The following is a 57,671-nucleotide window of genomic DNA, read 5'->3' as shown; positions in this document are numbered from 1 at the left end:
AGCACAACCTCACCATCAACACCGGCACCCTGGTGGGCGGCTCATCCCCGCCTGCGCGGGGAGCACGATGATTTCCTCCGCATAGTCCCCGGCCACGTAGGCTCATCCCCGCCTGCGCGGGGAGCACACAAGATTTCGGCAAGGTCGCCCGCTGCGCCCAGGCTCATCCCCGCCTGCGCGGGGAGCACACTTGCTGACTAGGAGGTCCGCCAGTGATACGTGCCGTTATCCATCAATATTAGCTAGTTGTCTCAGTCAACGCCCAAACCGTTTGGCACGCCGAGCAGAACCCGCAATGCTCCACCCTGAACGCCGCTGGGATGAGGCCTTGGGGTTGCGATTACTCGACGGCCGACGCATGAGCGTGACTCCGTCCAAGTCCACGGTGTCCCAGTGGTGCTCATGCACATCAAAATTCAGGCGCTGCTCGTTCTTTGCGCTCCAAATCAGAATGGCTCGCCCACTTCCAGCGGTGCCCTTGACCCGCTCCCAGAGTTCTTCCCGTATTCGAGCGCTTACGCGACCAATAAACACACCCGCAGAGACCTCAAGCAACCATTTAGTCAGATCGCCACGCAGGCTTGGAGGGCACGCAGACAAGACCAAAACCATCATGGCGCACCCATGTCATAGTTCTGTCCGGTGGCTTGCCGCCCCTCTCCTCGACCACTCCAAATAGACATAGAGTCCAAAAATATAACTTCGGACTCCTGAAGCGCCTCTTCTTCTGTGAGAAATAGGTCTCGTAATTGACGTACGCATGATTCCATGAGCTTTGACTCAAGCAATCGGTCCCTCAACATGCGTCGAACATCGTTCTCCGGATCATCCGAGCCCTGCGCCACCACATCGAAAGCAGCAGGGATCGTAGTTGTCGCCTTGAAGAGATCAGCAACATCGTAGAGAAAACTCTGATCATGCCCAACGTGGACAAACCCGAGACCCGGAGACATCCCCAACCCATGAACAACTGCGGAGACAATTCCGTACAGGCAACTATTAGCACTGGAGAGAGCCCTGTTGACCGCATCCGAGTGCTGGATCTCACCGGGCTTGTAACTACGACGGCGCCATTCCACACCAGTACGCTCGGCATGTTCAGCATAAACCGCCTTGACTCTGGCACCTTCCCGCCCTCTTAATTGCTGCATCGTCAGAGAGGACACATTCTCACCCGGGAACCGCATTTCATACATTCGGCGTGCAATTTCCAGTCGCTTGGACTGATTCGCAAACGCCCTGGCTTGTGCTTCCAAAAGTCGGCTGGATCGAGCCAAGGGGCGTCCCGCCGCATAGAAGCGCACACTCCCCTCCCCCACCCAGGCCACGCTGGCACCAGATGACCCCAGCAAAGACATAGCTGCGTGCGTGGTTCGGGTTCCCGGCCCGAGTAACAATACACCGATGATTGCAGCAGGAATATGAACCGTTCCGCGCTCATCGGTTGCTGTCACCGCGTTGGCATCACGGTGAATGGTGCAGCGCTCCAGATAGATGAACGACAGACGATCACTCAGCGTACCCAGTTCACGTGATGTAGGTGGTTCGGCTCCAACGGCCATGGCGTCACCGGGCCAGGGTCATGAGACCCAGTCCGTAAGCTTTACCACGCCCCATTCCACGAGTGAGGGATTCGCGGAGTTTATTGGCCTCAAGAACTTCCAGGCTCCCCACGAATGTCACTTGGCGCTGTGTGACGGTGCGATTCCCGCTCTCGTCAGTTTTCCTGAAGTGCCCGTCATTGCGGTGGACCACTCGAACGTCAGGCGGCAGGTCGACGTCGCCGGCGGCTGTTTCCTGCAGAGTTTGGACAGGACGCACCGTAAACCCCCAACCCTCGGCACGGGCCATTAGCCAGGTAACCTGCTGCGCCTCGGTCACATGAGGCAGAATACGTCCTCGGCCACCCGGGACGAATTGGCGCTTCACGGGATTTGCTGCCAATCGGAACGAATACCGTTGGCCACGCTGGATTGAACCGAGAAACCGCTCGTAGTCCGTGGATTCCGCAGGTGCAGACTCCCATCCGGCTTGTTCCTGGATGTGCCGCAGGTCTGGGCGCTGTGGCGAAACGACGTACAGAATCACCTCGTGCTCCATCCGATCCAGTCGCCACAGATTCCGTGTTTCACTTCCTGCCATCGACGGTGGAAATGCCGCTTCAACCGCGGCGTGCATGGCGCGCGCGTCTGCCACTAGGTGCTTGGCCTGCCGCCGTTGCGGATTAAGCGTCAACCGACTGAAATACATCAGGCCCCCTTCACTGTCTCAAAATAGACATCAACCGGCTGCTTACCATCGGGATTCTCCACAACGACCGGCTCCGTCCATGTCACTCCCCGCCGAGAGTAGGTACGGTGTCGTGGGTCAAAACTGACAGGTACGTCCTGCACAGACTCTGCATCCTCCCCGTCACGTGCATCCCGCGCCAGCGGAAGATAGACAGTCTGACCAACTTGCTCTCGATGCCATTTAGCAGCAAGCCAAGGCGCGGATTCGAGATCGCGCAGAGCGCTTTCGACGTCGTCGTGTTCAGTAATACCGCCGAGCAAATCCACTGGAGCTGGGGCCGAACGCCTACCCAGATACAAGGGAAATTTCGGTGACTCAACGGCTTCGGCAATCGCCGCCAGGAGTTGAGGGCTACCGCTCAAGGCCGCGGTATATGCCGCATCCTGCCGGTAATGCCGGTGAGAGAGCATGGAGTTCTTGTCACCAGATCTTCGCGCGGTGTGAAAATCGTTGAGCAGTTCACCTGGTTGATCCACCCTGACGCCGAATTCCAGCCCCACCAGGTCCGTCAGTTCAGCGTCACGAGCACGTCCTTGGGCTGAGGCAACCAACCCGATCACCCCGGATTTGCTGGGTGCCGTTCCAGCTTCGCGTGTCTGGAAGCGCGATGTCACGCCCCAGGATTGTTGAGGGCCTTTGAGTTTCAGGAGCAAGACCGTCATGCTTCCACCTGCGCAGCAGCAGCGGATTCTTCGACGACGCGCTGCAGTTCAGCCACGAACTCATCACGAGTGACCGAGCGCCCCAACGGGCCCACAGCTTCTTGCAAACTTGGTACAGACATGACGAGAGCTGCACTAGGTGCCAACCCGTAGGTATCCGACACGGATACCGCTTCCCCAGCCAGGGCCTGTGCTGCAAGGAGCCGACGGTCCTCTCCCTCAGAGGCTTCGATGGGACGTTCAAAGGCGTTCACGTAAGACACCGGCCGCCTGTCCCGCACGGCAACGGAAACCAGCTCCGGCAAGGTGTGAGAGGCAAAAGTATTCTGTTTGCCCGTCGGTAACGTCTCCACGAACGTGGTGGCAAACGCTTGAACCGCACGGACAGCAGCCTCGACGGAACCGAGATTGTGGATGAGTTGATCGACGTTGACCGTGGCGTAGCGGTAGAGGGTCGACGACATCATTTCCACGGTACCGATCATGCCGGCACCGGTCTCTTCATCCTGGCGCTGCAAATCGTCCACGGCCGTGTAGAAATCGAAATCGGGCGTGGCCGCGTGGACCCCCAATGCGTGTGCAACTTGCACCGCTGCATCCACATTGAGCGCAGCGTCGTCGGCAACCATGCGCCCGAACAAGGCGACGTCGACGGCGTGCTCGGTATCCAACAACGCTTGAGCCTCTGCTTTAGAGCCCAGCCCCTTGTCACCAGCATCCACAAGCGTCTGGGCCAGGCGATCGACCTGATGACGCCCGAGGAACATCAAGTAGCCAGCAGTTGCAGCCTTGGCCTCCTCATCCTTCTTTACCTTGGGTGCGGCAACCTTGATCTTTGCCAGATTGAAGGCTGCAGCAGCGCGCGCCTGTGCTTCCGCCTCGTTCAGAGAATCATCCAGTTCGAGCATCCGGCGGGCCACCAGTTCGACCACGCGTTTGGTCCGGACACCAAGTTCAGACGAGTCGAGATGATCTGCGAACCCGCGGCGTTGTGCAGCTTTCAGCGCTTGTGATGAAACCCTCTGCCTGCGAACTCCACCGAAGGTCGCCGTTTTGGGCGCGCCATCCTCACCCCGATTGACATTGCTCGGCGCCAGGGTGTGCAGTGCGTGAAAGTCGATAAACGTGGTCATGTGAGGTTCTGCCTTTCAGTACGGGTTTTTCAATGCGGGGTGGTGGGTGAGTAGCTGAAGTCGGTTCAGTCGGCGTCGTCGTCCGATATTGATGGCGCGAACGCTCGGTAAAAGTCGCGTCCCCACCGCCGCTGGACGGAGTCCCGGTAAGCCGCCTTCTTGAGCCGTGACAGGTCCAGCGCAAACTGGCCATAGTCCAGTGGTATTGCGTCCGTGGACAGCAAACCGACCAGTGAGCGGAGGTGTTGAGCTCGGCCTTCATCTGAGGTGGCCATGAGTAAGGCGTCGTATCGGGCCTTGACCGAAGCGGTACGTCCCTTGGCCAACCGGCCGGCGGCGCCACCAAAGCTGTTCGAGCCCGGACCCGCTACATGCATGGGGCGGTTGTTGCCACGTTGATGGACTGCATACAGCGTGAGCGCCTGATGAGTGGCTGTTTCGGAGTCTGTGGCGTGATCACCAGTACCCATGAACTCATCCGGCACGGCATCCAGCACCATGCTCCATACTTCTGGACTACGGCCCGGGGGTTCGTCCACGGCACCTCGCAAGCGCGCCAACTGGCTACGGGCTGCGGGGAGATCCAAGTCCAGGGAAGTGCGCTGCAAATTACCGACGGCGCGACCGACCGCCGAGCGCAGGTCTGGAACCTCCTTGCTGGATGGCTGATTCATCGCTCTCCTTCCGATTCATGGTGGGATTCCGTGTCCGCGGTAACCGGCTGGCTGGGTTTACTCAGGCGTACACCGGTGGCTTGGGTGAGTTTTCTCTTGGCCCAGGCTTCGTACCGAGCTGATGAATGCAACTGACCTCGACCACTTTCGCCGACTTCCATCCATCCGATCGCCGCACGAGGGCCAGCTGCCTCTACGCCAGATTCGATGTGGCGAACGGTGACTACATACATGGTTGTGCGCCAGGTCCTGCCTGCCTCCGCAGCGTCACTGTCAGGTCTCAGACCCGCAAGCCAGCGCGTAAAGGCACCTTCCAGTTCTGAGAGCCAACTCTGCACACCGGCCGGAGAAGCCGTGTCCCCCGAGCCACCGGCACAAACCTCCAGCTGTTTGATAAACCAGTTCAACGAACCGCGGAAAGACATCACCATGCCAACGGCGTCGAGAGCTGCCTGCCGCAGGTCACCCCCGTGGCGGCCCAGGACCACCGGGTGCATGCTGAGCACCTCTTCGATTTCACCGGTCAGCACCGCGCTCTGAGTTCCATATTCGGCACCAACCAACCGCAGCCCCAGCGGATCAGCGCCGTAGGCATTCTGCACAAGATCACCGAGCACGGGATCCGTGCGTAGCTGGTCGATCACGGGAGCTGGCCGATCACTCTTTGCCGCTGCCTCCGCTGACGCACCGCTTTCCAGAAACAGAGCTTGGACTCCACGCCACACCGTCAGATCAGGATCATGTGACTTTGCGAAATAGACCGAAACTCCTTTCTTGGACTGCGCTTGGGAGTAGCGGAACCCGCTCAGCGGTTCAGTGAACTGATTGATCAGGCGAAGACGGTCACCGTTGGCGATCAACACTTTGGTGGCAGCACCCTGGGCATCCGCCCACAACCGAATACGCCGCTGTTGCCAGGTCAGCAGATCGACGACGCCCCGTGGATCTACTTCTTCCAGAGCACGCGGTGCAGAAGTATCCGGTTGGCGTTCCCAGGGCGGCAGGTCCTGTTCGAGCTCTCGTTCATCAGTGCTGAATGCTGACAACGGGAGGCAGAGGACCAAGGTGTCACGCAGTGTCGGACCCAGAACTTGAACGGAGCCCAGAGCTCCGGCCCAGCCCGTGCCGATCGGGTAGCCCTTGCCGCCTTTGACGCGGGGGTCGCCTTCCGCTCCAGATTTGATCCCGGAAAGGCTGTACGCCTGCTCCCGCACAAGCCACCGGGCCGCCTCGGCTGGCTGCAAGCTCTGGGCATCTTCCGCTGTTCGAGTGGAGAACAAACCCGGGCCGATGTCCGGGATCAGCACCCCGACCGAGGAGTACTCCCCCTTCTTGGTGTGCAGGTCAGCAACCTGGTAGAACGGCGCTTTGTCGCCGAAGAGACGGAACCGATCAGCCACCGTGTCCAGGTACTCCCCCACGAATTCACCAAGGTCCGGCATGGTGCGCAACTGGTCCCATATCACCGAGGATGATTGATCCACCAAGTCGGTGGTACGCACGGCCCGGATCAACACCGCAAGCAGTGTCCTCAACATCGCGTTGTCCTGGGTGGCGGATTCACCGGCCAGTCCCGCAATCTCGTGAGCTCTGTGGAAGAGATCGCGGAGGCTCACGTCCTGAACCTGGTCATCCAGCATGCGCACCCGAATCCATGGTTCGGTGAGCAGATCAAACTGTCTGTCAGCCACGCGTCTCCTCCTTATCGACATCAAGTTTGACGTCACAATTCATGCCGCTCTCCTTATTCATCACTGGCCCCGCCAAGTACCTGGATGCCCAACTCAGGGTCGTAACGGAATCGTCGGCCGGCCACCTGGCCACACAGTTCCTCATCAATAGTCAGCATCAATTGGCCCTTGAGAAGATGATGTTGCCCCCATGCCACCGGTGTCTGCCGTTCGAGCTCGTCGATGGCTCGGTCGAAAGACGCCTCGTCCCTCACCGAGGCAAGACTCTGGGGCAGTCGGACGGCGGATCGCGCAATCCTGTCGATTACCCTTAACGGCGGTAGCTGGGTTTCGTCCACGAGTACCTGCAGCTCGGGATCGCCGTCGGTCAGCCACGGCAAAACCCGCAGTGCACCGAATTTCGTTTGCTGCACCAGGAGCACTTCCAGAGTGGGGCGAATATCGCGGACGTGAGCTTCTGCCGCTGTGGCATCGCGCTCCACGTCCATGACAGTCATTGCCTGGAGCGCGCGCTCCAATGTGGATGAGTCCCGGACGGACTTGAGTTGAAAAGCATCTGCTGCCCGCCGCGCAGAGTTCTCCCTTTCCTCCGCTTTCTGAACAGCATCTTCATAGGCGATGCCCCAAGCAGCCACCGCAGCCCCCGGTGACTGATACGTCAGCTCCACTGAATGCGGCACATCGTGCCGCAAACACCACGTACCGCCGCCCAGCAAGGGCAGCATGACGGCCAGTGTGTCCAACAAGATCTTGGCCCCGTAGATCGCCTCCGCCCCGGGTTCCAGCTCCGGCGCTGTATCCGCCATGGCCTCCCGGTTCACCCCGCGCACCAGCACACTCGGGGTCTGCAACGCCGTCGGCCTGTCACCCGCAGGACGATCATGACGGTGTAGCCGCCCGGCCCGTTGCGCCAATGCGTCGGTGGGAGCAAGATCCGTCACCAACAGATCAAAGTCCACGTCCAGTGACTGTTCCAGGACTTGGGTTCCCACAATGATCCGGCGATGAGGTCGGCCGTGACCTCGCATAGTTTTGGGGCCAATCAATTCCACCAGGCGTTGCTCACGGGCAGCCCGATCCAGGGCCGTGAATTGTGAATGCAAGAGCTCGACGTCTTGTGGACCGAACTCCGCCACGGCCCACTCATAAACCTGCTGAGCTCGCCGCACCGTATTACACACGATGCCCGCTATTCCGCCGTCCTGATGCAGTACAGCCAATTCCCGCAACAGTGCATCGACGTCGTCGTCAATGGCGCGCAGTACCACATTCCGGTGCCCCGCACGGTCCGGCAGAGCAGTCGCCACCGCCTCGCCGGCAGTAACGGTGGTGAGGCGGGGAAAAGAAACCCTCTGGGTTTCCTCGCCACCGGAATCTTTGCGACGACGGTTCCACCGACCCTCAGCGGGCTTAGCCGCAGGTGTTTCCGGTGCAGTGAGACCTTTTTGATAAGCACTCACGAGTTCTTGGCGTTGCCCTGAAGCAAGAGTTGCTGACAGCAGAATCACACTGGATCCCTGGGCTGCCAGCCATTCAAGGGCTTTGCGCAAGTAGGACGACGAATAGACGTCGTACGAATGCACCTCATCCACAATCACAACTTTTCCCGCCAACCCAAGATGGCGCAGCGCCACGTGTTTGGTGGCCAACGCCATCATGAGAACTTGGTCCACGGTGCAGACCACGAACTCAGACAACAATCCACGGCGGCGCCCCCTGAGCCACTGGTGCGCGATCACGGACCCTTGAGCAGAAGCAGCTCCATCCCCATTGGCATCAATGTTCCTTGTGGCCTCGATCAGCTCCTCATATCCCTGGTGGAGCCTGGCCCGCGAGTGGCCCAAGTACAGTGAGTGCAGTTGTTCGTCTTCAGCGCTGATGGCTTGCACCCACCTCTGCGCACGGGTGAACATGGCATCTGACGTGGCCATGGTGGGCAGCGCCAGAGCAATGCCACCTGAACCGCGTACGGCGGCTAGGATTTCCGCCGCCAGGAAAGCCAATTCTGTTTTTCCGCCGCCGGTCTCCATCTCGAAGATCAGCAGACTGGGCTCTGCTGGCAACCTGCGTACAACGTCCAGCGCTGAAGCCTGTGCGGGGCGCAGCTTGGCCTCCGGCGGCCATGCAAAGCGACGCTGCAAATCCGGCTCCTCATTGAGACCGGGGCCCCAGGCACGTGTGAGATTCAGACGGTCCAGTGCATTTTCGGCCCGAGTTTCAGCACTGGAGTGCATGCCCGTTCGGGTCAACGGGAAGAAATTTTCGTTAGAGGCAATCCAGTCCGCCATGGTGACCAGCCCCGCCAGCAGAAGCTGGTCTGAAGCCGACAGTCCGGGCCCTGCCAGGACATGGTCAAGAGCGGGTCGGGCTTCTGAACGCTCAAGTGCGTCGTCAAAAATCTCATCCCATAATGCGTGCCAGTCCACCCCGTGCTGGTCCAACCACCTCTCCACCGCTCTTCGCTCTGGATTACGGTCAGCACGGCCTGCCACAGCTCGTGACGGCTTTCCGTGGTGAGCCCCTGCGGAGGCGGTCAACGTGGCTTGAACGTGATCTTGCGAGTCAGGCCAACGTGCCGACAACAATCGACGCAGGATGAGTTCCGAGTGAATGGAATGCGGCTTTTCGACCTGCGAGTCAAGTTCAATAGCGGGAGTCTCCGAGAGGTCCTGAACTTGCTCCCACTGCCAAGTATGCATGGAACCGTCAATTTGTGCCTGGAACAGCAACTGGGCTTTCCCGATGTCATGAACGGCCGCCGACCAGCCCGTCAGCTGTCTACCAAAGCCCCCGCTGACGGCATCCAAACGGTCCTGAAGCTGTACTGGCAACCACAGTTCAAAGAGTCGTGCACCTACGTCCCCGGCGTCGCGGCAGTGCTGAACCAAGGACAGCCACAAGCGCTGCTCCACCAGGTCGCGGTCATTGCCAGGAGTCTTCGCCCACAGCATCCGTGCGGATGGCGAAGGCTCCATGATTTTCCCTTTACACGTGGGTCGGGATGGTGACGTAAGTTACTGTAGCGTCAGCTCAGTCCGAGTGTTGGATTCCCACCGCAAACGACGCGAGAAAAGTGCCGCTCACCTCAGTGAACTGACAGCAGCCTCCTCAAAGACCGTCCTCGGCCAGTGCGTTATCGGTGAGTTCATCCCAATGGTCACCCGGTTCCCACCCGATCGCCTCGTACAGGGAGGCCAGGACGTCGTCGGCCTCAACCCAGGCCAGTGCTTTCCACAGCGCCAGGGCAGCCCGTGGGTCTTCGTTTTCCAATCGTGCAAAGGCTTGGTTGTCCAGGACGTGAAGCACAACATCAGAGGCGGCAACAAGCTGCATCTGGCGCTGGCCAGTGATTTCAGCCAAAACAGATGCCCCGTCTCCCCCGGGATCTCGTGGGTCACCAAACACGGTGCCCGGGCGTAGGCCTCGAATGGAGCGTCTGGTGCCATCGGGTGCAGTGGCCATGATGTGCGCGGTACCGCGAACCACCATGTAGAGAGAACCGGGACGCGCCAATTCAGCGGGGAGAGCCACACCCTCGGCAAGGTCAATCTCCCGCGAGTACTTCCAGATCCGCCGCCCGTAATCCAGGCCGGTACGGCGTAGGAGATCACTGTTGGCAAGGATCTGAGACTCGCTCGGGGTGGTCCCCAGTGGCGTCTCAGGCACGGCATCACATGCCTGTGGGGAAGCCAAGATCTGGTCTTCGACGTACACCAGAGCCTCATCCCTGGTGGTGAACACGCGGACGTCCGAGGCGTCACCCACGTAGGTGTCCGCGGCCACCGCAACCACGTCCGTGCCACGGGCTTTGATGTCCACAACGGCGTTGTCCACCATGTTCGGCACGAACGAGCCGATCTGGTTGACCGCCGAGAAGTCGATGACCACCGCGGAGGCAGTCTCCGCCACCCGGCGCAGAGTCCGCACGGTTTCCTCCGCACCGGGGAACAGCAGGTCCCCTTGAACCTCGATCACTGCCACGTTGTTACACGCCCGGGCCAGCACCGCACGGGATGCCTCATCACGGCGCATCAACGACGGCGACTGGGCCAGCGAGCTGATTGACCGGATGGCGCCCCGCGATGGCAGGGGGCCGCGGGCAAAATGCAAGTCCATGTTCTGGGAGATTCTGCGGCAGGCTTCGATTCCACGCACGCTGTTGCCGTGCTCATCCAACGGAGGAGAGAAAGTGGCAATGGCCAACTGCCCCGGAACGACGGCGATGATCCCACCGCCCACGCCCGATTTTGCGGGGAGACCTACACGCACAAACCAAGCTCCGGCGTCGTCATACATGCCACAGGAATTCATCACGGACAGCACGCGCTCCACCGTTTCCGGGGCGAAAACCCGGTCTTGGGTGCGGGGGTTGAGGCCACCGGCGGCCAGCGTTGCGGCCATCAGCGCCAGGTCGCGGGCATCCACCATAACGGAACACTGGGCAAAGTAGTCCTCCAACGCCTGGGTTGGGTCCTCCTCGATCACACCCACTGAACGCAGCATCCAGCCCAGGGCACGGTTGCGGTTGCCGTGCTCGCTCTCCTGCTCCAGCACCTCCTGGCTGATGTTCAGCTCCCGACCTGCACAACGCGAGTAGAGCTCCCGGATACGTTCGCGGCGACCAGCAGAATCATGTTCCTTGGAACGGTCATTAACCAACCAGGTGGAGGTAATGGCTCCCGCGTTGATCATGGGGTTTGCGGGGAGGTGAGTTACCGGATTGAGCGAAATTTCGTTGAAAGCATCACCGGAAGGCTCGACGTCGATCTTGGTGTCCACGTAATCGAGACCATTGTCCTCAATCGCCAAGCCGTAGGTGAACGCCTTGGAGATGGACTGGATCGAGAACTGGGTGCGCGTGTCACCGGCCTCGTAAACGTGGCCGTCGGCGGTGGCGATCACAATGCCGAACAAATGAGGGTCCATGGCAGCAAGCGCCGGAATGGATTGGAGAGGCTGACCGTCATTCAGATCTTTGAGGTCATCATGCACAGCTTGCAAGGCTTTGGTGATGGGTGAAGGGCCGAACATGTTTTCGGCGCTGGAGGAACCTGGATGAGATCTGTGGAGTTCGGGCATCGTGGTCTCCTGGTTCTGCCGTGTACTGCCTTATGGGGTTGGGAGGAAGCTGGGGTGAGTCAGTGTCCGACGTCGTCAATCAGCTGCGGATTGCGGGCCAGTGTCCGAGTGACTGTGACAGTGCAGACTGCCTGCACCAGCAGGATTCCCGCCAACACCACCAATTGGAACATGGCGGCCTCAACCGGGGAAGCGCCGCCGAACAGCGCCCCCACAAAAGCACCCGGCAGAGTGACCAGGCCCGTGGCCCTGGTCTGATCCACGCTGGGTACGACGGCGTTGCGCGCAGCCCGTTGCGCAATGTCCCGGTAAGCGACTCCGGGAACCGCGCCAAGGGAAAACCACGCTTCCACCTCTGCCCTGTGGGCAACGGCAGCCTCCCTGAAAGCTCTGCCGGACAGAGTGGCTGCGGTCATGGCGTTACCGATCAGAATGCCGGCGACGGCGATCAGGTTCTGAGCGTTCCAGCTCACCAGGTGCAAGGCAAAGACCGCTGAAGTCCCTGTGACACCTCCAGTCAGAACACCGATCAACACTGCTTTTCTGGCGTACGGCATACCTCTGAGGCGGCTGATCGAGGTCAAGGATGCCGTGGTGAGCATCAGCGCGATGAAGAACACCACGGTCCACGGCATGCTCAAAATTCCGCGCAGCAGGACGGCGATGATGCTCAGCTGCAGGGCCGCTCGCAAGATCCCGGTGCAGATCTGAACTCCCAGACGCATGCCGTGGCTGTACTGAATGGCGACGGCAAGGGCCGTGATCACCGCCAGCCCCGCAATGAACCACATGAGCTCCAACGGTGTGTGTCCAGCAATGAGAATGTTCGACGTCGGGATGGCCAGGGGTGCGCCCGTTGTTGGGGCTACGGAGGCAAGTGGGGTGAACACGAGACCGACGGTACTCGCCGGTTCGTATCAAACAGCGAAGCTGGGCTAGGATGGTCGCCGTCGTCAATGGACTGCTTCCAAGCAGCCATGGACGGCTGGGGGCCTTTAGCTCAGTTGGTAGAGCAGTGGACTTTTAATCCATGGGTCGCGGGTTCGAGCCCCGCAGGGCCCACCTCTTCTCTGAAGCCCGATGCATCCTGGGGGCAGCCTTCCCCAGTTTCCAATAGGCCTTTGTGCGGTGGGATTCAGGGCCGCCTCCCGTATTAGCTCCGCACCACCTGAAACGCAGTGAAGCCATGCGCTGGCCGGGCTGCCTATGATGGGCCTGAGACAAGGCGGAGGATTCACAATGGCACAGCGGCGTACGTACTTTGGGGATGTCAAACCCTACGCCGTCCCTGGATCGTTGGCGGCCCTGCAGGGACCCAGCTCCGGGATCATCACATTGCCACTGTGGGTCTATTGGGCCCCGGGGGAACGAAGCTTCGACGTTGGTACACATATCGGAGCCAAGCAGGTGTACACGGCAGTGCTCTCCGAGGGAGCCCTGGATGAAGTCTGCAAGATGGTGAACCTGCAGCGCCTGGTTCAGGTATGGCCAACGCTTGTCCTACCGCGACGAGCTCAGACGCTCTGGGAACAGCGTTTCCCGGAGCTGAAAGCAGGCTGAGCGTGGAATTGCGGGATCGACAGCACGCAGTTGCCCAGATTGCACTCAAAGCGGTCGGCGAGTCAGGTTTTGCTTTGGCCGGTTCGGGGGCCATGCGTGAGCACGGGGTGATTGATCGACCGACCCAAGACGTCGACCTATTCACCCCTAACCTCGACGCCCCCGCGTTCGATGAAGCTGCTGCTCAGGTGGAGTCCGCCTGGCGCTCAGCTGGGTTCGACGTTGTCATGCGATTCAGAGCCCCGATGTACGTGCGGTTCCTTGTGGGCTCCAGCGATGGCCTGTGGATTGAAGTTGATCTTGCGGTTGATTGGCGGGCCAAAGAACCTACGCATCTAGGAGGTAGGGCCCGTCCTGGATCTCGAGGACGCGGTGTCCAACAAGATCTCAGCGCTCTACGGTCGTGGGGCTGCTCGTGATTTTCTCGACGTCGATGTCATCCGTTCCTCTGGCCGGTTCTCAGATGAGCAACTGCTGTGCCTGTCCGAGGAACGTGACCCCGGGTTTGACCGCACACTGTTTGCCCAACAACTTCAGCGCGTGATGCGCATCGAGCCCGAGGAAGTAAAAATATACGGGGCCAGCGTCCAGCAGTGGACGCAGGTTCAAGGGCGCCTCTTGGAATGGTCACAAAAAATTTTACGGTAGATCTCGCCCATGCCTTGGGGCACGCCATCTGCATAGATGGACACCAAACCACCGTGCCCAGCCCTTGTCATGAGTCAGACAATCATGACCCGCAAACATTGCCGCATGTCACCTGAGCACCACTCCGACAGCTAAACACGAGAACAAGCCCCGGATTCAGATTCGCACCTCGGCCGCTAGCTCCAAGTCGGAGGCGACCGTCACCGCACTGCACAGCCGGGAAAAGGGACAGCGACGCCAACAGAGCCCCGCAAGCGCAGGGAACGCTTGACCATCAATCCTGCAATCAAAGCGCGCACGTTACGGCTGCTGTGTGAACAGCTTGGTCAGCACCCGTCATTTACCGCTGCGTACAAGGCAGTGAGTCGCCAAGAGGGCATCAGTGCAGAGACCTTGCGCCGATGGGCCGCGGAGGCCAGCATCAATGCTGAGGTTCAGCCGAGAGCAGCCTTGGCTGAACATGAGGAGATTAAGAATCTCAAAGCAGACAACGCCCGGTTGCGCAGGAATGTTTCTGCCCTCATAGCAACAACAGCTCTGTTCGCAGCGGAGCTTTACCCTCGCCACCGCTGATCACCTGCTTCATCGAGACCGCCCGCTGTAAGGCTCACGCCGTCAAGTCGATCTGCGAAAGTCTTACATGTGGTCAGCCATGCAAGGAGCCTCAGCGACAAATGTGCGACGACGGCTCACCTGGGACCCGGCGTACGCTGGAAACATGGGTGACAATCGAGAGTTCCACAAACCCGTCAAGCGTCCCGCAGAGGTCTTTGACCAGCGAGAGGGCGGGATGGATCCTGCCGTCCTGACCGAGGCTGCTCATGTGACGGCAGCGGCGGTGCTCCACAGGGGACGATCCGTGGAGGACCCTGAAATCCGCCAACGCCTGGTGGAATTCACGGACACCGAAGGCTTGGATGGATTGGCAGCCCTGTGGTCGGACGCTCCCCCGGTCAGCCTGCCCGGTGCCCTGTGGAGGCTCTACGCCTTGCGCTCATCCATTCAGGCGGACCCCGTTCGACTCAGCCGCTGGTTCACTGCCGGACGTCCGACGGCGCAGGTGGCAGACGTGGTGGCCGGCGTCGCCGATCCGCCAGGCCCGGAAGAAATCCGCACCATGGCCAACACCGTGCTCAACGGGGCTTGGACCGGTGAGTTCGATGTTGCCCTGGAACGCTTTGCTGCCTTCTGCCGAGTGACCGCCCTGGGACGCATTCGCCTGGAGGATCACGAGGGCCTTGACGCTGTTCGCGGAGCCCGCAAGCTCGAACGCACCGCGGATGACCTGGAGGCTGCAGCCAGGGCGTGGCGAGCCGGAGCATTGGACTGAGCGGAGTCGGTTGGACTGAGCGAGACGGGAGCGGCGTCGTCGTCGTTGGCGGTGAGCAGCACCACACCGAACCCGCGTTCACTCAGCGTGATCATGGGAGGGAGGCGTTTGACCGAGGAGGGGTGAGAGCTCGTAGGATGTATTCAGGTGTCGGGCCGCAGGTAGCCCCGGGCTCCATCATTTAGCCGCCTCGAGCGGCCTTACGCCGAGAGGCGCTCCCGGTCCGGCACCCCAATTCTTCGGCTCATCGACCAAACCTTCCGTGACCTGGCATGATGACCCTCTTCTCAGGAACCGGTCAGCCAGTTCACTTTCACCCGGTAAGGTGCCCTTGCCAGCGAAATCAACGCGGTTTCCCTGGCCGTTCAGTGCCACTGCGCACGCCTGACCGCGCCCGAGAAGTGAAGGTGAAAGACCCCATGCCGCTGCGGATCTTCCCGGAGGATGATCGCATCCTTGATCTTCTTGCGGAGATGGCCGGGCAAGTCAACGAATCCGCACGGTGCTGCTCAGAGCTGCTTGGCAGCGACGACGACCACGTGGCGCAGTCCCTTGAAGAAGCTCGCAGCCTGGATGCGCGCACGGCCGACCTCTATTTCTCCGCGATGACCACGTCACGGTCCTCCTACGTGCTGCCGCTCCCCCGCTCGGACGTCTACATCCTCAGCGGGTGGCTGGCCCGAGCCTGCGAATCACTCCTGTTGGCCGCGGAGGCCATGGCTGAACCGGCCATGCGCAGGCAGTCCAAACACACCACCGAACAGCTCAACACCATTGGAAGAATGGCCAACTTGAGCGTGCGGGCAATGCACAATCTCTCCGATCTGGAGGGCTTGGACGAGTACTGGTTCGACATGTACCGCCTGCGGAAACAGGCTGACCGCACCTTTGAACTGCACCGCCTGGACCTGCTGGACAAGTACAAACCTGCTGTGGCACTCAAACGCACCATTCTGGTGGAACACTTACACAACTGCACGCGAGCGCTGAGCCAGCTGGCCACTGAAGTTGGCCGCATTGTGGTGGCGGAGACCTGATCCGTGACCCTGGTCCTGGTTGTCCTGGCTTTGATCCTCACCGTGGGTTATGCCCTGGTGAACTCCTTTCATGACGTGCCCAACGCAACAGCCATCCCGGTCCGTCACCGTGCGCTGACGCCGCGAGCAGCCTTACTGTTTGCTGCCGGGCTGAACATACTGGGGGTGGTGGCCGCCGCGATCATGCTGCCCATGGCGCAGCTCGATCTTTTTGTGCTGGACCTGATCGACCCTGCTCCGGCACTGGGCGTCATCATCTGCGCTTTGCTGACCACCATCGGATGGGACCTGCTGACTTGGTGGTGGGGCCTGCCTTCCTCCTCAACCTCAGCCTTCATGGGAGCCGTGTTGGGAGCCTCCGTGGCCCTGGGGTGGGTGGGTCTCACAGCGCAACTGCCCCTGGAAATGGGCACCTTCTGGCACCTGGTGGTGCCGGTGATAGTGGGTCCAGTGCTGGCCTTTGGAATTGCCTGGCTCTTGGTGATTCCCGCCGTCCGCGGGCTGCGTCACGTGGAGGCCAATCAGGTACGACTACTGGCTCGTGTGGCCATGGTGGTCGGCTCCACGGGAACCAATGTGGGTCACGGCCTGTTCCACGGACAGCGGGTGCTGCTGCTGCTCATCACCATCCCGGCCATTGGAGGCTTCACCGTAGGCTCCGCGGATCAGGTGCTGGTGTGGGCCGTGGTGGTGACCGCCCTGGCCTTTGGCATGGGCAGCCTCTTTGGGGCATGGCGCATTGCCCACACCATTTCCTCCAAGATGGTCAGCACGGATGCCTTACGTGGCGGGATTGCTCAGGGTGTCTCCGGATTGTTGCTCTTCACCGGCGGGATCACCAGCGGAGTCAGCCTTTCGACGTCGCAGACCACCGCCGCTGCGGTCATGGGAGCCGGTACCAATCAGAAATACCGTTCCACCAATCACCGCGTGGTCGGCAAGGTCCTCATGTGCTGGATTTTGACCGCGCCGGTGGGTGCTGTGCTGGCAGGAACTCTGGCACTGGCCATTTCCCCACTCCTGAGCTCCTGATCCAGCGGCCCCCGCACTCACCCCGCGCTCACCCCTGGAACTTTCGACGTGGCGAATGCGTTTTTGAGGCCCCTCAAACGCATTTGCCACGTCCAAAGAGTGCGGCACGTGGCCGAGCCTCCCACCTGCCCCGGGCATTGTGGCTCCACAGGCTGTTTCAGCGCTCCCCAGGGGAATTCTTCCTGTGGACAACGCCGACCAGGCCCTTCCTGAAACCTAGCCTCGGAACATGACTCGTGCCCGATACCGCGCCCGTTTTCCTCCGCCGCAAGTGCGCACCCCCTCCGAATGGGGCCGAAGCACCAGGCAGTTGGAACACGACCCGCACATGTTTCACCTGATTCACTCACTCTGGGCGCGGTTTCCCGAACCTCTGGGAGCGGACGTGCGGAAGGAACTGCTGTCTTCTCCTGAGATCGCAGCCCTGGTTCAACCTCATTTTGGGTCCGAAACAGCGGTCGCAGGGGTCAGCGCGGCAAAGCTGTGGGGCATTCCGCTGATGAATGGGATGGCGTGGTCACACGCGGCCTTGGAGGAGACCGTCCTGCTGCCGTACATCCATGACCGCCCACAGCTGTCTTTTGACTCTGGCCGCCGGTACCAGGGACGGACTGACCTGCTCATGCGTCGTGGCCTGGGACTACCCAAGGACACCGCACTGTGGGGCTGCCGGATCACCGGCGCGCTGGAAACTCTTTTGGCCGTTCAGCCCCTGCTACCGGGATGGAAGGCCGTGGCTGCCGTGGACCACATTCTTGCAACCGGTCTGGCCTACCCGGATCCTCGCTGGCCGATCACACCCGCCGACTTGCAGCACCTCTTGGATGCGCTACCGCCATACACGCGTGGTGCTTCTTTGCTGCAACGCGCACTCGACCGCAGTGCGGCCAATGTGTGGTCCCCCATGGAGACCCTGTTGCGTCTGCTCTTCATTGCGGCCGGTCTTCCACCGCCCACGCCGAACCTACTGGTTGTCTTTCCAGATGGCTCCAAGGCATATCTGGACCTGGGATGGGAAGAACAAAAAGTGGGGGTGGAGTACAACGGGGCCATTCACTACCAGGACCGTCAGACTTACGGAGATGAGCTCCACCGTCTCACGCGGTTCAAGCGCATGGGATGGGACATCCACCTGGCAGTGTCAGCAGACATCCGCCAGCGGCGTCGTCGTGAAGGTTTGGTGACAGACGTCACCCGCGCACTCTTGGCACGCTGACCAACTTGAGCACGGCAAATGCGTTTTGGAGGCCCGGAAAACGCATTTGGCGCGCCCAAAGGTGCCGGCCCCACAAACTAGGACGTACCCGGGTGGATTACCTCCGCCCGGGCACGTTCAGCAGAACGCCAAGGATCAGCCGAAGCGGCCGGAGACGTAGTCCTCTGTGGCCTTCTGCTTGGGGTTCTGGAAGATCGTGGCGGTGTCGTCGTACTCCACCAACTTGCCGGGCTTGCCGGTTCCCTCAATGTTGAAGAACGCGGTCTTGTCCGCCACCCGCTGTGCCTGCTGCATGTTGTGGGTCACGATCACCACGGTGAACTGCTCTTTGAGTTCGTGGATCAAGTCCTCAATGGCAATGGTGGAGATGGGGTCCAGCGCGGAACAGGGCTCATCCATCAGCACCACATCAGGCTTGACGGCCATGGTGCGGGCAATGCACAGGCGCTGCTGCTGACCACCGGAAAGACCGGAACCGGGCTTGTCCAGACGGTCCTTGACCTCATTCCACAGGTTGGCGCCCTTCAGGGAGGACTCCACCAGCTCTTCCGCAGCCGAACGGGAGATCTTCTTGTTGTTCAGCTTCACACCGGCCAACACGTTGTCCCGGATGGACATGGTGGGGAACGGGTTGGGGCGCTGGAAGACCATGCCCACCATGGAACGCACGGTCACGGGGTCAACACCCTTGCCGTACAGATCCTCACCATCCAGCATGACTTTGCCCTTGGCGTAGGCGCCCGGAATGACCTCGTGCATCCGGTTCAAGGTCCGCAGGAAGGTGGACTTGCCGCAGCCTGAAGGGCCAATGAATGCTGTCACCGAGCGGGACTCGATGTTGATGTTGACGTCCTCAACGGCCAGGAAGTCGCCGTAGTACACGTTCAGGCCCTCTACGTCGATTCTTTTCGACATGGATCCTCAGCTTCTCTCTAGTCTTCTTGGGCCGGGTCAGCGGCCGGTCTTGGGTGCAAACGCCTTGGCGATCAAACGTGCCAGCAGGTTCAGCAGCATCACGAACACAATCAGGATCAGTGCTGCACCCCACGCGCGGTCGGTTGAGGGGTCCGGAGCGGTGGGCGCCACGGGCCGCATGAGCTGTTGGTAGATGAAAGTTGGCAGGGTGGCCATCCAGTCATTGAAGACATTGAGGTTCACCCGCTCAAAGTATCCAACAGTCACCAGCAGCGGTGCAGTTTCGCCGATCACACGGGCGATCGCCAGGGTCACACCGGAGGCGATGCCGGAGATGGACGTGGGGATCACCACCTTGAGAATGGTGCGCCACTTCCGCACCCCCAGGGCGTAGGAGGCTTCCCGCAGCTCATTGGGAACGATCTTGAGCATTTCCTCGGTGGCCTTGACCACCGTGGGAATCATCAGCACCGTCAGCGCCACGGCACCGATGATGCCCATACGGGTGTTGGGACCAAGAATCAGTCCGAACAGCGCGGAGGCAAACAGACCCGCCACGATTGAGGGCACACCGGTCATCACGTCCACCAGGAAGGTGATCACTTTGCCCAGCCAGCCGTCATTGGAGTATTCCACCAGGTAGATGGCGGTCAGCAGGCCGATCGGCACGGAAAACAGGGTGGCCCAGAACGTGATGGCCACGGTGCCCAGGATGGCCTGCAAGGCGCCTCCGGGGGGTCGGTCACCGGCAGTTGCGGCGGCCTGGTCCACGGTTCCCGTGATGCCACCCATGGTGGTGGTCAGGAAGTCAATGGAGATGGTGGGTACACCGCGCGCCAGCACAGTCCAGATCACGGAGACCAGCGGAATGATGGCCAGAATGAAGGCGGCGTAGACCACGTAGGTCAGAGCCGCATCACTGCCCTTTCGGCTTCCTTCAATGCTGGTCACCGCGATGGGCGCGGCCACCAGGAACACCACGGCAGAGAAAATGGCCCAGGTGGCAATGCCAAACCCGATCAGCGCAGACAGCGCCGCACCGACGACGACGGCGGCCACCATCACCACGGGCACCAACCATTTGGGCCGCTGCCCGGAGGTCAGGGAGTTTTTCTTCACGGGAGTGGAGGACTTGGATTGAGTGGAGATCGACATCAGTTGGCCCCCGAGAATTCCTTGTAGCGAGCAATGATGCCGCGCGCAATGAAGTTCACGATCAAGGTGATGATGAACAGCATCAGACCGGCTGCAATCAGCTCCGCAAGGCGGTTGCCGAAGGCCTCCGGGTAGTTCAGCGCAATCTCTGCGGCAATGGTGTTGTTACCGGTACGAATCAGCGACCACTGCAGTCCGCCAGTGGAGAGCACCAGCGCCACGGCCATGGTTTCACCCAGGGCACGCCCCAGAGCCAGCATGACGGAGGAAATGATGCCGGTACGTGCAAACGGAAGCACGGCCTGGCGGATCATCTCAAACCGGGTGGCGCCCAGGGCCAAGGAGGCTTCCTCGTGCAGCTGGGGGGTCTGGATGAAGATTTCGCGGCACAGGGAAGTGATGATCGGCAAGATCATGATGGAGAGCACAATGCCCGCCGTCATCATGGTTCGCCCGGTGGCAGAGGCTGGGCCTGCGAACAACGGAATGAAGCCGAAGTTCTCCGAAAGCCAGTTGTAAAAAGGAGCCAGTGCCGGCGAAAGCACAGTCATGCCCCAGGCGCCGTAAACCACGGAGGGGATGGCGGCCAGTAGGTCAATCACATAACCGACTGGCTTGGCCACCCTGGCCGGGGCGTAGTGCGAGATGTAAAGGGCCACCAGGATGCCAACCGGTGTGGCAATCAGCAGCGCGATGATCGCAGCCATCAGCGTGCCCAGGATCAACGGGTAGACGTAGTTCAGGAACCCGTTACCGCCGGATACCGAGGATGCCGGGATGTCCAGCACAGGTGATGCCTGCCAGGTCAGGAAGATGGCGACGGCGGCCAGCATCACAAAAATCACGATGCCTGCCGTCAGGCTCAGGCCGGAGAAAACCTTGTCACCGGCCCGACCACCGGCGGATGCCGCATCGGCCAGAGAGTTGCGGGGCTTCTCAGCCTCAGACTCCCGTGCTGTGCGCTTCTCCGAGTCGGAGAGGTTGGTTGACATGTGTCATGCCCCTTTGAATCGAGGGTCAAGTCTTGTTCTGTTGTGACCAGCTCGGATGTTGTGCAAAGAATCCCCAGGTTCTTTGTGCATCCCGGTCACAGCACACGGTCCGCCCGGTTCCCGATCACGGAGAACTCGGGGCCGGGCGGACCGTGTGATGGACAGCTCGCTTGTTGGGCGAACCATCCCAGCAGAATCACTCAGCGACTGAGATTCCGTTGATGGACTCTTCAGCCTGGGTACGCAGGGACTCGGAGAGCGGTGCGGAGCCTGCAGCATCGGCTGCAGCGTTCTGGCCGTCTTCGGAAACCACGTAGAGGCCAAATGCCTTGGCGTTGTCAGCGGTGTCCTGGTCCTGATACTGGTTGCAGTAGATGTGGTAGCTGACCAGAACGATCGGGTAGGCGCCAGACTCTTGGGTGTCGCGCTGGAGTTCCATGGCCATTTCGGCGCTGGAACGGCCTTCGATCACGGTGGAGGCCTCAACGGCCGTGGCAGCAGCCTCAGCGGAGAGGTCGACGTATTCGCCGCCAACACCCACGGAAACGGTGCCAAGGTCGCCGCCCTCTTCAACAGCAGAGGCATCTGCATAAGTGATGGCGCCTTCGGTGCCGCTCACGGTGGAGACCACACCGGAGGTACCCTGTGCATTTTCCTGGCCGGAGACGGGCCAGGACTCGGAAGCCTCATCGGTCCACACATCCGGGGCAACTGCATGCAGGTACTCGGTGAAGTTCTCGGTGGTGCCGGATTCATCGGAACGGTGCACCACGGTGATGTTGGTGCTGGGCAGCTCGGTGCCTTCGTTCTGCTGGGCGATCTCGGGATCGTTCCAGGTGGTGATCTCACCGTTGAACACCTTGGCGATGGTCTCGGCATCCATGTTGACGTGGTCAACGCCCGGCAGGTTGAAAGCCAGCGCAATCGGGGAGATGTAGGCGGGAATGTGGAACGCGCCATCGGGTCCGCAGATGCTCTTGGAGGACTCGTACTCGTCGTCGCTCATGATGGCGTCGGAGCCGGCAAAGTCGGCACCGCCAGCCAAGAAGGCTTCACGGCCGGCGCCGGAGCCATCCGGGGAGTAGCGGACCTCAACATCTGCGTTCTCTTGTGCGCCATTGGTCCAGGCAGTCATGGCTGCTTCCTGGGAGGAGGCACCGGCGCCGGTCAAGGTGCTGCCGCCGCCACAAGCGGTCAAGGTCAGTGCGCCCAGAGCGAGTACTGCGGTGGTGCGGCCAATGAGGGAAACCTTCACAATTGCCCCTTCAACTTCAGGTCAGGGCCCCTTGATGTGTCCGGGGCTCGATGATGATCCGCGCCGTTGAGGTTCGGCGCTCAGTGATGCTGGACAAACCGTTGGGTTCATTCCCGGCACTCACGGTCAATGACTGTAGGGGCGCCACGTGGACGGCAATTCCGCAGTAAATGAACGGAAGGTGAACAGTGCCCGGAACGGGGAGATCCCCATCACACGGTAGGCGCACCACGGCAGCATCCCGGACCTGTCACCGCCGCCTACAGACCCGCGATGGTGTCACGCGAAAAACCAGTGGGTACAGCGCGCCTAAGATGGCCACATGAGTGAAGCCACCTCTCCCCAAGCAACCAGTGGCTTCGTCGACCTGGCCAAGGAACGCGCACAGGACGGCCTGGTGCGGGTGCGAACTGGGATTCTGCAAGCCTTGCAGTTGACCATTGCCGCGGTGGGGGCGTTCGTGTTTGCCGAACGTGTCCTGGGCCACCACGGTCCGATTTTTGCGGCCACCGCAGCAACGGTGTCCTTGGGGTTCTCCAAAGGTGGCATCCGTTACCGCCGGGTGCTGGAAGTGGCCATCGGCTGCACGCTGGGCATTGTTTTTGCTGAGCTCGTCACCCACTGGATTGGCCGCGGGATCTGGCAAGCCGCCGTCGTCATGCTGCTCTCCGTCCTGCTGGCCCAATTCCTGGACAGTGGTGTTTTGTTCACCACGCAAATGGCGCTGCAGTCGCTGCTGGTGGTGATGCTGCCGCCACCTGTGGACGGGATGCTGACCCGGTCGATCGACGCCATGATCGGTGGAGCCTTTGCGCTGCTCCTGGTGTATTTGATCCCAACAGACCCGCGCCGTCAGCCCAGGGAACAGTTGCGCAAACTCACCAATGAACTCTCCGAGGTACTGCGGGAAGCTGCGGATGCCGTGCGTCGTGATGACTCCCAGGCCGCGTGGCACTGCCTGGTGCGGGCACGCAAGACTCAACCCATTGTGGACGCGGTGACCACCTCCCTAAAGTCCTCGCAAGAGATCGCCATGGCGGCCCCGCTGCACCGGCGCCACCGCTCCGAGGTGGATGAAATCGCTCGCGCCATCCGCTACCTGGATCTGGTCACCCGCAACACCCGGGTACTGGCACGGCGCGTGGCCAGCATCATCAACCACATCACCCTGGCGCCGGCCGCCGTGGACTCGATCGCGGAAAGCCTGGAAGCCATGGCGGATGTGGTGACCACCGTGGGCAACGGTCTGGCCGTGGCGCAGCCAGGAGCCCGCGAATCCTACCTACGCCAAGCCCGCAATCAGTTGGAAGTGGTGGCCGGTCAGATGCACCCGGACACCATGGGCGTGGAAACCATTGAGGGCCAGGGGTTGGTCCTCCTGCTACGTCCCATGGTGGTTGACCTCTTGGAAGCCACGGGCCTGGATCACGAGGACGCACTGGCTCTTCTGCCCCGCCTGGACGACTGGGATCGTCTCTGAACCACACCCCTACAACGACGGCGCCGCTCGGCACCCAGCCACGGGCCGCTGCGGCTGCCAGGCCGTTGTGTTGTCTGAGCCGTTCAGTAGGTTGAGGCCATGAGTAAACGCACCACCGCAGCTGACCGAGCAAAGATGGGCTACCGCTGCACGGAATGTGGGTGGGCCACCGCCAAATGGGTTGGCCGCTGCGGTGAGTGTCAGTCCTGGGGAACCGTGGAGGAAGTTGGTGCTGCCAAAGTGCGCACCACACCGGCACGGGTGGTGGAGACCCCCGCGCAACCCATTGCAGATGTTGATGCCTCCCAGGCGGCCTTTGTGCCCACCGGCGTATCAGAGCTGGATCGAGTACTGGGCGGCGGGCTGGTACCGGGGGCTGTCATCCTGCTGGCTGGTGAACCCGGTGTTGGTAAATCCACGCTCCTGGTGGATGCTGCCGCGCGTGTGGCACGTGGAGTTCAACCAAGGCCTGCGCGCAAGGTGCTGTACGTGACCGGGGAGGAATCCGCCGCGCAGGTCAAGCTGCGCGCTGACCGTGTGGGAGCTTTGGCCGACTCCCTGTATCTGACCGCGGAGACCGATCTGGCCACGGCCCTGGGCCAGGTGGAAGCCCTGGCGCCGGAGGTCTTGGTGGTGGACTCCGTGCAGACGCTCAGCAGCGCAGAGGTGGATGGCGCAGCCGGCGGGGTCACCCAGGTGCGGGAAGTAGCCGGATCACTGATTGCAGCAGCCAAGTCTCGCGGCATGACGGTGCTCTTGGTGGGGCATGTCACCAAGGAAGGCGCCATTGCCGGTCCCCGTTTGCTGGAACACCTGGTGGATGTGGTCTGCCAATTTGAAGGCGACAAGCACTCCAGTATTCGACTACTCCGTGCCGTCAAGAATCGGTACGGCCCCACGGATGAGGTGGGGTGTTTTGAACTCCAGGAATCGGGTATCCGCTCCGTGGATGACCCGTCCGGACTATTCGTTTCCCGGACTGCTCAATCAGTGTCAGGGACATGTTTGACCGTGACCATGGAGGGCCGCCGCCCCCTGCTGGCTGAGGTCCAGGCGTTGTTGGATCAGTCCCAAACGGCCCAACCCCGCAGAGCCACTGCAGGTCTGGACTCTTCACGGGTGGCCATGCTCCTGGCGGTTCTGCAGCGCCGAGCAGGCTTGAGCCTGGGCAACATGGACGCCTACGTCTCCACGGTGGGCGGTGTTCGCTTGGGAGAACCGGCAGCCGATTTGGCCGTTGCATTGGCCCTGGCCTCAGCCGCGCAGGACAAACCCTTACCCCAGAGGCTGGTGTGTTTTGGTGAGGTCGGACTGGCCGGGGAAGTCCGCCCAGTGCCAGGCATTGGGCGCCGCATTCATGAAGTCTCCCGTTTGGGCTTCACTCACGCCGTGGTTCCGGCCAGCCCGCAGGGACCGGGCACCATTCCTGATGGGTTCCGGGTCAAGGAGGTCACCACCATCGCGGAGGCACTGGCCCTGTTCTTCCCGGCCTGACAGGTACTTCAGGCCCCCCGTTTGCCAACCCGCACGGGGAACAGCAGAGGGACATCTTGGCGTGGCGCTGGGCCTACTCCAGGGTGAACTCGGCCCCTTCGCTTCGGGTCTCGCCCAAAGCGACCGTCAACCGATAGCTGCCCGGATTGACCTCGGCACCCTCAGTGGCACAATCCGTCACGGAACGCCGCTTGTCCCACTCGAACCTGGCAGTTTCGGTCTGGCCAGGCTTCAATTCAATGGGCCGATCCTGACCTTCGATCTGACAGGCCGCGGAGTCGAACACCTTGTCAGGACCGCTGGTTACCGAAAAGTTCATCCGCGCGGTGCCGGCATTGACCATGCACGGATCATCCCCCGTGTTCTCCAGGGACATGATCAGGATGGGTTTGGCATCTGAATCGTAGGTTTCGTGATCCGTGGAGGCACTGACCTTCAACTTGTCGCCACATGCCCGCGCGGCAGGGCCCGTTGCGCCGTCGCTGGCCTGTGATTCCGGGCGGGCGGTGAAACCCGCAAACGGATCAGTATTGGTGGGTTGCGCAGTGACCACCAGCTCAGGCTCGGCCTGATCGCCCCCACCCAGCAGGCTCATCAGCCCAAAACCCAGGGCCCCCACCAGCAGCACCGCAATGATGAGGGCAATCATCCGACGACGCCGATAAACTTCCGGGCCATGCACCCGACCACCGGTAGCAGCGCCTGGCTCGGACCACGCGCCGCCACGGTGCGGCGTTTCCGAGGCGGCATGGTCGTAGAAGTCGTCGCCTGAGTCGTAGTAGTCACCGTGGTGGTCGCGGTCAGCGTAATCATCACGGCTTACGGCCCCTGCATCCTCCGGGACGTCGCGCTGAGACTGACCTGCCGGCGTCGTAAATGAGTCTTGCCCCTGCCTCCCCTGAGATGCGGTGTTACTGCCCGCGCTGCGACGTCGTACAGGGGTGGAGTCGCCCAAATCGGGGAGGTCAAAGTCCCAGGAGTTGCTGTCCCCGTACGCATCCTGTCCGTGGCCGCCCTGTGAGCGCCCGCCTGAGTCGTCCCGTGCCATGGCCTCCAGGCTACAGTGGTGCCGATGACCACCGTGCACAACCCCGCCGCCGTTGACCCCGCGGTGCTGAGTCGGTTGCATCACGGCATCACCCGGTGGTTTGAGAGTGCTCAGCGGGATTTGCCGTGGCGTTCCCTGGACTGTTCGGCCTGGGGCGTTCTGGTCTCGGAGATCATGCTCCAACAAACCCCGGTGGTGCGGGTGTTGCCACGTTGGCTCGATTGGCTGCGCCGCTGGCCCACGCCAGCTGACCTTGCCCAAGCGCCCACCGCGGATGTCTTGCGTGCCTGGGACCGCCTGGGTTATCCACGCCGGGCACTGCGACTCCAGGCCGCGGCACAAGCAATCGTCGACCGGCATGCAGGGCATGTCCCACACGATCACGCCGCGCTGTTGGCTCTCCCCGGTATCGGCACCTACACGGCAGCGGCGGTGGCCGTCTTTGCTTTTGCCGACCGCCAGACCGTGGTCGACACCAACATCCGCCGAGTCCAGGCTCGCTTGATCACCGGGGTTGCCTTGCCGGGAAAGTCTCTGAGTGCGGCTGAAACCCGGCTGGCCAACCAGCTGATGCCCCAGGACAAGGAACTGTCCGTGCGCTGGAATCAAGCCGTCATGGAACTTGGCGCCTTGATCTGCACCGCCCGCTCCCCCAAGTGTTCCGAATGTCCCGTGGCTGCCGACTGCGCCTGGCTGGCGGCGGGGTCGCCTCCCCCTGCGGTGGCGCCCAAGGGCCAGTCCTGGCACGGCACGGACCGCCAGGTGCGCGGTGCCGTGATGGCGGTTCTGCGGACTGCAGATGTTGCCATTCCGGAACCGTGGCTCACGGTCGCCCAGGAAATCAGCATGGACGGCTGGGAATCCACGGTCCCGGTCAAACCGTTGGAGAAACTCCTGGCTCTGCACGCCCCAGCCGATCAACGACGTCGCGCCGTGGACAGTCTGGTGGCTGACGGCCTGGCTCTGCGCACGGCATCCGGCATCCGCCTCCCCTAACTGCCGAGCGTGTGAGTTTGGTCGTTTCAGACCCCTGAAAACAGCAAAAATCACACTTTCGGCAGTTAGAAAGTGAGGATCATGCGGGTGTTGCCCAAGGTGTTCGGTTTGACCCGAGCCAGGTCCAGGTACTCGGCAACACCTTCATCCTGTGAACGCAGGAGCTCGGCGAAAACATCTGGGTCAATCTGGTCCTGATTCGGCATGACCTCAAACCCATGACCACGGAAGAAGGAGACCTCAAAAGTCAGGCAGAACACCCTGTCCACACGCAGGGCACGGGCCCGCTCCAGCAACTGCCGGACCAGCATCCCGCCGATCCCCCGTCCACGCACCGTGGAATCCGTGGCCAGAGTGCGTATCTCCGCCAGATCCCCCCACATCACGTGGAGAGCGCCGCAGCCCACAAGGCGGGTGGTGCCGTCGTCGTCGGTCATTTCAGCCACCAGGAACTCCTGGATGCTCTCGTAATAAGCCACCGTCTCCTTGATCACCAAAACACCTGATGCGGCCAACGGCGTCACCAAGTCTTTGATGCCCGGCACGTCCCGTGTGGTGGCCTGGCGCAGGCGGATGTGGGAGGTCATTGCGTCAGTTTAGACATGGGAGAAGGGCCGCACCCTGTGGATGCGGCCCTTCTCACGTGGAAGCGGCATATCTGGTTCAGCAGATGCACCGCAGGCTCACCGGCTACACGTCACCGGCAATCACCACTGCGTTCAGGCTGTTGCCTGCCCGGTCCCAGGTCCGTCATGACCGGCACCCGGACCCGTGGAGGCGGAATCGTGCTCCCCGCTGTGGGGAACATCCGTACCCGATGGCTCTTCACCGGGGACCAGATCCGAATCCTGATCGGCGTCCTGCGCGGAGTCGGCAAAATCCGTGTCCGGAAGCTCCGCCATGGGAGTGCCCACAAAGGTGAATTTCTGGTCCTCACCTTCACCCTCAACGTCCACCAACACCTGCTCGCCGGAAGAAATCTCCCCGAAGAGAATCTTCTCCGACAAGTGATCTTCAATGTCACGCTGAATGGTGCGGCGCAGCGGGCGAGCCCCCATTGCAGGGTCATAGCCGCGGGAAGCCAAAGCCTTCTTGGCGGCATCCGTCACCACAATGGACATGTCCTGCTCACGCAGACGCTCCTGCAGGCGGGCCACGAACAGATCAACGATCTGCACGATCTCCGCCTCGGTGAGCTGCGGGAACACAATGATCTCATCCACGCGGTTCAGGAACTCGGGGCGGAAGTGCTCCTTGAGTTCATCCTGCACCTTGGCCTGCATGCGCTCGTAATTGGTACCTGCATCCAGACCGGCCTGGAAGCCGACCGGCACGGAACGTGAGATGTCCTTGGTACCCAGGTTGGTGGTCATGATGATCACGGTGTTCTTGAAGTCCACCACCCGGCCCTGAGAGTCAGTCAATCGACCATCTTCAAGGATCTGCAACAGGGAGTTGAAAAGGTCCTGGTGGGCCTTCTCCACCTCGTCAAAGAGCACCACGGAGAACGGCTTGCGGCGGACCTTTTCGGTGAGCTGTCCACCTTCCTCAAAGCCCACGTACCCGGGAGGGGCACCGAACAGGCGGGAAACCGTGTGCTTCTCCTGGTATTCGGACATGTCCAAGGTGATCAGGGCGTCTTCATCACCGAACAAGAACTCGGCCAGGGCCTTAGCAAGCTCGGTCTTACCAACGCCGGTGGGACCGGCAAAGATGAACGAACCACCCGGACGCTTGGGGTCCTTCAACCCCGCACGGGTACGGCGGATGGAGCGGGACAGTGCCTTGATGGCGTCGTTCTGACCCACCACACGCTTGTGCAGCTCATCCTCCATGCGCAGCAGACGCCCGGACTCTTCATCAGAGAGCTTGTAAACCGGCACACCCGTGGCAGCGGAGAGCACATCAGCGATCACGTCTGGGGTGACCTCAGCAACCTGGTCACCGCCCTCACGCCATGCCTTGTCCTTCTCGTCACGTTCTGCCAGCAGTTTCTGCTCGCGGTCACGCAGGGACGCTGCCTTCTCGTAATCCTGGCCTTCGATCGCCGCTTCCTTGGCCTTCTTGACCCCGGCGATCTGGTCATCCAGTTCCTTGATCTCCGGCGGTGCGGTCATGCGCTTGATGCGCAGGCGCGCGCCGGCCTCGTCAATCAAGTCAATGGCCTTGTCCGGCAGGAACCGGTCCGAGATGTAGCGGGCAGCCTGATGCACGGCAGCTTCCAACGCATCATCCGAGATCGAAACGCGGTGGTGGGCCTCGTACTTGTCCCGCAGCCCCTTCAGAATTTCAACGGCATGGGCCTCTGAGGGCTCATCCACCTGAATGGGCTGGAAGCGCCGCTCCAGGGCGGCATCCTTCTCAATGTGCTTGCGGTACTCATCCAAGGTGGTGGCACCGATGGTCTGCAGTTCACCCCGAGCCAGCATGGGCTTGAGAATGGATGCGGCGTCAATGGCGCCCTCTGCAGCACCGGCACCCACCAGCGTGTGAATCTCATCAATGAACAAGATGATGTCACCGCGGGTACGGATTTCTTTGAGCACCTTTTTCAGACGCTCTTCAAAGTCACCGCGGTACCGCGAACCAGCCACCAGGGAGCCCAGATCCAAGGTGTAGAGGTGCTTGTCCTTCAAGGTTTCGGGCACATCTCCGCGCACGATTGCCTGAGCCAAGCCCTCCACCACGGCGGTCTTGCCCACACCGGGCTCACCGATCAGAACGGGGTTGTTCTTGGTACGGCGGGACAGTACCTGCATGACCCGCTCCATCTCCCGGGCGCGGCCAATCACGGGGTCCAGCTGACCCTCGCGGGCCGCTGCTGTCAGATTCCGCCCGAACTGGTCCAGCACGGCCGAACCCGCCGGGGTGCCCTCACCGGACGAGCGGCCACCGGTACCGGCGGTTTCTTTCTCCTCCCCGGAGCCCCCACCCTGGTACCCGGAAATGAGGTCGAGGACAGTGGAGCGCACCTTCTGGGGGTCCGTACCCAGTTTGGTGAGCACCTGAGCTGCAACACCTTCACCGGCGCGAATGATGCCCAGCAGGATGTGCTCGGTGCCAATGTAGTTGTGCCCCAGCTGTAGCGCCTCCCGCAAGGAAAGTTCCAGAACCTTCTTGGCTCGCGGGGTGAATGGAATGTGACCGGATGGGGCCTGCTGGCCCGGTCCGATGATGTCTTGAACCTGCTCGCGGGCAGCATTGAGCGTGATACCCAGCGAGTCCAGGGCTTTGGCGGCTACACCTTCATTCTCGTGAATGAGCCCGAGCAGCAGGTGCTCGGTTCCGATGTAGTTGTGGTTGAGCATCCTGGCCTCTTCTTGGGCCAGCACCACGACCCGTCGGGCCCTGTCGGTGAAGCGTTCGAACATGGATACTCCTCAGTTGATCGTCACGACGATGCTACGCAGACAGCCCGTTGATTCCGGGGCTGTTCGCCACTGGCGAGAAGGATGCCGACGCAAGATCACGCGGTTTTTGAACTCTGCGCAGAGCTACTTCTCCCACCGCGAAAACCACATTGGATTGCCGCTGCGCCGAGTGCGCATTTTGTTGGCTCCTCAAGCCTGCGCCGTGAGGAGCCAACAAAATGCGCACTCGACAGATGGACCCATGCATGCAAAAGGACCGGGCGAACATCCAATGTTCGCCCGGTCCCTGAGCAATGGTTCAGCCGAAACCAGTTGGCCCCGGCCACCGATCACTTGTTGGCTGCGTAGTACGCGTCCTGGATCTCCTGGTGGATACGGCCGCGGTCCGAAACGTTGTAGCCGTTGGACTTGGCCCACTCACGAATCTTGGGAGTGTCCGGGTTGCCGCGAGTAGCAGCGGCGCGTGCTGCACCACCACGGCCCTTGGCTGCGGAAGCACGGCGGGCCTTGGAGACGAACGGACGGATTGCACCCCGCAGCTTGTCAGCATTTGCACTGGAGAGGTCGATCTCGTAGGAATTGCCATCTAGACCAAACCGGATGGTTTCGTCAGCGGGGCCGCCGTCAAGGTCGTCCTCAAGGATGATCTTTACTGTCTGTGCCATTGTGTGGATCTCTCCCGATTTCGATTGCGGTACAGGGCGGGAGTCATGGACAGACATTCCAAAGGAAAGCTCTGCCACCGATCTCCTCGATGATCCCAACCGTAAACCTAATGGTGCAGTTATGCAATTAGGTGGAGAAGAACTCCATCCTGATTATCAGAGAATTCTCATCTTTGCGGAGCAAGATCACCGGCCACGCAGCACACCTGCGTACCCGTTACCTACTACTGATCACACGGCAAACCTGAGATTATTTTTCATCTTTCCGCGAAACCTGGTCCCGCCCGGATTCAGCTCTTCCTACACCCTCGCCACTCTGACCTGCACGGGCTTTGACGTCCCGATACCACTGTTCAGCGTCCTGCCGTGCAGCCTTCTCAGCCTCCCGCTCACCGCGGTCAGCGCGCATGACGGAGCGCATCACGAACCAAAAAATCAGCCCCACTCCAATGGACGGCAAGAGAACTGCCAGATAATCCAACATGACTTCAGTCCTTTTCCGGCTTCATCAGGGGGAACAAGATGGTCTCCCGAATGCCCAGGTCCGTGAACAGCATGATGAGCCGATCAAGACCCAAGCCCAAACCACCCATGGGGGGTGCACCGTGCTCCAGCGCACGCAAGAAGTCCTCGTCCAGCTGCATGGCCTCATCATCTCCGGCTGCGGCCAAACGTGACTGCTCGGTGAGTCGTTCACGTTGAACAACGGGGTCGATCAATTCTGAAAAAGCCGTTCCCCGCTCCATACCGCCAATGATCAGATCCCATGCTTCGATCACGCCATCTTGGCTGCGGTGCTGACGAGCAAGCGGTTGGGCCGCCGGAGGGTAATCGTAAACAAAGGTGGGCTGAATCAATGCAGGCTCAACAATTTCCCCGAACAGCTCCATGACCAACTTTTGAGCGTCCCACTCAGGCTTCACGGCAATGTTGTGTTCAGCTGCAATGCCGTGCAGCTCCTGGGCCGACGTCTCAGGAGTGATCTCACGGCCCACCGCTTGGGACAGGCCGGGGTAAACCCCCATCCACGCCCATTCGCCACGCAGGTCAATGTCTCCCTTGGCTGTCTGCAGCGGGCCGTCAATGCCCAACGCGTCAGCACAGGCCACAATGATCTGTTGGATCAGAGCCGCCATGGTGAATTGATCGCCCCAGGCCTGGTAAGCCTCCAGCGTGGTGAATTCCGGGCTGTGCGTGGAGTCCACACCCTCATTGCGGAACACCCGGCCAATTTCAAAAACCTGCTCCACGCCGCCCACCACAGCCCGCTTGAGGAACAGCTCGGTGGCAATGCGCAAGGTCATGGGCTGATCAAAGGCATTGAGGTGAGTGTCGAACGGTCGCGCGGTGGCGCCGCCGTGGATCAGTTGCAGTACGGGAGTCTCAATTTCCAAGTACCCGGAGTCTTCCAAGGTACGGCGCACGGTCTTGATGATGGTGGCTCGGGTGCGGACCACATCACGTGCAGATTGGCGGACCAGCAGATCCAGGTAGCGCTGCCGGACCCGGGTTTCTTCATTGAGTTCGCTGCCCTGGTAAAGATTCGGCAGCGGGCGCAGGGCCTTTGCAGCCACTTCCCACTGCTCCACCATGATGGAGAGCTCACCGCGCCGTGAACAGATCACACGGCCCGTGGCAGACACAAAATCCCCGAGGTCAATCAGGTTTTTCCATTCACCCAGAGCTTGCTCACCCACCACCGCCAGGGAGAGCATCAACTGAAGTTGCGTGCCGTCTCCATCCTGAATGGCGGCAAAGCACAGCTTGCCGGTGTTGCGCACAAAAGCCACGCGGCCCGTCACGGAAACCACCTGATCGGTTTCATCCCCGGCTTCCAAGTGAGACCACGTCTCACGCACTTGGGCAATGGTGTGGGTACGCGGCACGGAAACCGGGTAAGCCTCCCGCCCGGAGTCCAAGAGCGCTTGCCGCTTGGCCAGACGGTATTCCATTTGCTCATCCACCATGGAAGTTTGCTTGTCCACGCCAGCGGCGCGCTCCTCACCTTTGGCGGCGCTGTGGCCCGCATTGGCGGAGTTGTTGGTGCTGGGGCGCTGGGTATTCTCAGGGGTGGTCACGATGACCCAGGATAACGGTCAGCCCCGCCTGATCCCTAGTCGAGTGGTGGCCACTCACAGCGGCCAGTTGTCGATCAGGCGCGTACTGCCCACCCGCGCTGCCACCAGTGCCAGCATCCCGGGTTCCGGTTCGGCCGACTCCAGGGTGTTCGGGTCCACCACCACCAGGTAATCCAGTTCAACCGACTGCTCTGAATCCCCAATGCGCTGAGCCTGGATCTGTTCGCGGGCTGCGCCCAGATTCAAAGAGCCTCCCGCCAATTGGGACAGGGTGCGGGAGAGCACCAGGGCGGCGGCACGTTCGTCGTCGTTCAAATAGGAATTACGGGAGGACAGCGCCAACCCATCCGGTGCGCGCACAATGGGCACGGGCCGAATTTCCACCGCCAGATTGAGATCCCGCACCATCCGCTCAACGATCAGTAGTTGTTGGGCGTCTTTCTGCCCAAAGTAGGAGCGCAGCCGGTGAGGACCCCCGGCCAGGGCAAACAGTTTGGCCACCACCGTGAGCACCCCGTCAAAGTGTCCCGGGCGGGAGCCCCCCTCCAACCGCGTCCCCAGATCCCCGGAACTGATACGAACCAGCGGCAACCCACCCGGGTACATCTGGTCCACACTCGGCGCGAACACCACATCCACCCCCAGCTCCCGGAGCCGCTGCAGGTCCCCGGGAAGATCGGCGGGGTATCGGGACAGATCTTCGGTGGGCCCGAACTGAAGGGGATTCACAAAAATTGAAACCGCGACGACGTCGTTCTCCCCCCGGGCCTGGCGCACCAGGTGGCCGTGGCCATCGTGCAGCGCTCCCATGGTGGGTACCAGCCCCACGGTGGCTTCCGGGCCGACAACCGCGGCTCGGGCGGCCAGGAACTGCCGGAATTCCTCCGGGTTGGTGACCACCACGGGTCCGCCCTGTGACCCTTGGGCGGTATCGGCTTCAGCCGTGGACCCGTCCTGCTCCCACCGGGGCAGGTGGGGGGATTCTGCACCCAGTGCGTCCAGCACCACCTGATGCGCTGTGGGGCTCAGGGCTCCCCGTTCCAAGGCTCTGTGAGCGGTTTCCCGCGCCAAGGCCACGTAGGTCCGCAGGATGTCTTGCTTGCCGCTGGCCAGAGCGGCTTCTGCAAGCGCCAGGCGATGTTCGCGTACGGTGCCGGCATCGCCGCGGACCACCGGCCCGGTCAGAGTGGACTCCCCGGAACGTAGGGCGTTGTCCACGCTGGCTCGGCTCAGCGCGCCCAGAAGACGTTGCGGTTCTTCCACGCCGATCTCAGTGAGTAGTTGAGTGGCCTGCCCCACCAGGGTTGTCAGGTAGTTGGCCCCGTGGGTCAACGCTGCGTGGTAGAGAGTGCGGTCTGCTTCCGGAATCACCACGGGTTCGCCGCCCATTTCCACCACCAGCGCTTGGGCAATGGGCAGCACGGCGGCCGGTGCAGTCACGCCGAAAGGGCAGTCAGCCAGCCGATCCAGGTCCATGGACATGCCCGTGAAGGTCATGGCGGGGTGGATGGCCAAGGGAATGGCCCCGGCTGCCCGGGCTGGCTCCAGCACCGAAGTTCCCCAGCGGCCCGCCACGTGGATCACCAGCTGCCCGGGTTGCCAATGTCCGGCTTGGGCCAGTCCTACCACCAGGTCCGGAAGCTGATCGTCCGGGACGGCAAGCAGCACCAATTCGGCACGCTCCACGACTTCCGGGACGCTGAGCACGGGCACCTGGGGCAGCAGCAGTTCCGCGCGTTCCTTGGATTCCTGGGACACGGCTGAGACGCCAAACACCGCGTGCCCGGCGGCACGCAACGCCGCACCCAGAACAGCACCCACCCGTCCTGCGCCGATCACCCCCACGCCCAGACGGCCCGGTCGGTTGGAGGGTGCGCTCATGTGGTGGCTCCTGGATGGTGCACAGAGTTCAACAATGTGTTGTCGGAAGGAGAGGTGGGTGCGAACGAGTTGCCCTGTACCGCTGTACCAGGGGCCGCTACACCAGGGGCCGTTGCCCCCGGCGCCGCTGGCCGACCGTACACGGGCGCCTTCGTCCGCGCCCAGGGCAGCGGCGCAGGAGATGAGCGGCCGGAGACGGCGTCGTGGGGATCAGAATGTGCACCGCTCCCCCACGGGTGAGCCCCACTGCTGGAGTGGGCCTGCGGGTCCGCAGCGACAGCCAGTGCGGCGCGGCCGCGGGCAAGTTGCTGCACCAGAAACTCTTCCGCCTCAGCTTGGTCCATTCGAGCCACAAATGCCCTGACCGGCCCAGCGATCGAATGCAAGTTGACGTCAGCCAAACGCAGCCTGCGCAAAATCGGCCCCCGGTCCAGACCGATGGACTGGATCTTGCTGTGCGGAACCACAAAACACATGCGATAAGCACGCCCAGCGCGTGCCACCACCATGTGGTCCGTCACCGCGTAGCCATAACGGCATCGCACCACGGGAGACACCCAACGGGCCCGACGCGGCGAGTTGTGGAAACGCGATGTGGGAACGGCCTCACCCACCAGGCCCTCCACCGCCAAGCCGCTCAGGTGACCGGCATCCGGAACCTCAAGGGCTTGGGCGAACAACAGTTCCAGGTCCGCATCCGTGGCCACGGGAAGCAATACCGCGCGGCTGCCCGCAGAGCTGCCGTCAAGTTCCCCGCCGTACCCGGCAATATTGACGTGCACCAGCGACCACCCGGCCCAGCGCCACAGGGGCGGCCGGTACAGGGCCAACGCCTGGATCCGCCCGGTGGGCACGGTCTGGGAGGTTTTGTTGAGCAGTCCGTACCGCAGCCGCACGCCTTCCGGGGTGCGGAACATCTTGAACCCCCAACTGACCTCCAGCGCCTTGAACACCACACCGCCCAACGCCAGGGCGGTTGGGACAAAGCCCACCAGCATGGCCAGGATGACCCGCGGAAAAAGAAATGCCAGCACGGTCACGGCAACCACTGCCGCACACAGCACCAGGAAGGAGACCGTCAGCAGCCGCGCTGCAATCACGCGCCTCAGCGGCAAGGACAGAATCAGCTGCTCGTCCTCACCAGCCTCGTCCAGACCAATGGCGTTTCCGGATTCCCCGGCGCCCCGCAACGACGACGCCCCTCCCCCACTCGGCGCGGAACCCGCAGTTTGCGCCTTGCCGGAGGCCGCCCCTGTTCCGATGGCCCCCAAGAGATCCTTGCGCAGCCGGCGAGCATCAGCGTGTTTGAGATACCGCAGCACCACAGAGGTTTCCCCGGAATCAGCCACCTCAAACCGGAGTTCGGCCAGGCCCATCAACCGCGGAACCAGGGGACGCTGAATATCCAGTGCCTGAACGCGGTCCAACCGGGTCTGACGTTCCTGTCGGAAAACCAAGCCCGTACGCAATCTGACGTGGGTGTCCGTGACCTGGTAGCGGGTGAACCACCACACGTACACGGCACCTACTCCCGCGATCACCGCACCCACCAGGGCCATGGCACCGTAGAACATCCAGTTGGGCATGGTGGCGATGAAATCCAGGATCGGCGGAAGGGACTCCGGGCCCGATTCGGATTCGTCCCTGCGCCCGGTGGCGTCATCCACCAGCCCATTGACCACGGTGTTCAGCCACACACCCACCACCACGGCCAGAGCAATCCACCCGCGTGCCAACGGGCTCAGCGGATGCAGGCGGTGCCACGTCTCCGTGGTGTCCTGGCCCATCGGAACATTGTGGGTGCTCACAGCTGGATCAAGCGGTCTTCGCCGCGCTCCGTGAGGTGTTCACGCAACCGGTTGGCCTCTTCCGCGCTCACCCCGGGCAATTTGGTGTTGGTCTGCGGGGAAGCTGTGTGCAAGGTGATCTCCGCCAAGCCAAACGCGCGCATCAGCGGCCCGGAGTTGACGTCCACATACTGCATGCGTCCGTAGGGAACCACCACCAACCGGCGGTAAATCAGCCCCCTACGCACCAGGAACTCATCTGCGTCTTCTCGGTAGCAATGGGCCCGGACCCGGCGCGGCGTGAGGAGCATGTTGATGACGAAGATCAGCAGAACCAGCCCTGGCAGCGGTAACAACCACCACCAAGAGGCCCCGGAAAACGGGCCCAGCAGTTTGAGCACTACCGGCCACCCCGTGATGGCCAACAGGAAAATGACCGTGATGACCTCATTGATCCAGGTCAGTGGAATGAAACGTGGGCTGATCCCCTGCCACTGACCTGTTTGTGAGCCAGACCCCGGGCGAGTGGCAGGGTCATCAGCACCCAGCGGGGTCAGTTGTCCTGCGGGAGGCTGTTCTTGGTGAGCCCCAGGTTGGTCATACCGTGGCTCTGACTGACTGTGCGTTGCACCGGCCTGCGGCTGAGGCCGGGGCTGCTGGTTGTGGTCTTGAAGTTGCTCAGTCATCCGTTGCGCTCCCCACGGTAGGTCTTGCTGTGATGCCGAGTTCGCGCCATCCCACCCTCCTGTGCGGGATAACCCCGCTGGGGCTCCTGATGGCCTTCGGGCTGCTCGGGATCGTCCGGTGGCAAGCGGCAGAAACCTTCCACCACGCGTCCCACCACACACAGCACCATACCCACTGCGGTCATCCCGATCACAAGCCACAGCGGAGCCTGATTTGAGCGCACGGTAACCAAAGTGGCCTGGTCAATGACCAAAAGCCCATGCCACCCGGCCATCAAAGCACCAACCACCGCATTGGCCTGTGCCAGGGCCGCCGTGACAGCTCCCCAGGTGCGATCCATCCGCACGGTGGAGTCGCCGTCGCGCATCTTACGGACTTGCAGGCCCAGCAGGACCAGTACGGCCGCTTGGATCAGCAACGCGATTCCAGCAGCCCATGGCAGGGTCAGCAGCGGTCCACCCAGCCGCCCGGACAGGAGATCGGCAGCCCAACTGCCGGAGAAGGCAAGTGCTGCCAGCATCACCAGAAGGCGGATGGTCAGGGGCCGCACGGTCACCGTTCCGGGCCTTGGGCGTGGGGATCGGTCAGCAGCGGATAGCTCTGCGGGGCAATGCCCTGCAGGTCCGCCGCCTGTTCGGCCAGCGCGCGCACCAGCTGGCCACCCAACCTTGCCTCCGGGTCCATCATGGCCCAGGGCACCAACACAAAGGCCCGCTCGGCCGCCCGCGCGTGGGGCAAAGTCAACACGGGTTCATCCATGCGCAGCCCGCCGAAATCAATGATGTCCAGGTCCAAGGTCCGGGGGCCCCACCGCACGTCCCGAATCCGGTCGTGGTCGTTTTCAATGCTCTGGCACAGCTCCAGCAGCTCAAACGGACCCAGCGTGGTTTCAACACGCACCACGGCATTGAGGAAATCCGGCTGTTCTTCCGGGCCCCCCACGGGATGGGTGACCACCACGGGTGAGGCCGCCAGTACCTCAACACCCTCTGCTGCATTCAAATCAGCCACGGCGGCCCGCAAGAGTTCTGCGCGGTCACCCAAGTTGGAGCCCAGTGCAATAACGGCCTGTCTCATGATCCTCGTTCCCTGATGACCGTGACGGCCACATTGGCAAATGGCACCGTGATGGGTGCTTTGGGCTTGTTGACGGTCAGTTCCACCCGCTCAATCGCCGGGTAGCGCTGCAAAATCTCCAGTGCAGTACGTTGTGCCAGGGATTCAATCAGATCCACGGGCTCAGAGACGATGTGGTGGTGAATCAACTCCGCGATTTCACCGTAATGAACCGTCTGGCTGAGGTCATCAGAGCCACCCGCAGCACGCAGGTCCAGGGACAGCACGGCATCCACCACAAAGTTCTGTCCCGTGGCCTTCTCCTCCGGTAGGACACCGTGATAGCCGTACCCCGTTATTCCGGTCAGAGTGATTCGATCCTGACTCATGCGTTGCTCCCCTTCCATGCCTGAGCCACGGCCAAGGCATCCCGGGTGGTGGCCACGTCATGGACGCGCACCGCCCAGGCACCGCGGTCAGCGGCAAGAGCCGAGATGGCAGCTGTGGCAACATCACGCTCCCGCGCAGGGCGGGGTACTCCGTCCACTGCCAAGAGGTTGCCGATGAACCGTTTGCGGGAGGCTGCCACCAAAATGGGGTGCCCGGTCTCCGTGAATCGTGGGAGGGCACGCAGCAGTTCCCAGTCCTGCTGGCCCCCCTTGGCAAAACCTAGACCAGGGTCCAGAACCAAGAGCGCTGGATCAACACCGGCAGTGACAAAGCGATCAGCAACCTCCGCCAACTCCCGCAGGACATCCTCCACAAGGTGGTCATACACCGCCAGTGAATCCATGGTTCCGGGGTTCCCGCGGGAGTGCATCACAATGTATGGCACCTGGCGCCGCGCTATCAGCTCCACCATTTCCTGCGTGGTGCTGACCCCGGAAACATCGTTGATGCAGTGCGCCCCCGCGTCCAAAGCCGCCTCCGCCGTGGAGGCATTGATGGTGTCCACCGTGACCACAACCCCGGACTCGGTGAGGGCACGAATCACGGGGAGGATGCGGCGTCGTTCCTCCGCGGGGTCCACCCGCGTGGCGCCGGGGCGAGTGGACTCACCACCCACGTCCACCATGTCCGCGCCCTGCTCCGCCAACAACAGCCCGTGCGCAATGGCCGTGCTGTGCGTGTGGTGCAAACCGCCATCGGAAAAAGAGTCGGGGGTGACATTGAGAACCCCCATGAGCAACGTGCGTTCTTGCGGCAGATTGCTCCACGCACCCCAGCCCCGCACGGTCCCCGACGCCGCATGCGGCAGCACCGCGGCCGGCGCGGTGTCCGTGCGCTGGTGCTCCGTCATGCTCGCCTTCCGTTCTCGGCTGACCCCAACCCCTTGCCCCGGACGGGTGCGGCTGGCAAGAGTCAGCGGCCCAAAATCAAACTCATGGCCTCCGACCGCGTGGCCGGATCGTGCAACTGTCCGCGGACGGCAGAGGTGACTGTTTTGGTGCCGGGCTTGCGCACACCACGCATGGACATGCACAGGTGCTCGGCCTCCACCACCACAATCACACCTTTGGCTGCCAGATGCTCCACCAACGCCTCCACAATCTGCGTGGTCAACCGCTCCTGGACCTGGGGCCGTTTGGCATAAACGTCCACCAACCGCGCCAACTTGGACAACCCGGTCACCCGGCCACCCTCCCCGGGAATGTAGCCAATGTGCGCCTGGCCGTGGAACGGCACCAGGTGGTGTTCACAGGTTGAGTAGAACGGGATGTCCTTGACCAGCACCATTTCCGAATGACCGATGTCAAAGGTGGTGGCCAAAACATCCTCCGGCCCTTCACCCAAACCGGAAAACATCTCCTGGTAAGCGCGCGCCACCCGCTGCGGTGTGTCCCGCAGACCGTCCCGGTCCGGGTCCTCGCCAATGGCTTCCAGGATCTCCCGGACGGCTGCTGCGATGCGCGGCTGGTCTACCACGGGGTGTTCCCCCCGTTCACGTCCTGCGGATCTTGCGGATTCTGTTCCGCCTCACCCTCACCGGGAAGGCGCTCGAACTGCTCGCGTTCCTCCTGGGAGGCTTGCGCCAGTTCTTCCTTCTCCCGAGTGGTGGTCACCGGAGGCAGCTCGGAAACCTCCCGGCCCTGGTTGGAAATCCACTGGTCGCGCTCGGGTTGGCGGACAATGTCCTGGAAGATTTCGGCAATCTCCGCCTCATTGAGAGTTTCCTTCTCCAGCAGTTCCAAGGCCAGACGGTCAAGGATTTCACGATTCTGAATCAGGATGCGGTGGGCTTCATCCTGCGCATTCTCCAGCAGTGCGCGGACTTCCTGATCCACGACGGCGGCGGTGGCCTCCGAATAACCGCGTTCCTCCGTGCCACCCCGGCCCATGAACGGTTCGGAGTTGGCGCCGCCCAGCTTCACCGAGCCCACCAGAGTGGACATACCGAATTGGGTGACCATGTTCCGGGCTGTGTCAGTGGCCTTCTGAATGTCATTGGAGGCACCCGAGGACGGATCTTTGAAGACAATCTCCTCCGCCGCGCGGCCGCCCATGGCGTAGGCCATCTGGTCCAGCAGTTCGTTGCGGGTGGTGGAGTACTTGTCATCTGCCGGCATCACCATGGTGTAGCCCAGTGCCCGGCCGCGCGGCAGGATGGTGATTTTGGTGACCGGGTCCGTGTTGCGCAGTGCCGCTGCCACCAGTGCGTGCCCGCCTTCGTGGTAGGCCGTGACCTTCCGTTCGTGCTCCTTCATCAAGCGCGAACGCTTCTGCGGTCCGGCAATCACGCGGTCAATGGCTTCATCCACCGCACGGTCATCAATCAGTTGGGCGTGGGAGCGCGCGGTGAGCAACGCGGCCTCATTCATCACATTGGCCAATTCAGCACCCGTGAACCCGGGGGTGCGCTTGGCCACGGAAGCAAGATCCACGGACTCGTGCAGCGGCTTGCCCTGGGAGTGCACGCGCAAAATCTGTTCGCGGCCCTTCATGTCCGGAGCCTCCACACCGATCTGACGGTCAAACCGACCGGGACGCAGCAGAGCCGGGTCCAGCACATCGGGACGGTTGGTGGCGGCAATCAGGATGATGTTGGTGTTGGCATCAAAACCGTCCATCTCCACCAACAGCTGGTTCAGAGTCTGTTCGCGTTCGTCATTGCCGCCACCCATGCCGGCACCACGCTGACGACCCACGGCGTCGATCTCATCCACAAAGATGATGGCCGGGGCGTTTTCCTTGGCGGTTTGGAACAGGTCCCGCACACGGGAGGCACCCACACCAACAAACATTTCCACAAAGTCCGAACCGGAGATCGAGAAGAACGGCACCGATGCCTCACCGGCAACTGCTTTGGCCAGCAGAGTCTTACCCGTACCTGGCGGGCCGTAGAGCAGAACGCCCTTGGGCACTGAGGCACCGAGCGCGGTGAAGCGGTCACGCTCCACCAAGAACTGCTTGATCTCATCCAGCTCTTGAACGGCCTCATCAGCACCGGCAACATCCGCAAAGGTCACCTGCGGATTGTCCTTGTCAAACTGCTTGGCCTTGGAACGGCCAAACTTCATCAGCTGGGAACCACCGCCCTGCATCCGGGCAAAGATGAACCAGAAGATGGCCAAGATGATCAAGAAGGGCAGAAGGAACTGCAGCATGGACAACAGCCAGTTGCTCTGCACAGGCTGGTCCGTGTAGCTCTGCAGGTCCGCGTTGTTGATGGCATCCACCACCTCTTGCCCACGCGGCTCCACGTAGTAGAACTCGACGTTCTTGCCGTAGTCCTGCCCGTTGGCGGAGTAGTCATCCGCCAAGGTCAGATCAACGCGCTGTTCGCCGTCGTAAATCTTTGCTTCCGTGGCCTTGTGGTCATTGAGCAACTCCAGACCCACGTTGGTGTCCACCCGGTTGCCGTCGCTGGAGGTCAACGTGGTGAACACCGGAATCAGCACCAGCAGTGCAAGAAGAATCCAGAAGAAGGGTCCTCCAAAGAAGCCCTGTTTCTTTTTAGCGGTGGCCAAAGCCGGTGGTCCTCTCTCACACGATGCCAACCTGGGCACGGCGCGGCCGACTGGCGGCACCGTGAAAGTCGAAATGTCAATCTAACGTGTCCGTGCGAATCCGTCAGATTCGCACGGCACCGTTCACCCGACGGCGGACAGTTTCCAGGACAATCTTCAGATGCTCCGGAAACCCTGGGTGTTCAGGAGTAGACGTGCGGAGACAGGATGGCAATGCAGTCCAGGTTGCGGTACTGCTCGGCCCAGTCCAGCCCGTAACCCACCACGAATTCGTTGGGGATGTCCCACCCCACGTAGCGGACGTCAATGTCCACTTTCAGGGCTTCCGGCTTGCGCAGCAAAGTGCAGATTTCCACGGAGTTGGCACCGCGGGACTTCAGGTTGGTCAGCAACCAGGACAGAGTGAGCCCGGAGTCAATGATGTCCTCCACGATCAGGACATCTTTGCCCGTCAGGTCCGTGTCCAGATCCTTGAGAATCCGCACCACACCGGAGGATTTGGTGCCGGACCCGTAGGAGGACACGGCCATCCAGTCCATGGGGTACTGGCCGGACAATGCCCGGGAGAGATCAGCCATGATCATCAGGGCGCCTTTGAGCACACCCACCAGCAGGACGTCCTTGTCCTTGTAGTCGGCATCAATCTGGGCAGCCAGTTCAATGACCTTCTGATCAATGTCTTCCTTGGTGTGCAGGATTTCTTTGAGGTCGCCTGCGACGTCCTGAGACTTCACGATGCTCCTTGTGCTGAAGGGTGACTGCTCGCGCCCAGTGCGCGCCCCGGCATGAATTCCAGAATCCCCAGGCCGCCGTGGCCTGTGGGGGGGCTGATGGGTCGACGCCGGTACACGGATACTTTACCCGCCATTTGCACCGGGCCGGCGGCCCCGCTGCCCGCAGCCAGTTGGCTCAAAGCCTCCAGACGCTCGTAAGAGACCGGCTCCCCACCAGCCAGAATGCAGGCTTGCACCAAAGCTCGGCGCATCACGGGGACAGCTGCGCAGCGCAAACTGAGCAGGGACAACTGCACGGTGGAGTGAGCGGCTTCCGCGGCCAGGGACCCGTGCCCGGCAGGAAGCTGATGTCCCTCCCGTGCGGCTGCCTCCCGCGCACTGACCAGCAGGTCGCGTGCCTGGCGGTCCAGTTCATCAGCATCCGGACCCAAAATCGCGGCGCTGCGGGCCAACGACGCCGCCACTCCCGGTCCCAGCTCCCGCTCCAGAAACGGGAGGATGGTGTGGCGCACTCGCGCGCGCATGAAAGATTCATCCGAATTGGTGGGATCAAGCCACGGCTGCAGTTGTTCGGCTGCGCACATGGCCTCAGTGTCTTGCCTGGTGAAGTCCAACAGCGGGCGCAGCAACTGCATCCCGTGGCGATGGCTCACAGGTGCCATACCCGCCAAGGACCGAGTTCCCGATCCACGAGCCAGTCCCAGCAGGACGGTCTCGGCTTGGTCATCACGAGTGTGTCCCAACAGCACCCCGTGAGCCCCGTGGAGTTCCACCGACTCTGCCAACGCCCGGTACCGCACATGGCGCGCTGCTGCCTCCAGCCCATCACCTTTGCGGTGGACCGTCACAGTGCGGATGTCCACGGGATGCAGACCGAGTTCGCGTGCCTGCTGCGCGGCCGTCTCAGCCACCCGGTCGGAACCTTCTTGGAGTTGGTGATCCACGATCACGGCACCAACGCGCCAGCGGCGTCGTCGGGAAAAATGTGCGGCGGCGGCGGCCAGGGCCAAGGAATCAGGCCCGCCGGACAGGGCTGTCAGCACCAGATCAGATGGCTCAGGTGCCCGCCCCAAAGACTGGGTAAGCGTGTGCTCAAGTGATCTGCGGGCGGCGGAAACGGTTGGGAGAAGCCTGCCGCGCCTACCAAATTGCGTCACGGGGCGCTGCGCATCTGATCAGCGATTGTCCGTTTCCTGCTGGGCCAGGGTGAGGACCTTCAACAGGGTGGGGGTGGAATCCCCCAGGGCTTCCACGGCCTGCTGCAACTCATGCGGGGGGATCACAGCGGCCAGGGAGGACACCACGTTGGATTCGCTGTGAATCCCCGCCTGGATCTGCGTGGTGGTCAGCACAGGCTGGGATTCCTCCACTTCCCGCAGAGTGCTTTCAATGTCCTGTGTCCCGGCGCGCTGTTCCAACATGACCAGGCGTTCGTACACGGCGGGATTGCCGATCTTGATGCGACGCCCGGAGTTGAGCTGCGAAAGCATGGGAGCGGAGAGCCCAAGAACCTCAGCCAGCCGACGCTGCGTGATGCCGTAAGCGCTCACCACCGCACCGAAGCGCTCGGAGAGCGGCTGGCCGTAAAGCTTGATCTGCTGCTGAATGTTCTCGGTGGACACATTTGCAATTGTGTCATGAGAACTGAGGTCAACCGCTGCTGGTACACCCCGGGAACCTGGGAGGAAACTAAGAACTCAACAGTAACTTTTGTGCGGCAACGCCCACACCATCAGGTCAGGACGCGGTCCACCCAGGCCTGTGGCTGGTGAATTTCCTGCGGAGTGGGAAGGTTCTGCGCGGACTCCCACACACGATTGAACCCGTCTCTCCCGGCCAACCGGATGACCTCTGTGACAAATTTTTGACCCTGGACGTACTGTTCGGCCTTGGCCTCCAACCCCAGGACTTTACGCAAGATCCGTTGGAGGGGGGTCTGCAAGTCCCTGCGCCGGTCAAACCGTCTGCGGATGGTTTTCACGGAGGAAACCACTGAGGCATCCACATTGTCCATGACCCAGTTGGCGTGGCCCTCCAAAAGAGACATGGTGGCCACCGCGTTGGACATCAATTCTCGTTCCCGTGCGCCCAGTACTGCGGACATGGGACCCAGAAGGTCATCAGGCCGCTGATGACTCGGGGCTGCGGGGCCGCGTTGGAGCTTCCTGGCCACCTTGCCGGGTAGCTGTTCCGCCACGGCCGTGGCCACCCTGTTCAACCGAGCGGTGACCTGGTCCAGATCACCCGTCATGGAGGTGGAGAGCTCCTGAATGGTGGCCGCCATGTGATCGCGCAGCCACGGCGCAGCTGCAAACTGCACCCGGTGAGTTTGTTCATGCAAACAGACCCACAAGCGGAAATCATCAGGATCCACATTGAGCTCCTGCTCCACTTCCAGGATGTTGGGGGCCACGATCATCAGCCGACCACCGGGATGGCGTTGAGCAGCATCTTCGGAGACCAAACCCGCGTAAGGATCGTATTGACCCAAAACCTTGGTGGAGAGAAACCCGAGAATCACCCCGGTCTCCGCCGCAGTGGCTCGGCTACCGATCCACTGCGTCAAATCATTGGAGCCCCGCGAGCGCCGCTGATACTTGGCCGCAAGCCCAGTCATCGCCGGCTCCAAGAGAGCCCGGAACGTCATGGCATTGGCTGCTGCCCAACTGGCACGGTCAACCACTACCACCGGGGCGTCGCGCAGATCCCGCGCCGCCTCCAATCCAGAGATCTGATGCACGTGGTCAACCGAGACTTCCGCGTAATGACGCATGGCAGCCACGGCCTCCTGCACGGTGCGGGCCGGAGGTGTGGGACCTGCGGGAACCGTTTTGGCGGCAACCTTGGCCGCCAGGTCCCACTTGATCAGACCGGAGTCCTTGCGGGCCGGGGTGGTCTCGGTGAATGACGGTGACATGGCACCCATGCAACCACAGCCGCACTGCTGACTGTGCGGCTGTCCGCGCAGGGCTCAGCGGCGGGACCGCACCCAAGCCGGATCGGGTCTGTACCCGAGTTGGATCAGGCCCGTGTCCAAACCGGATCAAGCCTGCACCCAAGTTGAATCAAGCCTGGGCCAATGCGGTAAAGAAACGATCCGCACTGTCCCTGGCGACTTGCTGGTCCGCCGTTTCATTGAGCATCACCACCGCAATCAGGTGTTCCCCGCTGTCAGTGTTGACGTCCCCGGAAAGTACTGTGACGCCATTGAGTGTTCCGGTCTTGGCCCTGATGTGGTCTTGTCCTTCTGCCGCACCGGGAGCCTGGAAGCGATCAGCGAGCGTGCCATCCCGGCCGGAGGTTGGGAAGGTCTCCAGCATGGACCCGTAGGGGCCTTCCGGTTCCTGGGCGCCAACAGTCAAAACCTCCCCCAAGACTTCTGGCGTCACGCGGTTGCCCGCGGACAGACCGGCGCAGTCACTGAGCACCACACCGTGACGTTCCACGGGGTTGTAGCCCAGAGCATCTTGCAGGGCCTGCTGCATGGCTGTTCGGGCGCCGTCGGGGTCACCGCTGTGGCCACCGGAAACGGCAGCCACCCGGCACAAGGTTTCGGCCAGGCGGTTGTCAGAGTTTTTCATCATCACAGCCGACTGTTCCTGGACGGTCGCCGATTCAACGCGCGCCAATTCGGTCACACCGCTCTGTACGTCCGCAGCCTTCAGGGGGTCAGCGGGCGTATCCACCATGGCTCCCACGCTGACCGTGACTGGTTGCCCGGATTTCTGGGTCAGTTCACGGCTCAGCGCGGAGGCGAACACCTCTGCCACCGTGACGGAGGCATTGACCTCGTAACCGCCACCCGCAGTATTTTCCGCATTCACCACTCGGTGGGAGTCAAAAGCCATCGGTGATACGGGACCAACTTCCCCGCGGGCTATGTCCGCTGGTGCCCACCCAGGATTCAGCCCGGAACCGGAGAACAGACTTCCATCCACCTCCAGGGTCAATTGCTCTGGAACGGGGGCCAGGTCCATGGATTCGGCCGTTTGACGGGCCAGATCAGCAATACCGGCCCGGCCTTCAACAGCATCAGGGTCCCCGTCACCGGGGCTCAGCAGTGTGTCACCACCGCCTACCAGAACCACAGTGTCTTCAGAGCCCCCTTGGACCACCGTGGTGGCCAAACGTTGTTCAGGGTCCAGAAAATGAAAGACCGCCAGCTCTGTGAGGATTTTCTGGTTGGAGGCGGGGATCAGCAGTTGCCCGGGCGCACGCTCATACAAGAGGTCACCGGTGTTGGGGTCAATGACGACGGCGCCCGCCAACTGTGCGCTGGAACCATCCAGTTCTGTGTCAAGTTGAGCGCGGGTGGCATCGGTGAGCTCCACGGCGTCGTCGTGGTCAGTGTCAGTAGGAGAAGCCAACGGCGCTGAGACGGCTGTAGTAGGCGCGGAGTCGCCGGATTGCTGCGAATCGGTGGAGCCTGTGGAGCCAATCCACCCCGGCCACAGAAACAACGCCGCCAGCACCAGTGCCGCTACAAGCGCACCGGCCAGCACCAACCGCCACCTGCCGGCGAGAGTGCTCGCAGGTGGGGACTGTGAGGGGTACTGGCGATTCACGCCGCCCATTGTGCCTGGAATCTGACGGACTCGGACCCACGCGGTGGTACAGCCACGCTGTTGGGCAGTTAGGCTTGGCGCAGACTGTGCGGCCTGTGCCGCCAACTGTTGCCTGTCCACCAGCCCCTGAAGGAGTAACCATGGAGATGGACGTCACAATCGAGATCCCCAAGGGTTCGCGCGTGAAGTACGAAATTGATCACGAGACCGGACGTATCCGCCTGGATCGTGTCCTGTTCACCTCCATGGGGTACCCCACCCACTACGGCTACTTTGAGGACACCTTGGGTGAGGACGGTGATCCCCTGGATGCCATGGTCCTGCTGGACGTTGAAGTCATGCCCGGTGTGATTGTGGAATCCCGCCCCATTGCTGTTTTCAACATGACCGATGAAGCCGGCGGGGACGCCAAGGTGCTGTGTGTTTCCGCTGACAAGCGTTACGACCACATCCAGGGCTTGGAAGACATTGACGAGTACAAGCAGAAGGAGATCCAGCACTTCTTTGAGCGCTACAAGGACTTGGAGCCCAACAAGTGGGTCAAGGGCGAAGGCTGGGCAGGCAGGGACGAAGCCGAGCGCCTGGTCCGCGAAGCCCAGGAGCGCTTCCAGACTTCCCATTACGACTCCGCAGCTGAAGCTGAGCAGGAGGGCCAGGGCTGACCTGCTCCCCCAAGCCCACACTGATGGCTGTCTGAAATCATCAGCCTCATGACGGCACTCCGTGGCCCGCACCAGATCCGGTGCGGGCCACGGCCATTGGGGGCTTGTGCTGTCTGAGTGCTGTGGTTGAGTGGATCTCAGCAAGGAGACGGTGAACCCGGATATCTGGGTTTCTGGAGTGCAGCGTGGAGGCCGCCATGACCCGCAGTGAAGAGGTCCCCGAGCGCGTCCCCTATGTCCTGGAATACCAGGGTCACACTGTGATTCTGGGGGAGCCACTTCACCTGGCCGAGTTGGATCGGATGCTCAAACGCTCCCAGGTCCCCACCACCACAACCGTGTCCGCCACCGGCGGCATGCAGCTGGAGGGTGTGCTGCTCAACAGTGTTTCCGTTGACCTTTCCATCAAGAGTTTCTGGGAGGCCATTCACGCATCTGCGTTTGACGACGCCGTCTGGCCCACAGATGACTCCCCCGTGCTGGTTCCGCAACCGCCCGCCTGGTTGACCTCCGCACGGTGCTGGGAATTTGAGCCGGCGGCGCCGATCCTCCCGGCCGTATCCGGCCCAGACGTTCCGCAGCCCGGTGGCTGGTTGTACCACTCGTCATTCCGGGGCGCGGACACCGCGCAAAGCGGCGGCTCCGTGGGGTTGTTCCAACTGATGGACCAGGAAACGTTCTGGGTCCTGGCCTCAGCCGAAGAACTGACCGAAATTCACCTGCTGGCCCGGGACCTTGCCCGTTACCGGCGCGGCTTCCGTGAGGTGGGAGCCTGTTTTGACGAGTTTGAACGCCCCGGCTCCCTGCGCCTGCCCATCATGTGCAGGGAAGTCCTGGAGGATGAGCTGATCGCTCGGAACGTGGACATCGAACCGCGGTTCTGGCCACGCTCTGACTAGGCGGTGGGGACCCTCAGCGGACCTCACGTGAAGCAGTCCAAGGCGCGCCACCGCCGTCGCCGTCCGGAAGGTCTTTACGGCTCGGAGATGAACCCTTCCTGAACCATCCAATCGAATGCAACATCCGCGGGGTCCCGGCCCTCCACGTCAACCTGGGCGTTGAGCTCTTGGAGAGTTTCGTTGTCCAATTTGTCCATGATGGGCTGGAGCGTTTCTTCCAGATCAGGATATTCATCCAGCAGAGCCTGGTTGTAGACCGGAGCTCCGTTGTAGGCCGGGAAGTAACCACGGTCATCTTCAAGTACGGTCAAGTTCAGCGCAAGGATGCGGCCATCGGTGGTAAATACTTCACCGAAGTTGCAGGAGCCCTCAGCAGTGGCGGCGTAGATGGCGCCTGTGTCATAAATTCCGATATTGGAATCAGGAACCCCGGAGCCACGGGGTAGATCGTAGAGCTCCAGCATGGGGGTCATACCGTCCGCCCGGGAGTTGAACTCCGCCTCAACACAGAATGTTCGGTCCTCCACCGGGAGGTTTTGAAGATCGGACATTTTGGTCAAATTATGTTCTTGGGCATAATCTTCCCGAACCGCAAAAGCGTAAGTGTTGTTGAATGGTGCAGGTGGACCCCAGATCAGGCCGTTTTCTTTGTCTGCATCGGCAACAACCTGCCACTGTTCCTGGGAATCCGCAATGCCTTCTTCCTGCCCCATGTAGCTCAGCCATGCGGTGCCTGTGTATTCAATGGTCAGGTCTGCATCATGCGCCACCATCATTTTGCGCATGGGTTGGGAGCCCGGAACGTTGGTCATGTCTTGGGCATCAAAGCCAGCCGCGTCAACAGCCAGTACCAGAATTTTGCCCAGGATCAGCTGCTCGGTGAAATTTTTGGAGGCCACCCGGACCGTGGTGCCATCGGCCCCGTCCACTTCCTGAATGGACCCGGGCCCAAAGTCGGGTGTGTAGCCGGTTGCGGACTGTAGCCCGCAACCGCTCAGGCCCAGCATGGCAGCGCCCAGAAGAGCGGTGCAGGTTGTCAGTTGCCGTGTCCGTGACGTCATGGTCATCAGTCCTTAAGTCCCTTACAGCCCACGCGGGCGGGCCATGTGCTCCACCAGTCGACCCAGCCAGTCCACGGCCAAGGCAAGCAGAGCCACCAAAATGGACCCGGTCACCAAAACACGCGGAAGGTCCAGTTGAATACCCGTGGTGATCAAAAGACCCAATCCACCACCGTTGATGAATGTGGCAAGTGCCGCCGTACCCACCACAAGCACCAGCGCTGTGCGGACCCCGGCCAGCATCAGCGGGACCGCCAGCGGCAACTCCACTCGGAACAAGACAGCGGTGGCGCTCATCCCCATTCCGCGCCCCGCCTCCACCAGGGAGGAGTCCACAGCATCCAAACCGACCATGGTGTTACGCAGCACCGGCAGAATCGCATACACCACAAGAGCCACAATCGCTGCGGTGGTACCGAAACCCAGCCAAAAAGCCAGCAGGACAATAAGACCCACAGCTGGTGCGGCCTGACCGATGTTGGCCAACGCCATGATCGGAGCAGAGAATCTCCGTAGGGCTGGTCTTGTCAGCAAAACACCCAAGGGGATGGCGACCACCAGAACAAGGACGGTGGCAACAACCGTTAAATACAGGTGTTGCACAGTCATGGACCACAGATCGTTCGGGTTGAGCGTCACCTGCTCCGTGGCCGTCAGATCAGCGGTGAAAACCCACGTCAAGACCCCAATCAGAATGGCAATCAGGACCAACGGGTAGATGATCAGGGAGCGTAAACCGGAATGGTCGGCTTCCAGCCCCGACTCGGTGGTGGTGGCAACAGTTTGGCTCACGGCTTCTCACCACCGACCGGTTCTCCTTGGCTCTGCTGGGAGGTGACCAAGGTGATCTCCCCCGTGCTGGGGGATCGCTCAATCCGGGCGTCGGCGTCGTTGGTGCCAACCGGTGATTTGCTGGTCTGCTCTTCACCGCGGCGCTCGCGCAGCGACTGCATGACGGTGTCAATGTCCACCACGCCCTCGAACCGTCCGCGGCCGCCCACCACCAGCGCAGCGCCCGTTCGGGAAACCAACATGGTGTCCAGCGCGTCCTCCAGGCTGGCACCGGTGCCCACAATCGGCAGATCCGGGTCGGTACGGGTGGGCAGCATGGTCGCGCGGCGCATCTGCTGCACACTGGGCCAGGCCAGAGGGCGTTCGGCCTGATCCAACACCACCACATGGCCGTGGCCCGCGCGCTCGGCTTGCTCAACTGCGGCTTCCGGGGTGACCTCCGGTGTGACCACCACGGCGTCCAGTATCGGAATCTCCCGGACTCGGGTGAGACCCAAGGATTTCAAACCGGCGCCGCTGCCCACAAAATCCGCCACAAAGTCATTGGCTGGTTCCGCCAAAATGCGTTCGGGGCTGTCGTACTGCTGAATGCGCGCGCCCTCATCAAAGACCACCACCCAGTCACCGAGCTTGATGGCTTCGTCAATGTCGTGAGTGACAATCACAATCGTCTTTTTCAGTTCGTGCTGGATGGAGATCATCTCTGCTTGCAGCCGCTGCCGAGTGATCGGGTCCACTGCACCGAATGGTTCATCCATCAGCAACACGGGCGGGTCCGCAGCCAGGGCACGGGCCACTCCCACACGCTGTTGCTGGCCGCCGGAGAGCTGCTTGGGGTAACGGTGCTTGTACTTTTCCGGGTCCAGGGAGACCAAGTTCAGCAGCTCATCCACGCGATCAGCAATCCGCTGTTTGTCCCAACCCAGCATCTTGGGAACCAAACCGATGTTGGCAGCCACCGTCATATGGGGGAACAAACCACCGGCCTGAATCACGTATCCCATACGGCGCCGTAATTCGTCACCGTTCATGGTGGTGACATCCTCACCGTCAATCACAATTGAACCCTCTGTGGGTTCAATCAGACGGTTGATCATTTTCATGGTTGTGGTCTTGCCGCATCCGGATGGCCCCACAAACATCACGGTGGAGCCCGCCGGGATCTCCAACGTCAAGTGATCGACGGCGGGTGCCGCCTTGGACCCGTACCGCTTGGTCACGCCGTCGAGCAGGATGGGAACACCCGTGATCTGGCCGGTTGCGGACTCGGAAGTGGGCGCAGTTGATTCAGACACGTAAGCCTCTAGACGTGGTCAGTCGCCCCAGCAGGGCGAGAAGGGCATCGAGGATGAGGGCCACCACAATCACGGCAACAATGCCGGTGATCACCGAAGCCATGGAATTGGCCCCGCCAATGCGGGAGAGTCCGGAGAAAATGAATCCACCCAGACCGGGGCCCAGCACGTAGGCCACAATGGCTGCGATCCCCATGACCATCTGCGCTGAAACGCGCATACCGGTCAGAATCACGGGCCACGCCATGGGAAGTTCCACCCGGAAAAACGTGGCGGTACGGCTCATTCCAATTCCGCGTGCAGATTCCACCGTGGCCGCAGGCACGGAGGCCAGACCCACCACAGCGTTACGCAAGATGGGAAGCACCGCGTAGAAAGTCACCACCACCACAGCGGGGGCCACACCAAAACCAAGGGGTGCAATCAGCAGGCCGATCAGGGCGAAGGACGGGATGGTCAAACCCACTGCCGTGAAGCTGTTGGCCAGATTGCTGAGCCGTTCGGAACGGTAGGACAACATGGCAAGTGCAACCGCAATGAGCGTGGCCAGCACCAGGCATTGCACCACCAGGGAGAAATGCTGCCAACTGGCAAAAAGGATCTGAGGCCATTGCTCGATCACAAAGTCCATGCCGGGCGCCTCTTCCGTTGAATCAGTAGAAACAAGTTGGGCCACCCGAGGGCAGGACTCCCGGAAGCCCCCCGAACCGTGCTCGGGGTCACCACAAACATACGTCAATCGAAAGTTTGCTTCTGGATTTGCTGTCGGACCCGACCCAGTCTGACCGTGGTTTCTGCACGTCAGACCCGATTAAACGGCAAGACTCGCCGATGGCCACTCCGGGGAGTCGCCGCAGATCTCACACGCGGAGCAGTTCACGCCAGCCCATCAGCGTCGAGACTCCGTGAGAACAAAAACGGTTAGAGCAAGCTGCGCAGGATGCGGGCTGCGCCGTCGTCGTACACGCTGTTGGTGACTTCCCGGGCAGCAGCAACCACTTCATCCGGAGCTTGGCCCATGGCCACACCGCGGGCGGCCCAGTCGAGCATTTCAACATCGTTGCGGCCATCTCCAATGGCCACGGTGTGCGCGGGGTCCACCCCCAGATGACGGCGGACCTGCTCCAGTGCGCTGGCTTTGGAGACTCCGGAGGCGGCCACGTCCAGCCAGGCGGTCCAGCCGACGGCGTAGGCCACCCCGTGCAGCCCGGCGTCCTCAATGGCTTGGGCAAAGTTCTCCGGGGTGTCCTCTGAGCTGTAAACCACCAAGCGGACGGCATCGAGTTCGGCCAGCTGGTGGATGTCCGTGCCAATGGCCTGGATTCCAAAGGACCGGTCCTGGAAACGCTCGGTGGCAAAAAAGTTGCCATCCGCGGTTTCCAAGGCAAATTTGGCGGTGGGCAGGGCCTCTTTGAGTGCCTTCAGCGCAGGACCCGGGTTGAAGGTCACGGCATCAATCACCCGGTAGAAGTCAGGGAAATCTGGGTCCAGTTGCAGAGTGATTCCGCCGTTGGAGCACACGGCAAAGCCCTGCTCCAAGCCGAGTTGTTCGCAGACAGGAAGGGTGGCGCCGCGGGAGCGCCCCGTGGAAATCACCAGGTGGTGCCCGGCCGCAGCCGCGGCCAACGCAGCCTCTTTGACCTGCGGGGACATGACGCCGTCGTGGTCCACCAGGGTGCCGTCCACGTCCAGGGCAACCAGGTATTGCGCGTCCGATTCACGTTCCCAGTCGCTTTCCACGGGCTGGCGGTCCGGCTCGGGAAAAGGCGACGTCCCCGACTGCAGGAACTCCGGGGTTTCCACGGCGCGGTCAGTGATGGGCTGTTGAGTGTTCGACCGGTCATCGGTGCCGGTGCTCTGATTGGTAGTCATGATTCTCATGCTGTCACACCAATATGACACTGGGTGGTTGCTGTTCTTGATCCAGGATGCCCAGGATCAAAACAACAACCACCCAGCCGGGTTCAGGGCCCTCAGATGACCTCGATCCGCTCCTGATTGCGCATGTACGGACGCAGCGCCTCCGGGATGACAACCGAACCATCGGCCTGTTGGTGAGTCTCCAAGATGGCCACCAACCAGCGAGTGGTGGCCAGCGTTCCGTTGAGGGTTGCCACAGCCCGTGTGCCGCCCTTCTTGACCTTTCCATCCACGGTGGTGTCCGCAAGACGTTCCCGGATGTTCAGGCGGCGGGCCTGGTACGTGGTGCAGTTGGAGGTTGAAGTCAGCTCACGGAAGCGCCCCTGCGTGGGGATCCACGCTTCACAGTCGAACTTGCGGGCTGCAGAGGTGCCCAGATCACCGGCCGCCGTATCAATCACGCGGTAGGCCAGCCCGCAGGCCTGCAACATCTGTTCCTCCCACTGCAGCATGCGCGCATGCTCGGCTGGGGCTTCCTCCACCGGGCAGTAAACAAACATTTCCAGTTTGTTGAACTGATGGACGCGGATGATGCCGCGGGTGTCTTTGCCCGCGGACCCGGCCTCACGGCGATAGCAAGATGACCAACCGGCGTAACGCAGAGGGCCATCTGAAAGGTCCAAGATTTCATCCGCGTGATACCCGGCAATGGCAACTTCGGAAGTGCCCACCAGGTAGAGATCGTCCTTCTCCAAACGGTAGATCTCGGCATCGTGTTCGACGTCGAACCCCGTACCCGCCATGATTTCCGGGCGCACCAGCGTGGGAGTGGTCAAGCTGATGAAATTATTGTCCACGGCAAGGTCTTGACCCATGCGCAGCAACGCGGTTTCCAGGCGAGCGATGTCGCGTTTCAGGAAGTAGAACCGAGAACCCCCCACCTTGGCGCCGCGTTCCATGTCAATCCCGTCCACCAGCTCGCCGATGGCAAGGTGATCGCGCGGCTCAAACCCTTCCGCTGCAAAATCACGCGGGGTACCCACGTGTTTGAGCACGGTGTAGTCATCCTCGCCACCGGTGGGAACGCCGTCGATGATCAGGTTCGGCATGGCTTGCAGGAGGTCATCAAGACGGTCCTGAGCCTGGCCGGCCCGGGTTTCTGCATCCTTGACGCGGGCTGCCAGCTCCTTGACCTCCGCCAGGAGAGTCTGCTTTTCCTGGCCCTGGGCCTGAGCAACCTTTTTGCCGAAAGACTTTTGTTCGGCACGGAGGTTTTCATATTCGGTGATCGCCGAACGGCGTCCGGCATCAGCTTCCAAAACTTGGTCCACTGCCTCCGGGGACAGGCCACGGGCTGTCTGGGAGGCACGGAACTGTTCGGGATGTTCACGGAGTAGATTGATGTCGATCACGTAGGCCAGGGTATCGGAGTCTGCCCAGATGTACCCGCCGTCACGCCGGGATCAGGTGCCATGCGTCTGGGCTGGCGGCTCCCAACCTGTAGCGTTGGAAGTCAACAATCAGCAGGCTCATTTTTGGTGCAACGGCACCGCCGCAAGGAGTTCTCAGTGGCTTCACCGCCTACACCACAGCGCGTGGCAGTTGTGATCAACCCTTCCAAATACGACGCCGACTCCGCACGCGACACCATTGTGGTCTCCTGCCGCAAGGCGGGCTGGCCAGACCCTGTGTTTCACGAAACCACCGTGGACGACCCTGGAACCTCGATGGCCCAGGCCGCCCTTGCCGACAACGTTGACGTGGTCTTGGCCGCCGGCGGTGACGGCACCGTTCGCACCGTGGCAGAGGTCATGGCCAATTCGGGTACGCCGCTGGGCGTGATACCCCTGGGCACCGGCAACCTGCTGGCCCGCAACTTGGGCGCACATCTGGATGACGTCCACCACTCCGTGGACATTGCTCTCTTTGGGGACCAGCGCCACATCGACATGGTTTCCTTTGCCACCGAGAACATGCGCGGCGAACGCTTCACCCACGCACTGTGCGTGATGGGCGGCGCCGGATTCGACGCCGAAATCATGTCCAACACCCGGGATGAACTCAAACGCCAGATCGGGTGGATGGCCTACACAGAAGCAGGGATGCGCCGACTGGCCGTGGACCCCGTGTGGACCCGCTTCAGCATTGATGACGGTCCGTGGCAGACCAAACGCCTGCGTTCCATCATGGCGGCCAACTGCGGTGTCCTCACAGGCGGGCTGGTCCTGGTTCCGGATGCCAAACTCAATGACGGCCAGATGGACGTGGTGGTCATTGCGCCCCGCGGCCCCCTGGGCTGGGTCACCCTGACCAGCAAGATCATCTTCAAGCACCGCCACGATCTCCCGTCCATGGACCACTACAAGTGCAAAAAACTGCACGCAGAGTTCCACAAACCGACCGAATCACAGATCGACGGCGACGGTCTGGGACGCATCACCTCTTTTGAGGCGGAGATCATGCCGGAGGCGCTGTCCTTGCGGGTCCCGCCGTCTCAGGGCGACGACGTCCACGACATCATCGCCTGACCGACGCACGCAGACCAGCGCGGGTGGTGCAGCTTCCGCAGACCGTCAGGTTGGTGGGTTCAGGATTGGTGGGTGGTGCGGCTTCCACAGACC

General features: G+C 61.7%; 53 protein-coding genes, 1 tRNA gene and 1 CRISPR repeat array (1 of these 55 running past the window's edge). Of the genes, 14 read left to right on the top strand and 40 right to left on the bottom strand.

All coding sequences use genetic code 11. The features are described from left to right. A CRISPR array of direct repeats spans positions 1 to 188; the repeat unit is 28 nt; unit sequence GGCTCATCCCCGCCTGCGCGGGGAGCAC; it reaches 3,804 nt to the left of the window's first position. A 67-nt stretch (positions 189 to 255) separates the two neighbouring features. The 10 genes from cas2e to Q4G32_RS04155 all read right to left on the bottom strand — a co-directional run bounded on the left by cas2e (position 256) and on the right by Q4G32_RS04155 (position 12,421). Next, positions 256 to 555, bottom strand: coding sequence for a type I-E CRISPR-associated endoribonuclease Cas2e (gene cas2e / locus Q4G32_RS04200; RefSeq protein ID WP_303349411.1), 300 nt, complete (start codon positions 553 to 555; stop codon positions 256 to 258). 56 nt (positions 556 to 611) lie between these two features. After that, the gene (cas1e, locus tag Q4G32_RS04195) at positions 612 to 1,562 is read right to left on the bottom strand and encodes a type I-E CRISPR-associated endonuclease Cas1e (protein ID WP_303349410.1); all 951 of its coding nucleotides are present in this window, start codon (positions 1,560 to 1,562) and stop codon (positions 612 to 614) included. 4 nt (positions 1,563 to 1,566) lie between these two features. Further along, a complete protein-coding gene (gene cas6e, locus Q4G32_RS04190; protein ID WP_303349409.1) occupies positions 1,567 to 2,250 on the bottom strand; it encodes a type I-E CRISPR-associated protein Cas6/Cse3/CasE in 684 nt (227 codons plus the stop codon). Then, positions 2,250 to 2,954: a type I-E CRISPR-associated protein Cas5/CasD gene (cas5e, locus tag Q4G32_RS04185; protein WP_303349408.1), complete on the bottom strand. Its 705-nt coding sequence runs from the start codon at positions 2,952 to 2,954 to the stop codon at positions 2,250 to 2,252. The genes cas6e and cas5e overlap by 1 nt, the downstream gene beginning before the upstream one ends. Further along, a complete protein-coding gene (gene cas7e, locus Q4G32_RS04180) occupies positions 2,951 to 4,087 on the bottom strand; it encodes a type I-E CRISPR-associated protein Cas7/Cse4/CasC (protein ID WP_303349407.1) in 1,137 nt (378 codons plus the stop codon). The genes cas5e and cas7e overlap by 4 nt, the downstream gene beginning before the upstream one ends. A gap of 65 nt (positions 4,088 to 4,152) precedes the next feature. Further along, positions 4,153 to 4,761 carry a type I-E CRISPR-associated protein Cse2/CasB gene (gene casB / locus Q4G32_RS04175; protein ID WP_303349406.1) on the bottom strand — a complete coding sequence of 203 codons (609 nt, stop codon included), beginning with the start codon at positions 4,759 to 4,761 and terminating at the stop codon, positions 4,153 to 4,155. After that, positions 4,758 to 6,452, bottom strand: coding sequence for a type I-E CRISPR-associated protein Cse1/CasA (gene casA, locus Q4G32_RS04170; RefSeq protein WP_303349405.1), 1,695 nt, complete (start codon positions 6,450 to 6,452; stop codon positions 4,758 to 4,760). The genes casB and casA overlap by 4 nt, the downstream gene beginning before the upstream one ends. A gap of 53 nt (positions 6,453 to 6,505) precedes the next feature. Further along, a complete protein-coding gene (cas3, locus tag Q4G32_RS04165) occupies positions 6,506 to 9,427 on the bottom strand; it encodes a CRISPR-associated helicase Cas3' (protein WP_303349404.1) in 2,922 nt (973 codons plus the stop codon). Positions 9,428 to 9,560: 133 nt separating this feature from the next. Next, positions 9,561 to 11,531 carry a glutaminase A gene (gene glsA, locus Q4G32_RS04160; RefSeq protein ID WP_303349403.1) on the bottom strand — a complete coding sequence of 657 codons (1,971 nt, stop codon included), beginning with the start codon at positions 11,529 to 11,531 and terminating at the stop codon, positions 9,561 to 9,563. A 59-nt stretch (positions 11,532 to 11,590) separates the two neighbouring features. Then, a complete protein-coding gene (locus Q4G32_RS04155) occupies positions 11,591 to 12,421 on the bottom strand; it encodes an ABC transporter permease (RefSeq protein ID WP_303349402.1) in 831 nt (276 codons plus the stop codon). Between the two features lie 99 nt (positions 12,422 to 12,520). Between Q4G32_RS04155 and Q4G32_RS04150 the strand changes: the two genes are divergently transcribed. The 8 genes from Q4G32_RS04150 to Q4G32_RS04115 all read left to right on the top strand — a co-directional run bounded on the left by Q4G32_RS04150 (position 12,521) and on the right by Q4G32_RS04115 (position 18,354). Next, a tRNA-Lys gene (locus tag Q4G32_RS04150) sits at positions 12,521 to 12,593 on the top strand. Between the two features lie 177 nt (positions 12,594 to 12,770). Next, positions 12,771 to 13,091, top strand: coding sequence for a transcriptional regulator (locus Q4G32_RS04145; protein ID WP_303349401.1), 321 nt, complete (start codon positions 12,771 to 12,773; stop codon positions 13,089 to 13,091). A gap of 372 nt (positions 13,092 to 13,463) precedes the next feature. After that, a complete protein-coding gene (locus tag Q4G32_RS04140; RefSeq protein WP_303349400.1) occupies positions 13,464 to 13,739 on the top strand; it encodes a hypothetical protein in 276 nt (91 codons plus the stop codon). Between the two features lie 267 nt (positions 13,740 to 14,006). Further along, the gene (locus tag Q4G32_RS04135) at positions 14,007 to 14,312 is read left to right on the top strand and encodes a transposase (protein WP_303349399.1); all 306 of its coding nucleotides are present in this window, start codon (positions 14,007 to 14,009) and stop codon (positions 14,310 to 14,312) included. Positions 14,313 to 14,457: 145 nt separating this feature from the next. Next, entirely contained in the window at positions 14,458 to 15,069 is a 612-nt protein-coding gene (locus Q4G32_RS04130) for a hypothetical protein (RefSeq protein ID WP_303349398.1), read from the top strand. 419 nt (positions 15,070 to 15,488) lie between these two features. After that, positions 15,489 to 16,106, top strand: coding sequence for a hypothetical protein (locus tag Q4G32_RS04125; RefSeq protein WP_303349397.1), 618 nt, complete (start codon positions 15,489 to 15,491; stop codon positions 16,104 to 16,106). 3 nt (positions 16,107 to 16,109) lie between these two features. Further along, positions 16,110 to 17,138, top strand: a complete 1,029-nt coding sequence (locus Q4G32_RS04120) for an inorganic phosphate transporter (RefSeq protein ID WP_303349396.1) — start codon at positions 16,110 to 16,112, stop codon at positions 17,136 to 17,138. Positions 17,139 to 17,367: 229 nt separating this feature from the next. Continuing rightward, on the top strand, positions 17,368 to 18,354 hold the full coding sequence (locus tag Q4G32_RS04115; protein WP_303349395.1) for a hypothetical protein: 987 nt from the start codon (positions 17,368 to 17,370) through the stop codon (positions 18,352 to 18,354). Between the two features lie 135 nt (positions 18,355 to 18,489). On the opposite strand, the gene pstB is transcribed toward Q4G32_RS04115, so the two are convergent. From pstB to pstS, 4 genes are all read right to left on the bottom strand, one after another. Further along, positions 18,490 to 19,269 carry a phosphate ABC transporter ATP-binding protein PstB gene (pstB, locus tag Q4G32_RS04110; protein ID WP_303349394.1) on the bottom strand — a complete coding sequence of 260 codons (780 nt, stop codon included), beginning with the start codon at positions 19,267 to 19,269 and terminating at the stop codon, positions 18,490 to 18,492. A 36-nt stretch (positions 19,270 to 19,305) separates the two neighbouring features. After that, positions 19,306 to 20,424, bottom strand: a complete 1,119-nt coding sequence (pstA, locus tag Q4G32_RS04105) for a phosphate ABC transporter permease PstA (protein ID WP_303349393.1) — start codon at positions 20,422 to 20,424, stop codon at positions 19,306 to 19,308. Then, a complete protein-coding gene (gene pstC, locus Q4G32_RS04100) occupies positions 20,424 to 21,416 on the bottom strand; it encodes a phosphate ABC transporter permease subunit PstC (RefSeq protein WP_303349392.1) in 993 nt (330 codons plus the stop codon). The genes pstA and pstC overlap by 1 nt, the downstream gene beginning before the upstream one ends. A gap of 196 nt (positions 21,417 to 21,612) precedes the next feature. Then, entirely contained in the window at positions 21,613 to 22,671 is a 1,059-nt protein-coding gene (pstS, locus tag Q4G32_RS04095; protein WP_303349391.1) for a phosphate ABC transporter substrate-binding protein PstS, read from the bottom strand. Between the two features lie 322 nt (positions 22,672 to 22,993). On the opposite strand from pstS, the gene Q4G32_RS04090 reads away from it, so the two are divergent. Beyond that, the gene (locus Q4G32_RS04090) at positions 22,994 to 24,151 is read left to right on the top strand and encodes an FUSC family protein (RefSeq protein ID WP_303349390.1); all 1,158 of its coding nucleotides are present in this window, start codon (positions 22,994 to 22,996) and stop codon (positions 24,149 to 24,151) included. Between the two features lie 99 nt (positions 24,152 to 24,250). After that, positions 24,251 to 25,645 carry a DNA repair protein RadA gene (gene radA, locus Q4G32_RS04085; protein WP_303349389.1) on the top strand — a complete coding sequence of 465 codons (1,395 nt, stop codon included), beginning with the start codon at positions 24,251 to 24,253 and terminating at the stop codon, positions 25,643 to 25,645. Between the two features lie 73 nt (positions 25,646 to 25,718). On the opposite strand, the gene Q4G32_RS04080 is transcribed toward radA, so the two are convergent. Continuing rightward, positions 25,719 to 26,693, bottom strand: a complete 975-nt coding sequence (locus Q4G32_RS04080; RefSeq protein WP_303349388.1) for a hypothetical protein — start codon at positions 26,691 to 26,693, stop codon at positions 25,719 to 25,721. A gap of 24 nt (positions 26,694 to 26,717) precedes the next feature. On the opposite strand from Q4G32_RS04080, the gene Q4G32_RS04075 reads away from it, so the two are divergent. Beyond that, the gene (locus tag Q4G32_RS04075) at positions 26,718 to 27,689 is read left to right on the top strand and encodes an A/G-specific adenine glycosylase (protein ID WP_303349387.1); all 972 of its coding nucleotides are present in this window, start codon (positions 26,718 to 26,720) and stop codon (positions 27,687 to 27,689) included. Positions 27,690 to 27,754: 65 nt separating this feature from the next. Here Q4G32_RS04075 and Q4G32_RS04070 read toward each other — a convergent pair whose 3' ends face one another. From Q4G32_RS04070 to Q4G32_RS03975, 19 genes are all read right to left on the bottom strand, one after another. Then, the gene (locus Q4G32_RS04070; RefSeq protein ID WP_303349386.1) at positions 27,755 to 28,276 is read right to left on the bottom strand and encodes an amino-acid N-acetyltransferase; all 522 of its coding nucleotides are present in this window, start codon (positions 28,274 to 28,276) and stop codon (positions 27,755 to 27,757) included. Between the two features lie 132 nt (positions 28,277 to 28,408). Beyond that, positions 28,409 to 31,060 carry an ATP-dependent Clp protease ATP-binding subunit gene (locus Q4G32_RS04065; RefSeq protein ID WP_303349385.1) on the bottom strand — a complete coding sequence of 884 codons (2,652 nt, stop codon included), beginning with the start codon at positions 31,058 to 31,060 and terminating at the stop codon, positions 28,409 to 28,411. Positions 31,061 to 31,389: 329 nt separating this feature from the next. Continuing rightward, entirely contained in the window at positions 31,390 to 31,725 is a 336-nt protein-coding gene (locus Q4G32_RS04060) for a histone-like nucleoid-structuring protein Lsr2 (protein WP_303349384.1), read from the bottom strand. 250 nt (positions 31,726 to 31,975) lie between these two features. Further along, a complete protein-coding gene (locus Q4G32_RS04055) occupies positions 31,976 to 32,209 on the bottom strand; it encodes a hypothetical protein (RefSeq protein WP_303349383.1) in 234 nt (77 codons plus the stop codon). A gap of 4 nt (positions 32,210 to 32,213) precedes the next feature. Beyond that, a complete protein-coding gene (gene lysS / locus Q4G32_RS04050; RefSeq protein WP_303349574.1) occupies positions 32,214 to 33,692 on the bottom strand; it encodes a lysine--tRNA ligase in 1,479 nt (492 codons plus the stop codon). A gap of 165 nt (positions 33,693 to 33,857) precedes the next feature. After that, positions 33,858 to 35,684 (bottom strand): pantoate--beta-alanine ligase, encoded by a 1,827-nt coding sequence (gene panC, locus Q4G32_RS14025; RefSeq protein WP_441327456.1) that lies wholly within the window; start codon positions 35,682 to 35,684, stop codon positions 33,858 to 33,860. After that, positions 35,681 to 37,471 (bottom strand): PH domain-containing protein, encoded by a 1,791-nt coding sequence (locus tag Q4G32_RS04035; RefSeq protein WP_303349382.1) that lies wholly within the window; start codon positions 37,469 to 37,471, stop codon positions 35,681 to 35,683. The genes panC and Q4G32_RS04035 overlap by 4 nt, the downstream gene beginning before the upstream one ends. 17 nt (positions 37,472 to 37,488) lie before the next feature. Beyond that, the gene (locus Q4G32_RS04030; RefSeq protein ID WP_303349381.1) at positions 37,489 to 38,157 is read right to left on the bottom strand and encodes a PH domain-containing protein; all 669 of its coding nucleotides are present in this window, start codon (positions 38,155 to 38,157) and stop codon (positions 37,489 to 37,491) included. Next, the gene (locus Q4G32_RS04025; RefSeq protein ID WP_303349380.1) at positions 38,154 to 38,714 is read right to left on the bottom strand and encodes a DUF3180 domain-containing protein; all 561 of its coding nucleotides are present in this window, start codon (positions 38,712 to 38,714) and stop codon (positions 38,154 to 38,156) included. The genes Q4G32_RS04030 and Q4G32_RS04025 overlap by 4 nt, the downstream gene beginning before the upstream one ends. Further along, the gene (gene folK, locus Q4G32_RS04020) at positions 38,711 to 39,235 is read right to left on the bottom strand and encodes a 2-amino-4-hydroxy-6-hydroxymethyldihydropteridine diphosphokinase (protein ID WP_303349379.1); all 525 of its coding nucleotides are present in this window, start codon (positions 39,233 to 39,235) and stop codon (positions 38,711 to 38,713) included. Before folK ends, Q4G32_RS04025 begins: the two co-directional genes overlap by 4 nt. After that, complete coding sequence (gene folB, locus Q4G32_RS04015; protein ID WP_303349378.1) at positions 39,232 to 39,603, bottom strand: dihydroneopterin aldolase; 372 nt, start codon at positions 39,601 to 39,603, stop codon at positions 39,232 to 39,234. The genes folK and folB overlap by 4 nt, the downstream gene beginning before the upstream one ends. Then, complete coding sequence (gene folP, locus Q4G32_RS04010) at positions 39,600 to 40,514, bottom strand: dihydropteroate synthase (RefSeq protein ID WP_303349377.1); 915 nt, start codon at positions 40,512 to 40,514, stop codon at positions 39,600 to 39,602. Before folP ends, folB begins: the two co-directional genes overlap by 4 nt. Before the next feature lie 62 nt (positions 40,515 to 40,576). Next, positions 40,577 to 41,140, bottom strand: a complete 564-nt coding sequence (gene folE / locus Q4G32_RS04005; protein ID WP_303349376.1) for a GTP cyclohydrolase I FolE — start codon at positions 41,138 to 41,140, stop codon at positions 40,577 to 40,579. Continuing rightward, on the bottom strand, positions 41,134 to 43,182 hold the full coding sequence (gene ftsH / locus Q4G32_RS04000; RefSeq protein ID WP_303349375.1) for an ATP-dependent zinc metalloprotease FtsH: 2,049 nt from the start codon (positions 43,180 to 43,182) through the stop codon (positions 41,134 to 41,136). Before ftsH ends, folE begins: the two co-directional genes overlap by 7 nt. A gap of 182 nt (positions 43,183 to 43,364) precedes the next feature. Then, positions 43,365 to 43,916, bottom strand: coding sequence for a hypoxanthine phosphoribosyltransferase (gene hpt / locus Q4G32_RS03995; RefSeq protein ID WP_303349374.1), 552 nt, complete (start codon positions 43,914 to 43,916; stop codon positions 43,365 to 43,367). Beyond that, positions 43,913 to 44,989, bottom strand: a complete 1,077-nt coding sequence (gene tilS / locus Q4G32_RS03990; RefSeq protein ID WP_303349373.1) for a tRNA lysidine(34) synthetase TilS — start codon at positions 44,987 to 44,989, stop codon at positions 43,913 to 43,915. The genes hpt and tilS overlap by 4 nt, the downstream gene beginning before the upstream one ends. A 102-nt stretch (positions 44,990 to 45,091) precedes the next feature. Next, entirely contained in the window at positions 45,092 to 45,538 is a 447-nt protein-coding gene (locus Q4G32_RS03985; protein WP_303349372.1) for a DNA-binding protein, read from the bottom strand. A gap of 110 nt (positions 45,539 to 45,648) precedes the next feature. Beyond that, on the bottom strand, positions 45,649 to 46,833 hold the full coding sequence (locus tag Q4G32_RS03980; RefSeq protein ID WP_303349371.1) for a zinc-dependent metalloprotease: 1,185 nt from the start codon (positions 46,831 to 46,833) through the stop codon (positions 45,649 to 45,651). Between the two features lie 148 nt (positions 46,834 to 46,981). Beyond that, a complete protein-coding gene (locus tag Q4G32_RS03975; RefSeq protein ID WP_303349370.1) occupies positions 46,982 to 48,481 on the bottom strand; it encodes a D-alanyl-D-alanine carboxypeptidase/D-alanyl-D-alanine-endopeptidase in 1,500 nt (499 codons plus the stop codon). Between the two features lie 140 nt (positions 48,482 to 48,621). On the opposite strand from Q4G32_RS03975, the gene Q4G32_RS03970 reads away from it, so the two are divergent. Together Q4G32_RS03970 and Q4G32_RS03965 are read left to right on the top strand one after the other, a co-directional pair. Beyond that, on the top strand, positions 48,622 to 49,143 hold the full coding sequence (locus tag Q4G32_RS03970; RefSeq protein WP_303349369.1) for an inorganic diphosphatase: 522 nt from the start codon (positions 48,622 to 48,624) through the stop codon (positions 49,141 to 49,143). A gap of 197 nt (positions 49,144 to 49,340) precedes the next feature. Continuing rightward, a complete protein-coding gene (locus Q4G32_RS03965) occupies positions 49,341 to 50,042 on the top strand; it encodes a hypothetical protein (RefSeq protein WP_303349368.1) in 702 nt (233 codons plus the stop codon). Between the two features lie 74 nt (positions 50,043 to 50,116). On the opposite strand, the gene Q4G32_RS03960 is transcribed toward Q4G32_RS03965, so the two are convergent. From Q4G32_RS03960 to serS, 6 genes are all read right to left on the bottom strand, one after another. Continuing rightward, positions 50,117 to 51,103 carry a glycine betaine ABC transporter substrate-binding protein gene (locus Q4G32_RS03960; protein ID WP_368660358.1) on the bottom strand — a complete coding sequence of 329 codons (987 nt, stop codon included), beginning with the start codon at positions 51,101 to 51,103 and terminating at the stop codon, positions 50,117 to 50,119. A 21-nt stretch (positions 51,104 to 51,124) separates the two neighbouring features. After that, positions 51,125 to 51,823, bottom strand: a complete 699-nt coding sequence (locus tag Q4G32_RS03955) for an ABC transporter permease (protein ID WP_441327461.1) — start codon at positions 51,821 to 51,823, stop codon at positions 51,125 to 51,127. Positions 51,824 to 51,891: 68 nt separating this feature from the next. After that, positions 51,892 to 53,190, bottom strand: coding sequence for an ABC transporter ATP-binding protein (locus tag Q4G32_RS03950; RefSeq protein ID WP_303349365.1), 1,299 nt, complete (start codon positions 53,188 to 53,190; stop codon positions 51,892 to 51,894). Beyond that, a complete protein-coding gene (locus Q4G32_RS03945; RefSeq protein WP_303349364.1) occupies positions 53,183 to 53,821 on the bottom strand; it encodes an ABC transporter permease in 639 nt (212 codons plus the stop codon). Before Q4G32_RS03945 ends, Q4G32_RS03950 begins: the two co-directional genes overlap by 8 nt. A 290-nt stretch (positions 53,822 to 54,111) precedes the next feature. After that, positions 54,112 to 55,062, bottom strand: coding sequence for an HAD family hydrolase (locus Q4G32_RS03940; RefSeq protein ID WP_303349363.1), 951 nt, complete (start codon positions 55,060 to 55,062; stop codon positions 54,112 to 54,114). Between the two features lie 101 nt (positions 55,063 to 55,163). Then, positions 55,164 to 56,462, bottom strand: coding sequence for a serine--tRNA ligase (gene serS, locus Q4G32_RS03935; protein WP_303349362.1), 1,299 nt, complete (start codon positions 56,460 to 56,462; stop codon positions 55,164 to 55,166). A gap of 183 nt (positions 56,463 to 56,645) precedes the next feature. Between serS and Q4G32_RS03930 the strand changes: the two genes are divergently transcribed. Then, entirely contained in the window at positions 56,646 to 57,578 is a 933-nt protein-coding gene (locus Q4G32_RS03930) for a diacylglycerol/lipid kinase family protein (RefSeq protein ID WP_303349361.1), read from the top strand. Positions 57,579 to 57,671 lie beyond the last annotated feature (93 nt).

It is taken from the genome of Kocuria sp., from assembly GCF_030538595.1.
In the GTDB taxonomy this organism is placed as follows: domain Bacteria; phylum Actinomycetota; class Actinomycetes; order Actinomycetales; family Micrococcaceae; genus Kocuria.
This window is presented reverse-complemented; position numbering and strand designations above follow the sequence as displayed.

What these genes read in the sequence shown, in the direction of transcription:
- cas1e (WP_303349410.1), bottom strand. Translation starts at nt 1,562, where the DNA reads ATGGCCGTTGGAGCCGAACCACCTACATCACGTGAACTGGGTACGCTG.
- pstB (WP_303349394.1), bottom strand. Translation starts at nt 19,269, where the DNA reads ATGTCGAAAAGAATCGACGTAGAGGGCCTGAACGTGTACTACGGCGAC.
- Q4G32_RS04070 (WP_303349386.1), bottom strand. Translation starts at nt 28,276, where the DNA reads ATGACCTCCCACATCCGCCTGCGCCAGGCCACCACACGGGACGTGCCG.
- Q4G32_RS04075 (WP_303349387.1), top strand. Translation starts at nt 26,718, where the DNA reads ATGACCACCGTGCACAACCCCGCCGCCGTTGACCCCGCGGTGCTGAGT.
- Q4G32_RS04035 (WP_303349382.1), bottom strand. Translation starts at nt 37,471, where the DNA reads ATGGGCCAGGACACCACGGAGACGTGGCACCGCCTGCATCCGCTGAGC.
- pstC (WP_303349392.1), bottom strand. Translation starts at nt 21,416, where the DNA reads ATGTCAACCAACCTCTCCGACTCGGAGAAGCGCACAGCACGGGAGTCT.
- folP (WP_303349377.1), bottom strand. Translation starts at nt 40,514, where the DNA reads ATGACGGAGCACCAGCGCACGGACACCGCGCCGGCCGCGGTGCTGCCG.
- cas3 (WP_303349404.1), bottom strand. Translation starts at nt 9,427, where the DNA reads ATGGAGCCTTCGCCATCCGCACGGATGCTGTGGGCGAAGACTCCTGGC.
- Q4G32_RS03970 (WP_303349369.1), top strand. Translation starts at nt 48,622, where the DNA reads ATGGAGATGGACGTCACAATCGAGATCCCCAAGGGTTCGCGCGTGAAG.
- Q4G32_RS04030 (WP_303349381.1), bottom strand. Translation starts at nt 38,157, where the DNA reads ATGACTGAGCAACTTCAAGACCACAACCAGCAGCCCCGGCCTCAGCCG.
- Q4G32_RS04055 (WP_303349383.1), bottom strand. Translation starts at nt 32,209, where the DNA reads ATGTTGGATTATCTGGCAGTTCTCTTGCCGTCCATTGGAGTGGGGCTG.
- Q4G32_RS04065 (WP_303349385.1), bottom strand. Translation starts at nt 31,060, where the DNA reads ATGTTCGAACGCTTCACCGACAGGGCCCGACGGGTCGTGGTGCTGGCC.
- glsA (WP_303349403.1), bottom strand. Translation starts at nt 11,531, where the DNA reads ATGCCCGAACTCCACAGATCTCATCCAGGTTCCTCCAGCGCCGAAAAC.
- Q4G32_RS03940 (WP_303349363.1), bottom strand. Translation starts at nt 55,062, where the DNA reads ATGACTACCAATCAGAGCACCGGCACCGATGACCGGTCGAACACTCAA.
- folB (WP_303349378.1), bottom strand. Translation starts at nt 39,603, where the DNA reads ATGAGTCAGGATCGAATCACTCTGACCGGAATAACGGGGTACGGCTAT.
- folK (WP_303349379.1), bottom strand. Translation starts at nt 39,235, where the DNA reads ATGAGACAGGCCGTTATTGCACTGGGCTCCAACTTGGGTGACCGCGCA.
- Q4G32_RS04115 (WP_303349395.1), top strand. Translation starts at nt 17,368, where the DNA reads ATGACTCGTGCCCGATACCGCGCCCGTTTTCCTCCGCCGCAAGTGCGC.
- Q4G32_RS03965 (WP_303349368.1), top strand. Translation starts at nt 49,341, where the DNA reads ATGACCCGCAGTGAAGAGGTCCCCGAGCGCGTCCCCTATGTCCTGGAA.
- Q4G32_RS03960 (WP_368660358.1), bottom strand. Translation starts at nt 51,103, where the DNA reads ATGACGTCACGGACACGGCAACTGACAACCTGCACCGCTCTTCTGGGC.
- Q4G32_RS04080 (WP_303349388.1), bottom strand. Translation starts at nt 26,693, where the DNA reads ATGGCACGGGACGACTCAGGCGGGCGCTCACAGGGCGGCCACGGACAG.
- pstA (WP_303349393.1), bottom strand. Translation starts at nt 20,424, where the DNA reads ATGTCGATCTCCACTCAATCCAAGTCCTCCACTCCCGTGAAGAAAAAC.
- lysS (WP_303349574.1), bottom strand. Translation starts at nt 33,692, where the DNA reads ATGGTGGATGAGCAAATGGAATACCGTCTGGCCAAGCGGCAAGCGCTC.
- cas7e (WP_303349407.1), bottom strand. Translation starts at nt 4,087, where the DNA reads ATGACCACGTTTATCGACTTTCACGCACTGCACACCCTGGCGCCGAGC.
- Q4G32_RS03945 (WP_303349364.1), bottom strand. Translation starts at nt 53,821, where the DNA reads ATGGACTTTGTGATCGAGCAATGGCCTCAGATCCTTTTTGCCAGTTGG.
- casB (WP_303349406.1), bottom strand. Translation starts at nt 4,761, where the DNA reads ATGAATCAGCCATCCAGCAAGGAGGTTCCAGACCTGCGCTCGGCGGTC.
- Q4G32_RS03980 (WP_303349371.1), bottom strand. Translation starts at nt 46,833, where the DNA reads ATGTCACCGTCATTCACCGAGACCACCCCGGCCCGCAAGGACTCCGGT.
- Q4G32_RS04125 (WP_303349397.1), top strand. Translation starts at nt 15,489, where the DNA reads ATGCCGCTGCGGATCTTCCCGGAGGATGATCGCATCCTTGATCTTCTT.
- panC (WP_441327456.1), bottom strand. Translation starts at nt 35,684, where the DNA reads ATGAGCGCACCCTCCAACCGACCGGGCCGTCTGGGCGTGGGGGTGATC.
- cas6e (WP_303349409.1), bottom strand. Translation starts at nt 2,250, where the DNA reads ATGTATTTCAGTCGGTTGACGCTTAATCCGCAACGGCGGCAGGCCAAG.
- Q4G32_RS04060 (WP_303349384.1), bottom strand. Translation starts at nt 31,725, where the DNA reads ATGGCACAGACAGTAAAGATCATCCTTGAGGACGACCTTGACGGCGGC.
- Q4G32_RS04090 (WP_303349390.1), top strand. Translation starts at nt 22,994, where the DNA reads ATGAGTGAAGCCACCTCTCCCCAAGCAACCAGTGGCTTCGTCGACCTG.
- cas5e (WP_303349408.1), bottom strand. Translation starts at nt 2,954, where the DNA reads ATGACGGTCTTGCTCCTGAAACTCAAAGGCCCTCAACAATCCTGGGGC.
- Q4G32_RS04130 (WP_303349398.1), top strand. Translation starts at nt 14,458, where the DNA reads ATGGGTGACAATCGAGAGTTCCACAAACCCGTCAAGCGTCCCGCAGAG.
- radA (WP_303349389.1), top strand. Translation starts at nt 24,251, where the DNA reads ATGAGTAAACGCACCACCGCAGCTGACCGAGCAAAGATGGGCTACCGC.
- Q4G32_RS04145 (WP_303349401.1), top strand. Translation starts at nt 12,771, where the DNA reads ATGGCACAGCGGCGTACGTACTTTGGGGATGTCAAACCCTACGCCGTC.